Origin of the sequence: Mucilaginibacter gossypiicola, assembly GCF_900110105.1 — a bacterium.
Lineage (GTDB): Bacteria > Bacteroidota > Bacteroidia > Sphingobacteriales > Sphingobacteriaceae > Mucilaginibacter > Mucilaginibacter gossypiicola.
In genome coordinates this window covers 460,116-517,786 of the sequence record NZ_FOCL01000003.1, presented here as the reverse complement: position 1 = coordinate 517,786, position 57,671 = coordinate 460,116, and the positions used below count along the sequence as shown (strand labels likewise).

Annotated in this window: 55 protein-coding genes (2 of these 55 cut by a window edge); 34 read left to right on the top strand and 21 right to left on the bottom strand. The window is 42.6% G+C overall.

Translation table 11 applies throughout. The annotated features are described in order from the left end of the window. The 5 genes from BMX50_RS12020 to BMX50_RS12000 all read left to right on the top strand — a co-directional run. Positions 1 to 429: the end of a TolC family protein gene (locus tag BMX50_RS12020; protein WP_091210763.1), read on the top strand. Its footprint begins 924 nt before the window's first position; only the last 429 of its 1,353 coding nucleotides appear in the window; its start codon lies beyond the left edge, outside the window; it ends in the stop codon at positions 427 to 429. Positions 430 to 484: 55 nt separating this feature from the next. Then, positions 485 to 1,660 (top strand): efflux RND transporter periplasmic adaptor subunit, encoded by a 1,176-nt coding sequence (locus tag BMX50_RS12015; protein WP_091210762.1) that lies wholly within the window; start codon positions 485 to 487, stop codon positions 1,658 to 1,660. A gap of 73 nt (positions 1,661 to 1,733) precedes the next feature. Continuing rightward, complete coding sequence (locus BMX50_RS12010; RefSeq protein ID WP_091210761.1) at positions 1,734 to 4,910, top strand: efflux RND transporter permease subunit; 3,177 nt, start codon at positions 1,734 to 1,736, stop codon at positions 4,908 to 4,910. Between the two features lie 403 nt (positions 4,911 to 5,313). Continuing rightward, positions 5,314 to 5,886 (top strand): hypothetical protein, encoded by a 573-nt coding sequence (locus BMX50_RS12005; protein WP_091210760.1) that lies wholly within the window; start codon positions 5,314 to 5,316, stop codon positions 5,884 to 5,886. A gap of 118 nt (positions 5,887 to 6,004) precedes the next feature. Beyond that, on the top strand, positions 6,005 to 6,577 hold the full coding sequence (locus tag BMX50_RS12000; RefSeq protein WP_091210759.1) for a hypothetical protein: 573 nt from the start codon (positions 6,005 to 6,007) through the stop codon (positions 6,575 to 6,577). A 282-nt stretch (positions 6,578 to 6,859) separates the two neighbouring features. Here BMX50_RS12000 and BMX50_RS11995 read toward each other — a convergent pair whose 3' ends face one another. Continuing rightward, positions 6,860 to 8,053, bottom strand: coding sequence for a pyridoxal phosphate-dependent aminotransferase (locus BMX50_RS11995; protein WP_208864689.1), 1,194 nt, complete (start codon positions 8,051 to 8,053; stop codon positions 6,860 to 6,862). Between the two features lie 93 nt (positions 8,054 to 8,146). Between BMX50_RS11995 and BMX50_RS11990 the strand changes: the two genes are divergently transcribed. The 4 genes from BMX50_RS11990 to BMX50_RS11975 are packed head-to-tail and all read left to right on the top strand — an operon-like array spanning position 8,147 to position 11,432. After that, on the top strand, positions 8,147 to 9,121 hold the full coding sequence (locus BMX50_RS11990; protein ID WP_091211098.1) for a cation diffusion facilitator family transporter: 975 nt from the start codon (positions 8,147 to 8,149) through the stop codon (positions 9,119 to 9,121). Next, positions 9,121 to 9,561: an NUDIX domain-containing protein gene (locus BMX50_RS11985; RefSeq protein WP_091210758.1), complete on the top strand. Its 441-nt coding sequence runs from the start codon at positions 9,121 to 9,123 to the stop codon at positions 9,559 to 9,561. Before BMX50_RS11990 ends, BMX50_RS11985 begins: the two co-directional genes overlap by 1 nt. Further along, positions 9,558 to 10,823 (top strand): adenosylmethionine--8-amino-7-oxononanoate transaminase, encoded by a 1,266-nt coding sequence (bioA, locus tag BMX50_RS11980; protein WP_091210757.1) that lies wholly within the window; start codon positions 9,558 to 9,560, stop codon positions 10,821 to 10,823. Before BMX50_RS11985 ends, bioA begins: the two co-directional genes overlap by 4 nt. A 3-nt stretch (positions 10,824 to 10,826) precedes the next feature. After that, a complete protein-coding gene (locus BMX50_RS11975) occupies positions 10,827 to 11,432 on the top strand; it encodes a hypothetical protein (protein WP_208864688.1) in 606 nt (201 codons plus the stop codon). A 210-nt stretch (positions 11,433 to 11,642) separates the two neighbouring features. Here BMX50_RS11975 and BMX50_RS11970 read toward each other — a convergent pair whose 3' ends face one another. From BMX50_RS11970 to BMX50_RS11950, 5 genes are all read right to left on the bottom strand, one after another. After that, a complete protein-coding gene (locus BMX50_RS11970; protein ID WP_091210756.1) occupies positions 11,643 to 13,520 on the bottom strand; it encodes an LTA synthase family protein in 1,878 nt (625 codons plus the stop codon). Between the two features lie 71 nt (positions 13,521 to 13,591). Beyond that, positions 13,592 to 14,236 carry a DUF4412 domain-containing protein gene (locus tag BMX50_RS11965; RefSeq protein WP_091210755.1) on the bottom strand — a complete coding sequence of 215 codons (645 nt, stop codon included), beginning with the start codon at positions 14,234 to 14,236 and terminating at the stop codon, positions 13,592 to 13,594. Positions 14,237 to 14,315: 79 nt separating this feature from the next. Next, the gene (locus BMX50_RS11960; RefSeq protein ID WP_091210754.1) at positions 14,316 to 16,418 is read right to left on the bottom strand and encodes a ComEC/Rec2 family competence protein; all 2,103 of its coding nucleotides are present in this window, start codon (positions 16,416 to 16,418) and stop codon (positions 14,316 to 14,318) included. Between the two features lie 93 nt (positions 16,419 to 16,511). Further along, complete coding sequence (locus tag BMX50_RS11955) at positions 16,512 to 16,847, bottom strand: MerR family transcriptional regulator (RefSeq protein WP_091210753.1); 336 nt, start codon at positions 16,845 to 16,847, stop codon at positions 16,512 to 16,514. A gap of 78 nt (positions 16,848 to 16,925) precedes the next feature. Then, positions 16,926 to 17,126, bottom strand: a complete 201-nt coding sequence (locus BMX50_RS11950) for an addiction module protein (protein ID WP_091210752.1) — start codon at positions 17,124 to 17,126, stop codon at positions 16,926 to 16,928. A gap of 524 nt (positions 17,127 to 17,650) precedes the next feature. On the opposite strand from BMX50_RS11950, the gene alaS reads away from it, so the two are divergent. The 6 genes from alaS (at position 17,651) to BMX50_RS11920 (ending at position 24,433) form a co-directional block, all read left to right on the top strand. Further along, complete coding sequence (alaS, locus tag BMX50_RS11945; RefSeq protein ID WP_091210751.1) at positions 17,651 to 20,341, top strand: alanine--tRNA ligase; 2,691 nt, start codon at positions 17,651 to 17,653, stop codon at positions 20,339 to 20,341. 388 nt (positions 20,342 to 20,729) lie between these two features. Further along, positions 20,730 to 21,782 (top strand): UDP-glucose--hexose-1-phosphate uridylyltransferase, encoded by a 1,053-nt coding sequence (locus BMX50_RS11940; protein WP_091210750.1) that lies wholly within the window; start codon positions 20,730 to 20,732, stop codon positions 21,780 to 21,782. A 145-nt stretch (positions 21,783 to 21,927) separates the two neighbouring features. Then, on the top strand, positions 21,928 to 22,992 hold the full coding sequence (locus BMX50_RS11935) for an aldose epimerase family protein (protein WP_244280952.1): 1,065 nt from the start codon (positions 21,928 to 21,930) through the stop codon (positions 22,990 to 22,992). Positions 22,993 to 23,056: 64 nt separating this feature from the next. Next, positions 23,057 to 23,413, top strand: coding sequence for a DUF6717 family protein (locus BMX50_RS11930; protein WP_143065152.1), 357 nt, complete (start codon positions 23,057 to 23,059; stop codon positions 23,411 to 23,413). Between the two features lie 16 nt (positions 23,414 to 23,429). After that, a complete protein-coding gene (locus BMX50_RS11925) occupies positions 23,430 to 23,825 on the top strand; it encodes a DUF7674 family protein (protein WP_091210747.1) in 396 nt (131 codons plus the stop codon). A gap of 122 nt (positions 23,826 to 23,947) precedes the next feature. Beyond that, positions 23,948 to 24,433, top strand: a complete 486-nt coding sequence (locus BMX50_RS11920) for a hypothetical protein (RefSeq protein WP_091210746.1) — start codon at positions 23,948 to 23,950, stop codon at positions 24,431 to 24,433. 88 nt (positions 24,434 to 24,521) lie between these two features. On the opposite strand, the gene BMX50_RS11915 is transcribed toward BMX50_RS11920, so the two are convergent. The 3 genes from BMX50_RS11915 to gatB form a co-directional block, all read right to left on the bottom strand. Next, on the bottom strand, positions 24,522 to 25,211 hold the full coding sequence (locus tag BMX50_RS11915; RefSeq protein WP_022831601.1) for a response regulator transcription factor: 690 nt from the start codon (positions 25,209 to 25,211) through the stop codon (positions 24,522 to 24,524). A gap of 106 nt (positions 25,212 to 25,317) precedes the next feature. Further along, positions 25,318 to 26,466: a TlpA disulfide reductase family protein gene (locus BMX50_RS11910; protein WP_091210745.1), complete on the bottom strand. Its 1,149-nt coding sequence runs from the start codon at positions 26,464 to 26,466 to the stop codon at positions 25,318 to 25,320. Beyond that, entirely contained in the window at positions 26,467 to 27,936 is a 1,470-nt protein-coding gene (gene gatB / locus BMX50_RS11905) for an Asp-tRNA(Asn)/Glu-tRNA(Gln) amidotransferase subunit GatB (protein WP_091210744.1), read from the bottom strand. It abuts the gene before it with no gap. A gap of 371 nt (positions 27,937 to 28,307) precedes the next feature. On the opposite strand from gatB, the gene BMX50_RS11900 reads away from it, so the two are divergent. After that, a complete protein-coding gene (locus tag BMX50_RS11900; RefSeq protein ID WP_091210743.1) occupies positions 28,308 to 28,820 on the top strand; it encodes a hypothetical protein in 513 nt (170 codons plus the stop codon). Positions 28,821 to 28,934: 114 nt separating this feature from the next. Here the strand turns inward: BMX50_RS11900 and BMX50_RS11895 are convergent, their stop codons facing one another. The 3 genes from BMX50_RS11895 to BMX50_RS11885 form a co-directional block, all read right to left on the bottom strand. Continuing rightward, complete coding sequence (locus BMX50_RS11895) at positions 28,935 to 29,804, bottom strand: HAD-IIA family hydrolase (RefSeq protein ID WP_091210742.1); 870 nt, start codon at positions 29,802 to 29,804, stop codon at positions 28,935 to 28,937. A gap of 52 nt (positions 29,805 to 29,856) precedes the next feature. Then, the gene (locus tag BMX50_RS11890) at positions 29,857 to 30,894 is read right to left on the bottom strand and encodes a hypothetical protein (RefSeq protein ID WP_091210741.1); all 1,038 of its coding nucleotides are present in this window, start codon (positions 30,892 to 30,894) and stop codon (positions 29,857 to 29,859) included. Positions 30,895 to 31,065: 171 nt separating this feature from the next. Then, entirely contained in the window at positions 31,066 to 32,424 is a 1,359-nt protein-coding gene (locus BMX50_RS11885; RefSeq protein ID WP_091210740.1) for a glutamine synthetase family protein, read from the bottom strand. Between the two features lie 118 nt (positions 32,425 to 32,542). Here BMX50_RS11885 and BMX50_RS11880 point away from each other — a divergent pair, with 118 nt between their 5' ends. From BMX50_RS11880 to BMX50_RS11870, 3 genes are all read left to right on the top strand, one after another. Next, positions 32,543 to 32,959 carry a gamma-glutamylcyclotransferase family protein gene (locus BMX50_RS11880; RefSeq protein ID WP_091210739.1) on the top strand — a complete coding sequence of 139 codons (417 nt, stop codon included), beginning with the start codon at positions 32,543 to 32,545 and terminating at the stop codon, positions 32,957 to 32,959. Between the two features lie 14 nt (positions 32,960 to 32,973). After that, on the top strand, positions 32,974 to 33,558 hold the full coding sequence (locus BMX50_RS11875) for a Crp/Fnr family transcriptional regulator (RefSeq protein WP_091210738.1): 585 nt from the start codon (positions 32,974 to 32,976) through the stop codon (positions 33,556 to 33,558). Between the two features lie 71 nt (positions 33,559 to 33,629). Then, positions 33,630 to 34,601, top strand: coding sequence for a quinone oxidoreductase family protein (locus BMX50_RS11870; protein ID WP_091210737.1), 972 nt, complete (start codon positions 33,630 to 33,632; stop codon positions 34,599 to 34,601). A 170-nt stretch (positions 34,602 to 34,771) separates the two neighbouring features. Here the strand turns inward: BMX50_RS11870 and BMX50_RS11865 are convergent, their stop codons facing one another. From BMX50_RS11865 to BMX50_RS11855, 3 genes are all read right to left on the bottom strand, one after another. Further along, the gene (locus tag BMX50_RS11865; protein WP_091210736.1) at positions 34,772 to 35,782 is read right to left on the bottom strand and encodes a glutamine synthetase beta-grasp domain-containing protein; all 1,011 of its coding nucleotides are present in this window, start codon (positions 35,780 to 35,782) and stop codon (positions 34,772 to 34,774) included. 338 nt (positions 35,783 to 36,120) lie between these two features. Next, positions 36,121 to 37,599 (bottom strand): hypothetical protein, encoded by a 1,479-nt coding sequence (locus BMX50_RS11860; RefSeq protein WP_091210735.1) that lies wholly within the window; start codon positions 37,597 to 37,599, stop codon positions 36,121 to 36,123. A 55-nt stretch (positions 37,600 to 37,654) separates the two neighbouring features. Further along, a complete protein-coding gene (locus tag BMX50_RS11855) occupies positions 37,655 to 38,380 on the bottom strand; it encodes an RluA family pseudouridine synthase (RefSeq protein ID WP_091210734.1) in 726 nt (241 codons plus the stop codon). Between the two features lie 263 nt (positions 38,381 to 38,643). On the opposite strand from BMX50_RS11855, the gene BMX50_RS11850 reads away from it, so the two are divergent. Then, positions 38,644 to 39,087 carry a KTSC domain-containing protein gene (locus BMX50_RS11850; protein WP_091210733.1) on the top strand — a complete coding sequence of 148 codons (444 nt, stop codon included), beginning with the start codon at positions 38,644 to 38,646 and terminating at the stop codon, positions 39,085 to 39,087. A 9-nt stretch (positions 39,088 to 39,096) separates the two neighbouring features. On the opposite strand, the gene BMX50_RS11845 is transcribed toward BMX50_RS11850, so the two are convergent. Further along, on the bottom strand, positions 39,097 to 39,687 hold the full coding sequence (locus tag BMX50_RS11845) for a nucleotidyltransferase family protein (protein ID WP_091210732.1): 591 nt from the start codon (positions 39,685 to 39,687) through the stop codon (positions 39,097 to 39,099). Between the two features lie 436 nt (positions 39,688 to 40,123). On the opposite strand from BMX50_RS11845, the gene moaA reads away from it, so the two are divergent. The 6 genes from moaA to BMX50_RS11810 all read left to right on the top strand — a co-directional run bounded on the left by moaA (position 40,124) and on the right by BMX50_RS11810 (position 45,575). Beyond that, a complete protein-coding gene (gene moaA, locus BMX50_RS11835; protein WP_091210730.1) occupies positions 40,124 to 41,113 on the top strand; it encodes a GTP 3',8-cyclase MoaA in 990 nt (329 codons plus the stop codon). After that, positions 41,085 to 42,335, top strand: a complete 1,251-nt coding sequence (locus tag BMX50_RS11830; RefSeq protein WP_091210729.1) for a molybdopterin molybdotransferase MoeA — start codon at positions 41,085 to 41,087, stop codon at positions 42,333 to 42,335. Before moaA ends, BMX50_RS11830 begins: the two co-directional genes overlap by 29 nt. Before the next feature lie 112 nt (positions 42,336 to 42,447). Continuing rightward, a complete protein-coding gene (moaC, locus tag BMX50_RS11825; RefSeq protein WP_091210728.1) occupies positions 42,448 to 42,918 on the top strand; it encodes a cyclic pyranopterin monophosphate synthase MoaC in 471 nt (156 codons plus the stop codon). Next, entirely contained in the window at positions 42,899 to 44,092 is a 1,194-nt protein-coding gene (locus tag BMX50_RS11820; RefSeq protein WP_208864687.1) for an NTP transferase domain-containing protein, read from the top strand. Before moaC ends, BMX50_RS11820 begins: the two co-directional genes overlap by 20 nt. Next, complete coding sequence (locus BMX50_RS11815) at positions 44,085 to 45,143, top strand: HesA/MoeB/ThiF family protein (protein ID WP_091210727.1); 1,059 nt, start codon at positions 44,085 to 44,087, stop codon at positions 45,141 to 45,143. The genes BMX50_RS11820 and BMX50_RS11815 overlap by 8 nt, the downstream gene beginning before the upstream one ends. A 9-nt stretch (positions 45,144 to 45,152) precedes the next feature. After that, entirely contained in the window at positions 45,153 to 45,575 is a 423-nt protein-coding gene (locus BMX50_RS11810; RefSeq protein WP_091210726.1) for a hypothetical protein, read from the top strand. Between the two features lie 187 nt (positions 45,576 to 45,762). Here BMX50_RS11810 and BMX50_RS11805 read toward each other — a convergent pair whose 3' ends face one another. The 3 genes from BMX50_RS11805 to BMX50_RS11795 all read right to left on the bottom strand — a co-directional run bounded on the left by BMX50_RS11805 (position 45,763) and on the right by BMX50_RS11795 (position 46,993). Continuing rightward, positions 45,763 to 46,182 carry a molybdenum cofactor biosynthesis protein MoaE gene (locus BMX50_RS11805; protein ID WP_244280950.1) on the bottom strand — a complete coding sequence of 140 codons (420 nt, stop codon included), beginning with the start codon at positions 46,180 to 46,182 and terminating at the stop codon, positions 45,763 to 45,765. A gap of 17 nt (positions 46,183 to 46,199) precedes the next feature. Further along, positions 46,200 to 46,628, bottom strand: coding sequence for a GNAT family N-acetyltransferase (locus tag BMX50_RS11800; RefSeq protein ID WP_091210724.1), 429 nt, complete (start codon positions 46,626 to 46,628; stop codon positions 46,200 to 46,202). Between the two features lie 122 nt (positions 46,629 to 46,750). After that, the gene (locus tag BMX50_RS11795) at positions 46,751 to 46,993 is read right to left on the bottom strand and encodes a MoaD/ThiS family protein (protein ID WP_091210723.1); all 243 of its coding nucleotides are present in this window, start codon (positions 46,991 to 46,993) and stop codon (positions 46,751 to 46,753) included. A 252-nt stretch (positions 46,994 to 47,245) separates the two neighbouring features. On the opposite strand from BMX50_RS11795, the gene fdhD reads away from it, so the two are divergent. From fdhD to BMX50_RS11765, 6 genes are all read left to right on the top strand, one after another. Next, positions 47,246 to 48,130: a formate dehydrogenase accessory sulfurtransferase FdhD gene (gene fdhD, locus BMX50_RS11790; protein ID WP_091210722.1), complete on the top strand. Its 885-nt coding sequence runs from the start codon at positions 47,246 to 47,248 to the stop codon at positions 48,128 to 48,130. A 14-nt stretch (positions 48,131 to 48,144) separates the two neighbouring features. Further along, positions 48,145 to 48,501, top strand: coding sequence for a DUF7009 family protein (locus BMX50_RS11785; RefSeq protein WP_091210721.1), 357 nt, complete (start codon positions 48,145 to 48,147; stop codon positions 48,499 to 48,501). Further along, positions 48,498 to 50,813, top strand: coding sequence for an FdhF/YdeP family oxidoreductase (locus tag BMX50_RS11780; RefSeq protein ID WP_091210720.1), 2,316 nt, complete (start codon positions 48,498 to 48,500; stop codon positions 50,811 to 50,813). The genes BMX50_RS11785 and BMX50_RS11780 overlap by 4 nt, the downstream gene beginning before the upstream one ends. Before the next feature lie 72 nt (positions 50,814 to 50,885). Continuing rightward, on the top strand, positions 50,886 to 51,203 hold the full coding sequence (locus BMX50_RS11775) for a ferritin family protein (protein ID WP_091210719.1): 318 nt from the start codon (positions 50,886 to 50,888) through the stop codon (positions 51,201 to 51,203). A gap of 101 nt (positions 51,204 to 51,304) precedes the next feature. Next, positions 51,305 to 51,910 (top strand): GDSL-type esterase/lipase family protein, encoded by a 606-nt coding sequence (locus BMX50_RS11770; protein WP_091210718.1) that lies wholly within the window; start codon positions 51,305 to 51,307, stop codon positions 51,908 to 51,910. 43 nt (positions 51,911 to 51,953) lie between these two features. Further along, positions 51,954 to 52,682, top strand: a complete 729-nt coding sequence (locus BMX50_RS11765) for an esterase family protein (protein ID WP_091210717.1) — start codon at positions 51,954 to 51,956, stop codon at positions 52,680 to 52,682. A 262-nt stretch (positions 52,683 to 52,944) separates the two neighbouring features. On the opposite strand, the gene BMX50_RS11760 is transcribed toward BMX50_RS11765, so the two are convergent. Together BMX50_RS11760 and BMX50_RS11755 are read right to left on the bottom strand one after the other, a co-directional pair. Then, positions 52,945 to 53,964 carry a Kelch repeat-containing protein gene (locus tag BMX50_RS11760; RefSeq protein WP_091210716.1) on the bottom strand — a complete coding sequence of 340 codons (1,020 nt, stop codon included), beginning with the start codon at positions 53,962 to 53,964 and terminating at the stop codon, positions 52,945 to 52,947. Between the two features lie 129 nt (positions 53,965 to 54,093). Then, positions 54,094 to 54,483, bottom strand: a complete 390-nt coding sequence (locus tag BMX50_RS11755) for a hypothetical protein (protein WP_091210715.1) — start codon at positions 54,481 to 54,483, stop codon at positions 54,094 to 54,096. Positions 54,484 to 54,638: 155 nt separating this feature from the next. Here BMX50_RS11755 and BMX50_RS11750 point away from each other — a divergent pair, with 155 nt between their 5' ends. Further along, the gene (locus BMX50_RS11750) at positions 54,639 to 57,056 is read left to right on the top strand and encodes a glycoside hydrolase family 3 N-terminal domain-containing protein (protein WP_208864686.1); all 2,418 of its coding nucleotides are present in this window, start codon (positions 54,639 to 54,641) and stop codon (positions 57,054 to 57,056) included. A gap of 252 nt (positions 57,057 to 57,308) precedes the next feature. Then, positions 57,309 to 57,671, top strand: the 5' portion of a protein-coding gene (locus BMX50_RS11745; protein WP_091210713.1) for a DUF695 domain-containing protein. The gene runs 75 nt beyond the window's last position; the window shows 363 of its 438 coding nt (coding positions 1-363); its start codon is at positions 57,309 to 57,311; its stop codon lies beyond the right edge, outside the window.

The following is a 57,671-nucleotide window of genomic DNA, read 5'->3' as shown; positions in this document are numbered from 1 at the left end:
TTTTCTGATCTGTATAATAGTTCTTTCCCAACCGGATACGTTGGGTTAACACTGGCTGTACCAATTTTTCAGGGGACTAAACGCCTGCAAAACCTGGCCAAGGCCAAACTGCAGGTTGAGCGTACCGATCTGGATTTAGTCAATACAAAAAACAGCATTTATACCGAGTATACCCAGGCACTGGCAGCTTATAAAAGTAATTATACAAGCTACCAGCTTATCCGCGAAAATGTGAACCTTGCAAAGGATGTATATAAAGTGGTAAGCCTGCAATACCGCGAGGGCGTAAAAACGTACCTTGATGTAATTGTATCGCAAGCTGATCTGCGCACGGCCGAACTGAGCTATTATAACGCCTTATTCAATTTGCTGAGCAGTAAAATTGACCTGGAGAAGGCTTTGGGTATCCTGCCTGTTCAGCAACCATAAAATATCGCAATAAAAAAATAAAAACTACAGCAACACACGAATAACCTATTTCTACATGAAACATACATATATATATTGGTTAGCCCCTGCAGCACTTTTAACATGGGCATCATGCGGTAAACCTCAAAAGGGCGGGCCGGCGGCCATGCCTCCAACCCCTGTATACCTTGCTGATGCTAAAACAGCCGAAGCAGTATATTATGATAAATACCAGGGCTTGGTGGTTTCAGTGAACACTGTGGAACTACGCAGCCAGGTACCGGGCTTTGTAACCGGTATATTTTTTAAAGAAGGCGATGTTGTACAAAAGGGCAAAGTATTGTATGAAATAGATAAACGCAAATACCAGGCAGCTTTTGATCAGGCCAAAGCCAATGTATTAAGCGCCGAAGCCAATCTGGTTAAAGCGCAAAAAGACATTGACAGGTACAATATGCTGTTGAAAAGCGATGCAATTGCCCGCCAAACGGTAGATCAGGCACAAGCTACCTATGAAACTAATAAAAGCCAGGTTGCAGTTGCCAAAGCTGCACTTGAATCGGCCCGTACGGATCTTTCATATGCCACTATCACTGCACCTTTTACCGGGCGTATCGGTATCTCGCAGGTGAGGTTAGGAACGCAGGTGGTAGCAGGAACTACGTTAATGAACACAATATCTGCCGAGCATCCTATAGGTGTCGACGTAGTGATCAACGAGCAGGATATCAACCGCTTTTATGGTCTGCAAAAATCAAGTACCGACAGCACCTTTAAACTGGTACTGCCTGATGGAAGCAAATACAGCAAAGCAGGAAAAGTACTGGCTATTGACAGGGGTGTAAGCAACCAGACCGGCAGTATTAAGGTGAGGATCCAGTTCCCGAATGAGGACGATGTTTTAAAAGATGGTATGAGCTGCGTTTTGCAGGTTCTGAACAGTCAGTCGGGCGAGCGTGTGCAAATTCCGTATAAAGCGGTAACTGAGCAAATGGGTGAGTTTTTTGTATTTGCCACAAGGGATACTGTGGTTAAAGATACGGCTGCTGATAAAACGGTTAAAGACAGGCGCGATACGATTGCAAAACAGGTGAAAGTGAAATTGGGGCCACGTATTAATAGTGATGTTGTGGTGATGGATGGTATAAAACAAGGCGATAAAGTGATTACCGACGGCTTTCAGCGTTTGCGCGATGGTGGCAGGGTAACTACCGGATCTGCAGCGCCGGCCGGAGCAGCGCCTAAAAAATAAATTTATATCAACAGGAAAAATTTTAAGCCGAACAAGGGCACATCTACCCTGGAAAACTTAATATAAAGAAAGAATGATCGCAGATACTTTTATAAAACGACCGGTTACAGCCATTGTAATATCCCTGGTGATATTAATAGTGGGTATCCTGTCAATAACCAGCCTGCCAATAGGCCAGTACCCTGATATTACACCGCCTACCGTATCTGTAAGTGGTACATATACCGGTGCCGACGCACTAACAGTTGAACAAACGGTAGCAACGCCGGTTGAGGTGCAGGTGAACGGTGTGCCAGGCATGACCTACCTGCAAAGTAACAGCAGCAGTAACGGACAAATGAGCATGACCGTTAACTTTGATGTTGGTACTGATATCAATATCGCAGCGCTCGATGTGCAGAACCGCGTTGGTATTGCCTTACCTACATTACCTCAGGAAGTACAGCGTTTAGGTATGGTGGTACGTAAACGTAACCCAAGTATTTTGATGCTGGTGGCTATGTTTAGCCCCAAAGGTACCCATGATGTTACTTTTACCGATAACTATACCAACGTATTTATAAAGGACGCTATTTTGCGTACCAAAGGTGTGGGCGACGTTGTTACCCGTGCCGATGACTTTAGTATGCGTATCTGGCTTAACCCGGATAAACTTGCTGCCTTAGGCATGAGCGCTGCCGACGTAACCAATGCATTGCAGGAACAAAATGCGCAGGTTGCTGCCGGTACAGTAGGTGCTACGCCTCAATTAAAGGGACAAACATTTGAGTATTCGGTGATTGTAAAGGGGCGTTTAGAGAAGCCGGAAGAGTTTGGTAACGTGGTTGTTAAAACCCAGCCTAATAATGGCGGCATAGTACACCTGAAAGATGTTGCCAGGATTGAACTGGGTAAGTTCAACTACTCGGGTAATTCATTTGTTGATGGTAAACGCGCTTCTTACCTGCTGGTTTATCAGGCCCCAAACAGTAACTCGCTCGAAACTGCTGATAATGTGTATGCTACCATGGATGAGCTTAAAAAGAGCTTTCCTAAGGATATTGATTATGTAGTGCCTTTTGAGGCTATAACTGTGGTAAAGGTATCAGTAAGCGAGGTGATTGATACATTGGTTATTGCCCTGGCACTGGTTATTTTGGTAGTGTTCCTGTTTTTACAAAGCTGGCGTACAACCCTTATTCCGGTACTGGCTATTCCGGTATCTATTATTGGAACGTTCATCTTCTTTATTCCGCTCAATTTTACTATCAATACTTTAACGCTGTTTGGTTTCGTACTCGCCATTGGTATTGTGGTAGATGATGCCATTGTGGTGGTGGAAGCTGTGCAGCATTATATGGATGAGGAGGGCATGACGCCTAAAGAAGCCACCCAACACGCCATGGCCGACATATCTGCACCGGTAATAGCCATTGCGCTGATTCTTGCCGCGGTGTTTGTGCCGGTAGGTTTTGTGCCCGGTATAGTGGGACGCTTATATCAACAGTTTGCTATCACCATCGCTATATCTGTATTGATATCAGCTTTTGTGGCGCTGTCATTAACACCAGCGTTATGTACCTTATTGTTAAAACCGCATAAGATTGATGAAAACTCCGGAGGGCTTAATAAATTCTTCTTTAAGTTTAACAGCTGGTTTACCAGTGTAACAGGCAGGTATCGCAATACGGTTGATAAGAGTATCAAGAACTCAAAGTATATTATCATTTTGTTGGTATGTATCATTATTGGCGCGATACTTTTATTTAGAAGTAAACCATCCGGTTTTATCCCGCTGGAAGATGATGGGCGTGTGTATATCACTTTTGATTTACCTGAGGCGTCAGCAACCGGTCGTACTGTTGATGTGTTACACAACATGATGCGAACGCTTGATAGCGTACCTGAAATTGCTCACTACGCGGCATTGGGTGGTTTGAATGCCATCAGCTTTGCAAGTAAATCAAATAGTGCTACCATATTTGTGCAGCTAAAGCCATGGGATGAGCGTAAGGAGAAATCACAACAAATAACGGCCCTTGTTGCGAGGTTAAACCAAAAACTTGGTAAGTATAAGGAGGCTAATGTTGTGGTGATCCAACCACCGGCAATTCCGGGTTTGGGTAGCACAGGTGGTTTCTCGTTTATATTGGAGGAAAAACAGGCCGGTGGCGACATCAAGGTATTTGAGAAAACACTCCGAACGTTTTTGGGGGCTATTAACCAGCGTAAGGAGATAGCAAGGGCGTTCTCGTTCTTTACCGCCAGTACACCAGCTTACCAGTTAACGATAGACAGGGAGAAATCTAAAAAGCTTGGCGTGGCGATATCTGACGTAAACAACGCACTGCAAACCTATCTGGGTAGTACCTATATTAACGACTTTACTATTTATGGCCGTAACTTTAGGGTAGTAGCCCAGGCCGATACAAGCTATCGTACCAACGTGCAAAACATCGGGCAGTATTTTGTTCGTAATTCATCAGGGGCCATGGTGCCATTAAGTACGCTCACATCCTACAAGGTAATTGAAAACTCGCCATTGATATCACACTATAACCTGTTCCGTTCGGCCGAAATCAACGGTAGTACCAAGCCGGGCTATAGCAGTGGTGATGCCATTACCGCATTGAAAGAAACAGCCGCACAGGTATTGCCGCAAGGTTATGGTTACGAGTTTTCAGGTCTGAGCCGTGAAGAGTTATTATCCGGTTCAAAAACGGTATACATCTTTGCATTGTCAATAGGGTTCGTGTTCCTGTTCCTGGCTGCTTTGTACGAAAGCTGGTCAGTGCCGTTCTCTGTACTGTTGTCGGTACCGTTGGGTGCCTTTGGCGCTATCTTGTTCCTGTCGTTCTTTGACGGTCTTACCAATAACGTTTACGCGCAGATCGGTTTGATAACGTTGATAGGTTTGGCGGCTAAAAACGCCATCCTGATCGTTGAGTTTGCCAAAGAACGTGTGGATGCAGGTATGGAACTGGAGAAGGCTACACTTGAGGCCGTTCGGCTGCGTTTAAGGCCTATCATCATGACATCAATGGCCTTTATATTAGGCGTTGTTCCGTTGATGATTGCGTCAGGTGCAGGTGCCGAAGCCCGTAAAACCATTGGCTGGACGGTATTTGGCGGGATGCTTACCGCTACATCGTTAGCTATATTTATAGTACCGGTATTATTTTACCTGATCACTAAAATGGCTTATGGTAAAGAAAAACTTGCTGAGCTCGAAAAAAATTATGATCCTAAAAAACATGGGCCAGAGGCTTAACCATATTGTTTGAATTTTGTAAAAAGAGAGGCAAAAGCCTCTCTTTTTTTGTTTTTCAGCTGCTTTGGTATGCCATTCATCCTACCGTCATCTGCTTTTATTGACTAAAAATTGCGTGTTTCTATACACTTTTGCCTTATATGCAGGGCAGTTTCTAACCGGATTTTTACTTTGGCAGGCAGCTGTTTTTGACGCGGGAATACCTGCTGTACAGCCCGGAAATGACGCTGATTTTCAATTACTAAAGTTGCGATAGTTGGATAAATTGCGGTTGTTGTTATGGTTAATTAAATGTTGACAAAGGTAAAATTGGCCAACATGGCAAAGTATTTGTTAAGATGGGGTTAATACAATGAAAAATTAACATAATACATTGTAGACTTTGACTAAAAAAAACACAACTATGAAAACAATGACTAAACTGATAGCTTCGGCATTTACTGCAGCAGCTATCTTTATCGGAACAAATGTAAAAGCTCAAACTACACCTGCCAATGCGTTACGTTTTGGAATAGGTTTAGAAGCAGGTATTCCCACTGGCAATGCACATGACATTTCAAATTTTGAATTAGGCGGTACTGCACGTTTGCAATACGGCGTAAATAACAATGTTGCCCTTACCTTGACTTCTGGTTATTACAACTTTTTTGGTAAGACCTATAGTTCAAGTTTTTCTGATGCAACATCAACAACCACTGTAACTGTTAAAGGCAGGTCATTAGGTATGATCCCTGTAAAAGCCGGTATCAAAGCGTTTGTTGGTGATGGATTTTATTTTTCAGGTGAAGCAGGTGCAGGATTTGAAGTTCACCCACCGGTAGCAGGGGGGGAGAAAGACACTAAACTTATCCTTTCTCCGGGTTTGGGTTATGCGACTAAATCATGGGATATTGGCGTTCGCTACGAAAACTTCTCGGGCCAAAGCAATAACTATGGCTTAGTAGGCGTACGTTTAGCTTATGGCTTTGGATTATAAGCTACATAATAAAAACTGTTACAAAAGCCTCCTGTTATGTATAACAGGGGGCTTTTATTTTTTTATACATTTGCCGCCTTGTTAATAAAAAGTTAACAGGAGTTTAAATTACAGCTATATGAAAAATAAAATTACAAAGGTTATAGCCGGTGTATCAGTTGCGCTGGCTTTATTTACTGCCAAAAATGTAAAAGCTCAAACTACCCCGGCTGATAAATGGCGTTTAGGCATTGGTCTTGAAGTAGGGAGGCCAATTGGAAACGCTCACGATATCTCAAACTTTGAGTTAGGCGGTACAGCCAGGTTACAGTATGGTTTAAGTAATAAAACGGCTTTAACCCTTACTTCCGGCTATTATAACATGTTTGGTAAATACGTTACCGTCCTTGATGCAAATGCGGCAGGAACAGGAGTAAAAGAAAAATCAAAAGATCTTGGCATCATTCCGGTAAAGCTTGGTATTAAATCGTTCCTTGCCCACAGGTTATATTTCGGAGCAGAAGCAGGTGCCGGTTTTGAAACAACTTCTCTTTATCCGGATGGCAGCAAAGATACCAAGCTTATCCTTTCGCCAACTATTGGTTATGCAACCAAAGTGATTGATTTAGGCTTACGTTACGAAGGCTTCTTTGGTCAGGGTAACAGCTATGGTCTGATTGGTTTACGCATCGCTTATGGGTTTGGATTATAAACTAAACAGAACCATGATTTTTAGGATTTCAGGATTAGCCTGATTTTCATAAAGCAGTTACAATAAAAAAGACCTTGCCACTGGCAAGGTCTTTTTTATTTCTGAACCAGGATTTGGGTAGATTTACTGGATTTATAGGATTTTACTTTTTGTTGTCTGAACTCGAATTAAACGAATGAAAGAATTTTCTGAATCGTTTAGCAGTCTGTTAATTCTATAAATTCTGATTCAGACAATTAAGATCCTGGTAATCCTCAAATCCTAAAAATCAAGGTTCAGTTATTACGCTAATTTACCCAGTGCTTCTTTTAGCCTTCTCATAGCCTCAATCAGCTTATCTTCGGCAGCAGCATAAGATAAACGGATAGAAGACGGATCACCGAATGAGTCACCGCCAACAGTGGCTACGTGGCCTTCTTCAAGCAGGTATAAGCTTAAATCGTCTGAGTCATTGATCACGCGGCCGTTATAGCTTTTACCAAAGAATGAGGTAACGTTAGGGAAAAAGTAAAATGCACCATCTGGCAGGTTTACATTAACGCCATCAATCTCGCTTAATAATTTATAAACTATATCGCGGCGTTTTTTGAATTCGGCACGCATTTCAAGTACGCTTTCCAATCCGCCTTCGTAAGCGGCAACACCTGCACGCTGGGTGATTGAACATGTACCTGAAGTTACCTGGCCCTGCATTTTATCAAAAGCAGCGGCAAGCTCTTTGGTGCTGGCAGTGTAGCCAATTCTCCAACCGGTCATGGCAAAAGCCTTAGACCAGCCGTTGATGATCACTACGCGATCTTTAATATAATCAAACTGTGCAATAGATTCGTGCTTGTCAACAAAGTTGATGTGCTCGTATATCTCATCGCTCAGGATGTAAACTTGCGGATATTTTTCAAACACTTTAGCTAAACCTTCCAGTTCATCTTTGCTGTAAACGCTTCCTGTAGGGTTACATGGCGATGAAAACATGAACAGTTTGGTATTAGGCGTAATAGCAGCTTCTAATTGCTCGGGAGTAATTTTAAAGTTGGTATCAACGGTAGTGTTAATGAAAACACTTTTACCTTCGGCCAATTTAACTACTTCGCTGTATGAAACCCAGTAAGGGGTAGGGATGATCACTTCTTCGCCGGGATTAACCAAACATAATACCGCGTTGGCGATAGCCTGCTTGGCACCTGTAGATACAACGATATCGCCGAAATCATAGTCAAGATTGTTCTCGTTCTTCAGCTTGGCAACTACGGCTTTACGAAGTTCAGGGTAGCCTGCTACGGGTGTGTAGTAGGTGAAGTTCTTGTCCATGGCCTGCTTGGCAGCTTCCTTGATGTGCTCAGGGGTATGAAAATCAGGTTCGCCAAAGCTAAGGCTGATCACGTCGACACCTTTAGCGGCAAGTTCACGGCCCAGTTTGGCCATTTTAATTGTTGCAGATTCGGACAGGTTTTGTATCCGGGTACTTAATGCGCTCATATAAATTGTGTTATCGCGGCAAATATAGAAAATAACTTTACTGCTACTTACGGTTGTTATTTTTTAAATTTGCGGCCTAATACCACCCTTGCTTTGAATCAACAAAAAAGGATCATTTTAATTTCGCTTATAACAGGGATAGTGCTGATGCTGGCGAAATTTGGCGCCTACTTTTTAACAGCTTCCAACTTTGTATTAACCGATGCTGCCGAGAGCATTGTAAACGTAATAGCAAGCTCATTTGCTTTTTATAGTATCTACCTATCTGCCTTACCGCGCGATGAAAACCATCCTTACGGACATGGTAAGGTTGAGTTTTTTTCCGTTTTTATAGAAGGATCGCTTATCGGCATTGCCGGATGCATCATCATTGTAAAATCGGTGTACAGCTTTTTCTTTCCTAATATTATTCATGACCTGTTCACCGGTGCTATTATCATAGGCATTACCGGAGCTATTAATGGTGCATTGGGCTATTATATGATCCGTAAAGGAAAGGAGCTTCGGTCTATGACCCTTGATGCTGATGGGCGTCATTTGCTGGCCGATACAGTTACCAGTGGTGGCCTGGTAGTTGGTTTATTATTGATAGAATTTACAGGAATTTTATGGCTGGATAGTGCGCTGTCTATATTAGTTGGCCTTTATATAGTATTCAGCAGTTACAAACTGGTGCGTAAATCGGTAGGTGGGTTGATGGACGAGGCCGATTTTCAGGTGGTGACAGATATTATTAACGTTTTGAGCGAGAAGCGCCGTGAGGCCTGGATTGATGTGCATAACCTGCGTGCGCAGAAATATGGTCATGAGCTGCATATTGATTGCCATATGACGCTCCCAAGCTATTTCGATCTGAATACAGTGCATACCGAAATATCATTGGTTGATAAGATGATCAATAAGGATATGGGTATTAAAACGGAACTTTTTATCCATGCCGATCCTTGTTTGCCTGATTGCTGCCATTACTGCAGTATGCCCAATTGCCCCATCCGGTCGGAAGCGCAAACCGAAACCATAGCCTGGACGTTGGAAAAGGTTGTACGTAATAAAAAACACTTTGAATAATGGAATACTTTAATGTAAGGGTTTACGGCCTGCTATTGAATGACGATGATGAGTTGTTGATAAGCGACGAACAGGAGTATGGCATACGCTTTTCAAAATTTCCGGGTGGCGGCCTTGAACTGGGCGAAGGCTTGATTGACGGTCTTAAACGCGAATTTATGGAAGAGTGTAACCTGGAGATAGAGGTGGTAAGCCATTTTTATACTACCGATTTTGCTGTTAAATCGGCATTTAACAATTCGCAGATCATCAGCGTATATTATATGGTGAGAAGCCTAACCCCCGTTAATTTAAATATCAAAACCGTGGCTTTTGATTTTGATGGGGAAGGAGAGGTGCTGCAGGCTTTCAGATGGGTACCGCTTACGGCGTTAAGCACAGCTGATTTTGAATTTCCGACAGATAAACGTGTGGTTGAACTTTTACAGAACGAACTATGAATCTTACCGAAAGGGATTTACAAGTAATATGGCATCCTTATACCCAAATGAAAACCGCACAGCCGCCTGTAGGCATTGTGCGTGGTGAAGGAGCGCTGTTATTTGATGAAGAAGGAAAACAATACATTGATGCGGTATCATCGTGGTGGGTAAACATCCATGGTCATGCCCATCCTTACATTGCCAAAAAAGTGTCAGAACAGCTTCATAAACTGGAGCATGTGATATTTGCCGGCTTTACCCACCAGGGTGCGGTTGAACTGGCCGAACGCTTGCTTGCGATTTTGCCGGCAAATCAAAAGAAAGCCTTCTACTCTGATAATGGCTCAACCGCTGTTGAAGTAGCCATAAAAATGTGCCTGCAATACTGGCTTAATAAAGGCGATCAGCGCACTAAAATCATCGCTTTCAATAATGCCTATCATGGCGATACTTTTGGTGCTATGGCGGTAAGCGGCAGAAGTGCGTTTACCAAAGCTTTTGATAGCCTATTATTTGAAGTGGAGTTTATCGATATACCCAACAAGGAAAATATCGAAAGTCTCAAATCTCAGATCTCAGATCTCAAATCTCAAACCGCCTGCTTTATTTTTGAGCCGCTTGTTCAAGGTTCGGCCGGAATGATCATGTATGAGGCTGAATATCTGAATGAACTGATGGCGCATTGCCGCAAGGAAGAAGTAATGCTGATTGCTGATGAGGTGTTTACCGGTTTCGGGCGTACTGGCAAGTCCTTCGCTACAAATCACGTACAGGTTGAGCCGGATATCATGTGTTTTTCCAAAGGGCTTACAGGTGGCACCATGGCGTTGGGTTTAACTACCTGCACGCAGCAAATCTATGATGCCTTTTTATCCGACGATAAACTGAAAACCCTTTTTCACGGGCATTCATTTACTGCTAACCCGATCGCTTGTGCTTCGGCGCTGGCCAGTCTTGACCTGTTTCAACAACCTGAAACAGCAGAGAATATTGCGAGGATCAAAGCTGCCCACACGGCCTTTGCTGATAAGATCCGTAATCACCCTAAAATAAAAACGGTAAGGCAAACAGGTACGATAGTGGCTATGGAATGGGAAACGGGCGATAATACATCGTACTTTAGCTCACTAAGAGATAAGCTTTATCACTACTTTTTAGCGGCAGGGATCATATTGCGCCCTTTAGGCAACGTTATATATATTTTACCGCCATATTGCATTACTAATGAGCAACTCAATTATGTTTACAGCAAAATTGAGCAAGCTCTCGTAGAATTATAAATTATGCTGAACAAAATACTACCTGCCATAATAGCCGATAATGAACTGCACTCACGCTGGTTAAATACATTGTCGTTGATGGAAAATACCGGCGCACGCAAAATTTCGGCCAGCGAAGACCCGCTTACCGTTACTTACATCATATTGAAGCATGCTGCAGAAGAGCACCGTCACGCTTTCTACCTCAAAAAACAGCTGGAAAAAACTGGTGTAACGCTGCCAACTTATGCAGCTGAATACCTGTTGGCCCCGGGCTCAAGTAAATACTACTTAAACCAGCTGGATGTTGATGTTTGCCGCTATTTAAAAAGCGAACTTAAACTGAAAGGTGCCGAGCTCCGTTTTGCCGCATACTTGCTGGTAACTTATGCTATTGAGGTTCGTGCTGATGAACTTTATCCCATTTACCAGGATGCCCTTGATGAAGCCGGCAGCAAGGTGAACGTAAAATCCATCATTTTAGAAGAAGAAGGCCATTTGGAAGAGATGATCAACCAATTGCAGCATTTCTCGCCGCAATGGGAGCTGCACGCTCAAAAAGCGGTTGAATTTGAAACCAAGCTGTTTAATCAATGGGTTGAGCAGTTGGGGAAAGAGCTGACTTTGTAAGCAATAAAAGCCATGTCATTGCGAGCGTAGCGTGGCAATCGCACGGAAGCAAATCCGCCCTGTATAGCATGCGATTGCTTCGTCGTTCCTCCTCGCAATGACATGTTTAAAGAGGGTGTCATGCTGAGCCTATCGAAGCATGGTGGGTAGGCCTCTGCGCGCGAGTCTTCGACAAGCTCAGACTGACAGCCCTATTCAACAATAGGAAAATCAATAACTCATATACTCCGTAAACACCTGCTGCAGATATGCCTTGCCATAAGCAAGTGCAGCTTCGGTAGTCTTTTCATCTGCATTGCGCTTGCTGTTATAGATCATGGTGCGGCCGGCATTGTCGTAAGATACAGCTTGCCCGGGTTGCATAAATCCGAAACCATTATCCCAATCAAAAAAAGCAAACTCTTTACTATTTGGATTCAGGAGGTCTTTTGACCACTTAAACTGGTTGTGCCGCATACCTAATTGTGCCATCAGGGTAGCGGCAACATCGGTTTGTCCGCCAAGCTTGCCGATTGTTTTGCCGCGGTATTCGGGTTTGATCACCTCGCCAAAGAACAAAAGCGGAATGTGGTATTTGGCCGGATCATAGGCTTCGGCAGTATTGCGGGGTAAACGATGCCCATGATCGGCTACCAAAATAAATAGGGTGTTTTTGTACCAGCTTTGTTTTTTAGCATGTTCAAAATAAGCATTCAGGCATGAATCGGTGAAGTAGGCCGTGCTCCTGAATTTGTTGGCCGGATCGCCGTTAGCATCGTCAGCAAAATGGTGTTTTACCGGCAAAGTGAATGGCTCATGATTGCTTGATGTTTGCACATAATTGAAGAAAGGCTGCTTCTGCGTGGCGGAATATTGCAGATTTCGGGTAAGCAAGTCATCATCATAAACGCCCCATTGTGTTTTTACATGACTATTGTCAAAGCTTGCTTCATCAATAATATGATCGATATTATGCGAAGTCATGAATTTATCAAAATTCATGTAATTACTTTTACCGCCATAAAAATAGGCCGTTTCATAGCCCGCGTCTTTAAACGATGCGGATATGGCCGGAAGTTTTTTATGCTTAACGGTATCGCTTATAATGGTACGAATAGCCTGTGAAGGGAAGCCGCTCATGAGGGCCACAATACCTTTATCGGTACGATCGCCGGAAGCATAAATGTTGTTAAAAAACAATCCGTTTTTAATGAATTTTTCAAAGTTTGGCGCAACACCCTTATCACCGCCCAACGATTCGATTACATCGGCTGTATAGCTTTCCATTTGAATGATCACCACATTAGGCCTGCCGGTAGTAAGGATCTGTTGGGTTGAATTATTTTTAACACTGTACAATTCATCAACAGTTTTTGCAGCCTCATCCGGGTGGTCGTATAGGTATGGGTTATAAAGCGGGCGCAGATTTTCAAATACGTTATTGAACAGGTTCCACTCGGTGTTGAGGGCACTTTGGTTCAGGATCTGCTTTTCAGAAAAATAAGCAGAATTCTGACTTACCGGCTTAGCTTGCAAACCGCCACGCATCAGCACAAAATTCACAAATAGCAGTAATGTAGTAAGCGAAAGTTTGAGGCTTGGCCGGGCGTCGGGCTTTTTGAATTTGTAGTTAATAATAAAGTGGGATAGTACTATGCCTGTAGTGAGCAAGGCAATGCCAATAAAAATACATTTACCAACCGGCGATGAACCGCTTGAAGCAATAGCTTCTGAAGGGGCATGATAAAACGAAGTAAATACCCTGAAACTAACCTTGGTTCCCCACTCGCGGAAAATATTGAAGTTAAGCACCGTATTTAACGAAATGCAGAACAGGCAAAACCAAACGTATGCTTTTAGCCAGATAGGTTTTATCCTAACCTTTGGAATGAACCAGTTGATGGCAAATACAAGGATGGGGATTACACAGATATAGGCAGTTGCTGAGATATCAAGCCTTAAGCCCCAGAAAAATGTTTGCAGGATCTCGCCAATTTTGGCGTCGTTTAGCTTGTGCAGAAAATAGATCTCAAATGTAGCCCGCGTTATCACGAAGAAGACGAGCCAAAAGACGAAGAATCTGAAAAAGCTAAAAAGGTTCCTTAACATGGGGTAACAAAAATAGTATTTTGCTACAATGTTAAGGAACCTTTAATGAATTGTTAATGAAATGTTTTTGATTACCTGCCGCCGCTCATAGCTTTCAGGTCATCCAGGGTGATCTTTTCAAAATCAGCAGGGATACCGAAAATACCGGCTGGATTTTTTTGCTCAGTGATGCTTTTAACAGTAACCTCGGTGCTTTGGCCTTGTGAAAATGAAGTGTACTGTACAGGGAAGCCACCAATGTTACGGTAGTATTTAGCAATGCCGGTTACAGGTAAAGTAACATCGTTAGTTACCCATACATCATACGTTTTGTTGGTTTTTGTATCGGTTGCAACCACTTTTTTGCAGTTAAAACCCGAGATAACTTTAGTTTCGGTACCCGGAGCAAAGGTAAGCGTAGGTAATGACGCCATAGCCTGGTCAACCTCATCAGGAGTAGCAACCGCAGCTTTTTTGATAGAAGCAACAGGCACATCAACCAAAACAGCTAATGATTTGCCTTCAGCATCGGTTAATATTTTAATAGTAGCCGGACCGGTAGTAAACTGCATAGCTGCAGAATCGGCACGGAAATAACTTTTAGCTTCAACTTGTTGTCCCTGCATAGCTGTTGAGATAGTTACCACGCCCTCTTTGTAAGCTTTTTGAGCGTTTGCACTGATTGCTGTTGCGGTAAGGGCAAGGCCTAAGGCAACGTTGAAAATTTTAATGTTCATGTTTTGAGTTTGATTTAATACAAAATTGACTTTTATTAATTAAAAGACAAATTTTTAGGTGCGTAGTTTAATATGTTTTTCAATTAGATGCTGCCACGAACGATTTGTTACGTTTTAAAACCACATAATTAGTATGCAGGGCACTCGCCTGATCCACAATAAACTGTACGGCTTTAGGCGTGTTTGTGGCATCAATAATTATGGTATGATATTCGTGATTTTTATTAATAATAGCAAGCGGAATTTTAGGACTGCCGGTGATGTAAAGATAGTCCGTTTTTAGTTTTACTGCCGATGTGGTATCCTCGTAATCTTTACTGACAATAGCCACTGATTGATTGCGGAATTGCATAAAATCGCCTTGTTTCCTTAAAAAGCCCGACCGGATCTCCTGCTCTGGTTTATATAAAACAACATCATTTATCTTGCAACTATCCAGATACGGCCGTATGGAGTAATTGTAGTTTTTGTCTGTATCGGCAAGGTTACTTAATACAATAGCCTGGTTGCCGTTTTTAAATACTATGCCCATGTTTTTGCGCAGGTTTAAAAAGGCGATGCTGTTTGTGCTATACGAATGGTATTTTTTTATACTGACACTTACAGCTAATAAAAATATCAATATAATCCCCGTTCTCAGTAGCCATACTTTCCGATCATACAAAAAGTAAAACGTACATATAATAATGGTGTAAAGCAGCAGGTACTCGGTTGTGGTAAGCCATATTTTATTAATGCTTGCAAAGGGCAAATGCTCTACCCGGGTCAGTACGTAGTTCATGAACAGGATCGATTTTTCAAGGATCCAGGCGAGAGCAGTGGATATATAGGGAATTTGTGGTAGCAAAAGATAAAAGATCCCGCTGTACATAATAACAGCGGTAGGAATAACAATGAACAAATTGCTGAACAAAAAATAAACCGGAAACCGGTGAAAATAAAAGGCGCTCAGAGGAAAGGTAATAACTTGTGCGGCAATAGATACTGAACATAAGGCCCAGAGTTTGTCAACCCATTTATTATCAAACGTAAACCATGCATAAACCACAGGCTGTAAAACAACGAGCCCGGCGACGGCTAAATATGACAATTGGAAGCCCAGATCCGTTATCAGCAAAGGGTTATAAAGCAATAATATAAAAGCGGATACTGCCAGGATATTTAAATTGTTGATGTGCCTGTTGTACGTTTTACCGAGGATGACGGCACTGATCATCACGGCTGCCCGGCAAACTGCAGGCGAAAACCCCGTGAGCATGGCATAATACCAAATGATGGGAATAATGATAATGGGTTTGATCAGCCCGCCATGTCTGAACCTGTTCAGGAAGCGAAGCATGAACGCCAGTAAAGCCCAGATAATGGCCACATGAGCACCCGAAACCGAGAGTACATGGATGGTACCCGTTTTAGAATAGGCCTGCAGTACATCTTCGCTTAAATCGGCTTTGTAACCTAATATTAAGGTTGAGGCTACAGCTATTGCGTTTGGATCATGCAGTTGCAGTTTTAGTTTTTGAACCATTTGCCGCCTTAAAGCCAATGCATTTGCTATAAGCAGATTACCCGTGTTTGATTGAAACAACCGGTACTGGCCCGGGTACAAAAACTCCTGGTAATAGATGTTTTGATGGGCAAGGTATTTTTTATAGTTGAACTCGGCGGGATTAAAAGGTGGATCAATAGGAGCAAATTTGCCGGAGATAAGCAGTTCATCGCCGTAAGCCAGTTGCAACGCGCTGCTATCTTTTATGGCGATCATCAGCGTTCCGGTTGCCGGGCTGGGTTGTTTTTGATTGACGTTTGCAACAACGTTGGCTGTAAAACGGATGAGCCCGTTTTTAAGTTGAGGTTCACTATTAATGCGTACCTGTAGTCTTTGTGCCGGGAGTTTGGAGAAATGGCTGCTGTTATTGAGCTCATTATTGCTGATAGCAGCTATCCAGCCTGCAAACAATAATAACATGTGAATGATCATTCCGCCCAGCCATCGTTTTTTGTAAACCTTAAAGCGCGTATAATAAAAATTAAGCAGGACGAACAGGATCAGCAGGCTTGTAAAACCAACCGCCAAAGGCATTAAATATGTACCCGAACTGAAATTGATACCAATACTTATGCCCAATAAAAAAGGGAGTAATAAAATAACAACCGGGATCTCGCCCTTATGATTAGCGATCATATCTTAGTTCCGGAATTGTTATTGCAGGTGATAGCATGGTTATAGGTTAACCCGATAGTATTTTAAAAATAAAGATAGTTTTTATGCGGAAGATTACAACTGATCGCGAACCTCGAGCAGGAATTTTTTGAGGTTTTCGAGCGAGTCGATAACGCGCTGGTTATCCTTTGTATCGCCCATATTGTTTTTAAGGTGGTCCTTTGCGCCGTTTAAGGTATAGCCTTTATCGCGGATGAGGTGGAAAATGATCTTGAAATTTTCGATGTCCTCTGGAGTAAAATAGCGGTTGCCCTTTTTGTTTTTCTTGGGCTGCAGTACATCAAATTCCTTTTCGTAAAAACGTATAAGCGATTGATTAACATCAAACATGGCCGATACCTCGCCCATGGTGTAGTACATCTTGCTTATTTCACGTTCTTTATAAGGCATAATACAAATGTATCTATTTGATTTCGGAATTGGGAATTTCGAAATCGGAATTTTGTATTAGCGAATATGCTGCCCTGGCTATTTACTTTCGCTCCAAGGCAATGAAGAAGCCTTGCCTGCTAAAAAATCGGCTTTACGGCTGGCCAGTTCTTTGGCTTGCTGCTCGAGCACAGCATCGCTTTCATTATCTATGCGGTAGTTATAATCCAAACTATCAAGAAATGCCAGGAGCACTCGTTTCTCCTGTTCGTTTTGAATGTCTACTCTTAAAGTTTCCATATGCAAATTTAAAGCAAATAAGGAGAATTGTATTAATATGTATCGACGAACGAGGGTTAAATCGACTTCAATTAATAAATAAATCCGAAATTATGCCCCTCTGGCTTTCCTGCAGATTTAAGTCAACTCACAAAATTGCTGGTGGTTTAAATAGCAAAGCGTCGTGTTTTGCCCCTCTGGGGCAAAGGATATTCTATAACTTTACGAGCTACAAACCTTTTGCACCTCTGGTGCACCTGTCTTTGGGCAATTAATGCTTGCTTTGTTAAAATCCCCCAGAGGGGGAAAAGGTTTGTAGAAATAATGCTGCACCCTTACCCGAACCCCAGAGGGGTTCAACACACACACATATTACCCAATTTGACTATTGGTTTTTGTGGGTAACTTAAATCTGCAAGAGAGCCTGCGTGGACGGGAATACGAGCAGTCCAATAGAAAAAATTATGACTTTTTATTACGGTTAACCGTAAATTTTCTGAAAATTCTATCACCTTTGCATTTCTCGAGATATAACGATACTAATAATGACTGCTACTGAAATACGACAGGCTTTTCTTGATTTTTTTGTTTCAAAGGGACATACCATCGTTCCTTCGGCACCAATTGTGATTAAAAACGATCCAACCCTGATGTTCACCAACGCGGGGATGAACCAGTTTAAAGATATATTTTTAGGCGAGGCGGCGCCCAAGGCCTCCCGTGTGGCGGATACGCAGCGTTGTTTACGTGTATCGGGCAAGCATAACGATCTGGAAGAGGTAGGTATCGATACCTATCACCACACCATGTTTGAGATGCTGGGCAACTGGAGCTTTGGCGACTACTTTAAAAAAGAAGCCATTGCCTGGAGCTGGGAACTGCTTACCGAAGTGTACAAGCTGCCTAAAGACCGCCTGTACGTTACCTATTTTGAAGGTGACGAAAAGGAAGGTCTGGAAAAGGATACCGAAACCTACGAACTGTGGAAGCAGTATGTAGCTGAAGATCATATCCTCCGCGGCAACAAAAAAGATAACTTTTGGGAAATGGGCGAAACCGGCCCATGTGGTCCCTGCTCGGAAATTCACTTCGACAGCCGCCCGGATAATGAGCGTGCCGAAGTAAGCGGAGCCATATTGGTAAATGCCGACCACGACCAGGTTATCGAGATCTGGAATGACGTATTTATGCAGTTTAACCGCCTTAAAGGTGGCGTATTGCAACCACTACCTAATAAACATGTGGATACCGGGATGGGCTTTGAACGCCTGGTACGTGTGTTACAGGGTAAAACATCCAACTATGATACCGACGTTTTTCAGCCGATGATCCAATTCATTGCCGAAAAATCGGGCAAAAAATATAACAGTGCTGCCAAACCTGGTGATGCTGACTGGAATGATGCCGTAGCTATGCGCGTACTGGCGGATCATATCCGCGCTATCAGCTTTGCTATTGCTGATGGACAATTGCCAGCGAGTAATAAAGCAGGCTATGTAATCCGCCGGATATTGCGCAGGGCAGTACGTTATAGCTATCAAACTTTAGGTTTTAAAGAGCCTTTCTTTAACCAATTGGTACCGTTATTAGCTGAGCAGTTTAAGGGAGTATTCGATAATTTATTTGAGCAAAAAGACTTTGTGCAAAAGGTAATTTTGGAAGAAGAAATTGCATTTTTGCGAACATTGTCATCTGGAATTAGAAGATTTAATGAGTTAACATCTGTATTTGCATCTATTACAAGTGTTGAATATCCTGATGGAACAATTAAAGATATAGAGAGTGGCCGAAAAATTAGTGGAGAACACGCGTTTGAATTGTCTGATACTTATGGCTTTCCTGTAGATTTAACGGAATTAATGGCACGTGAAAGAGGTTTTACTGTTGATATTGAAGGTTTCAATAAGGCCCTTGCTGAACAAAAAACCCGTTCCCGCGCTGCTACCGCTATTGATACCGGCGATTGGATCGTTTTAAAAGACGATGAATCAGTAGAGTTTACCGGTTACGATGAAACTGAAACTATAGCCCACATTGTAAAATACCGTAAAGTAACCGCTAAAGGTAAAGAGCAATACCAGCTGGTGTTGGATAAAACACCTTTTTACGCCGAGAGCGGCGGCCAGGTAGGGGATAAGGGCGAACTGGTTTTCCCTGATGGTGAGATCATCCTGGTTACGGATACAAAAAAGGAGAACGGACTGATAGTTCACTTTACAGATAAGTTGCCACAAGATATTGACGACGCCTTAACTGCCATTGTTGATCCGGCTTTACGCAGCCAGACTAACAGCAACCACTCGGCCACGCACTTGCTGCATGCTGCTATGAAACAGGTGTTGGGCACGCACGTAAACCAAAAAGGTTCGTTGGTTAACGCAGATTATTTGAGATTCGATTTTTCGCATTTTGCTAAAGTAACCGATGAGGAGCTGGCGCAGATAGAGTCTATCGTAAACCAAAAAGTACGCGAAAATATTCCGCTTAAAGAAGAACGCAGTGTGTTATACGCTGAAGCCATCACCAGTGGTGTAACAGCCCTGTTTGGTGAAAAATATGGCGAATATGTGCGCGTAATTACTTTTGATGATAACTTCAGCAAGGAACTTTGCGGTGGTACGCACGTGAAAGCTACCGGGCAAATAGGTTTCTTTAAAATTATTGCCGAAAGTGCCGTAGCTGCCGGTGTTCGCCGTATTGAGGCCATTACCGGTGTTGCTGCCGAAAAATACATCGTTACCCAAAACGCCTTGGTTAACCAGTTAAAAGAGCTGCTTAAAAATCCAAAGGATCTTTCAAAAAGCATTGAAGGATTGCTGGATGAGAACGCTAAACTGAAAAAAGAGATCGAAAAATCGATCCTCGAAAAATCATCCGGCTTAAAAACCGAGCTGGCTCAAAAAGCAGAAGTTATTGGCGATGTCAATTTCATCGCTCAAAAAGTAGCCCTGCCTAATGCTGATGCAGTTAAAAACCTGGCTTACCAGCTAAAGGATATAGTTTCAAACCTGTTCCTGGTGCTGGTTGCTGATTTTGATGGTAAGCCAAGTATTACTGTAATGATTGCCGAAAACCTGGTGAAGGAAAAAGGGCTGCATGCCGGTAATATCATTAAAGAACTTGCCAAAGAGGTTAAAGGCGGTGGCGGCGGTCAGCCGTTTTTTGCTACTGCAGGCGGGAGTGACGTTAGCGGGTTGGATAATGTACTGGCCAAGGCTACGACCTTTATAAAATAACTCTCAATTCATACCTTGATAAAGACTTACGAAGTTTTTAAAACTTCGTAAGTCTGAAAGGCAACATCAGACTCTACAACTATACCTGTAAAAGCAAGGTGTAGAAGATTTCTCCTCACCTCAGCGCACAAACCCACCTCTGGCTCGTCGAAATGACATTTTTTTATTAATAATAAAATTGAGAAAATGTGTCTGAATCATAGGTAATCGATCCGGCGCTCAGTCCCCTTTTTCTACAAATCCTATCAATCTTTCTACGATAAGTATTTATTCAGAAAAAAATGTTTTAAATGTATACTTTACATTTATTTTTACCAACTTTGAAATCGCTAAGGTATAACTGTCTACCTTACATGTATTAAGCCAATTATTACCTGATTTTAAACTAATGGACACTAATTTTGATCTTAAAGAGCATCCTCACAGTAGGTTAAACATTTTAACGGGCGACTGGATCCTGGTATCGCCGCATCGTACAAAACGCCCATGGCAAGGGAAAGTCGAAGCTACACAAGCCGACGACCGGCCTCAGTATGACCCGGCCTGCTACCTTTGCCCTACAAACAAACGTGCCGATGGCAGTGATAACCCCGATTACAAAGGAAGCTTTGTTTTCACCAACGATTATTCATCGTTATTGCTTAACACTCCTGAAGGAGGTTTAAACGAAGATGAATTATTGGTGGCTAACAGCCAGAAAGGTATTTGCAGGGTGATCAGCTTTTCGCCAAGGCATGATCTTACCCTACCACAGATGACCACTAAAGAGATCAGCAAAGTGGTTGATGTATGGCAATCAGAATTTGAAGACCTGGCCTCGTATCCATGGATCAAGCATATCCAGATCTTTGAAAACAAAGGCGATATCATGGGTTGCAGCAATCCGCACCCCCATGGCCAGATCTGGGCACAAAACAGCCTGCCGGTTGAAGTGGCCAAAGAAACCCAGCAACAAAAGCTTCATTTTGAGCAAAAGGGCACAAGTCTGCTGGCCGACTATCTGGCACTCGAACTTAAAAAACAAGACCGCATTGTTTTTGAAAACGACCATTTTGTTGTATTAGTGCCATTTTGGGCGGTTTGGCCTTACGAAACCATGATCATCAGCAAAAGACATGTAACCAGCATCCTTTATTTTACCGACGAGGAAAAACATGCCCTTGCCGATGCCATCAGAAGGCTGACCATCAGGTACGACAATATGTTTGAAACCTCGTTCCCGTATTCGGCAGGTATGCACCAGTCGCCGGTTAACTCTGGCGAGCATCCTTACTGGCACTGGCATATGCATTTTTATCCGCCGTTGCTGCGTTCGGCCACAGTAAAAAAATTCATGGTAGGCTACGAAATGCTGGCAAATCCGCAACGCGATATTACTGCCGAATTTGCAGCTGAAAAGCTGCGGGGTTTGAGTGAGGTCCATTATAAAGAGAGGGGATAATGAAAAAACGCTATTTTTAAACCAAACTATAATTAATCTATTTATGAGAAACTTAATTAAATGTATTTCTTTAACAATTTTACCTGCTTGCAGCCTATATTTGGCTGCTTGTAATCAAAATTCAACCTCACAGAAAAACACTACTATGGCGGATAGCACCAAAACAACTGCATCGGCATTCGAAAAAACAATTGATGGAAAACAAATCCATTTATTTACCCTTAAAAACAAAAACGGCTTAACAGCTACTATTACCAACTACGGTGGGAGAGTTGTAAGTTTATCTGTTCCTGACAAAAATGGAAAGCTGACCGATGTTGTTTTGGGCTTTGATGATGTGGATGGCTTTGAAAAATCAACCGAGCGTTATTATGGCGCAACCATTGGCCGTTACGGAAACCGTATTGCCAAAGGTCATTTTAAAATTGATGGCAAAGATTACCAATCGTCAATAAACAATACACCAAACACGCTGCATGGCGGTAAACATGGTTTCCAGGAAGTGGTATGGGACGGTAAAATGATCGATTCATCAACTGTAGAGCTTACCTATCTTTCAAAAGATATGGAAGAAGGCTTCCCTGGTAATCTTAACGTTAAGGTTACTTACAGTCTTACCGATGATAACTCATTTAAATGCCAGTATGAGGCAACAACTGATAAAAAAACAGTTGTTAACCTTACCAACCACGCGTTCTTTAACTTAAATGGCGAAGGCAGCGGTACTATCCTTGATCACGTGGTGCAGATAGATGCCGACAACTATCTGCCGGTTGATGCAGGCCTGATCCCTACTGGTAAGCTTGAAAAAGTAACAGGTACCCCGTTTGATTTCACCAAGCCGGAAACTATTGGCAAACGCATTAATGAAGATAATGTTCAGCTAAAAGATGGCAAAGGTTATGACCATAACTTTGTGTTGAACAAACATGACCTGAGCACCCCAATAGCAACAGTTATCGGCGATAAAAGCGGTATCAAAATGGAGGTATTTACCGAAGAGCCAGGTTTACAGTTTTACAGCGGTAACTTTATGCAGGCTAAAAACGTGATGAAACGTGGTATTAAAGATGAATACCGCACATCATTTGCCATGGAAACCCAGCATTTTCCTGATTCTCCAAATCAGCCGCAATTTCCTTCAACCGAATTAAAACCGGGTGATACTTATAAAACACAGTCGCTTTATAAGTTTTCAGTTGTTAAATAATTAAATGCCTTTTATAAGAAAAGTCCTGCCCAAAAGGCAGGACTTTTTGTTTTATATTAGTGCAATGACAACCGCAGTTAATACTTATAAATTTGTAAAGGAAGACACCGGCCGCTGGTACATTGACCTACCCGATTGGCAGGGTGTAAAAGCCGATCTTGAAATGGTTGAAGGTGCCGACACCATGCTTGATCATGTGGGAGAGGGCAGCAAAATAGTTGAACTTATATTAGCCGAAGAGCCTTTTGGTGGAAGTTCCGAACTTCAGCTCATTGAAGATTACAAAGATCATGTCGGCGGTGGTATTTATTTGTTGAAAGAATATGAAGGCCAAATCGTTAATCAGCAAATGTGGCTTTGCGATGTTACGAAGTTCGTGTTTGGTAAGCTTCCGCCTTTTATCTATTTCAAAAAGCAATAAGGCGGTACAAGCTATTATGAGCGCCTGGCGAAAAAGAGCAATTGAATGCCTCCCTGGATCAAAGAGAGAGTTTGAAGATCCTGAAACGTCTATTAATGGTGTTTTCATGGAGTTATTGCCCTCAACTGTTGCTGCACATCGTAATAACGACACTTCACAACTCAAAAAGAACTACGACTTTGCCGAATGGTGTTTCAGGCAAAAATCTGAAGACCTGTGGAATGCTGCGGGAGTAGCATTTTACGAACACCTGGGTGATAAGACAGAAACACTTCAAACCATACACCAATGGGTTAAGCGGGATATCTATATTGAAATTAGACAGCTTTTGAAACAAAGGCTTGATGAAATCACATTGAAAACTGTAGATAGTTTATATGGCTTGCAGAATGGTAAGTTAAAAGCAACATGATTCCCATTCCCAACGTTTTCCTGCTATGATGTGTTTGTTAAGCAGATTTAAAACAAACCTAAACTTTTTGAGGTTAAAAGGTTAATTAATAACAATCTGTTTACCTATCTATAAAAAACATCATGAGTGATCAATCAACCCAACCTGAAGAAAAAGGATTTTTCGAGAAGGTTAAAGAAACAATTGAAAGCCTTTGGGAAGGCACAAAAGACACAGCCGAAGACGTAAAAGAAGCAGCCGAAGAAAAATTTGAAGATATAAAGGAAAAAGTAACCGCTAAAAAAGTAACCGCCACAAAAAAAACGGCGGCAACAAAAAAAGCGGTTATCAAAAAAGCTGATGAGGTGACCGCAAAAGCAAAAACAGCAGCCGCGGATGTTAAAGCTAAGGCCGAAACCAAGGCAAAAGCCATTACTTCCAAAGCGAAGAACGAAGTAGTTGCTGCAAAGAAAGAAGTTGCCGATGTTAAGGCCAAGGCAGCTACCAAGGCAAAAGCCATCACAGCTAAAGCAAAAACAGAGGCTACAGAAACTAAAAAGGCCGTGGCCGCGAAAACCGCCAACGCAGCCACAGCAGTGAAAAAGAAAGCTGTTGCTGCGTCAAAGTAATGCAAAACATTTTGCAACAAAAAAAGCGATTGGGTACCCAATCGCTTTTTTTAATATCCTAACTTCCGCCGGCTGGCGGACAGGGGGCTTACGCCTCAAACTTGTAACCTACACCTTTTACAGTAGCAACACAATCGTCGCCCAGTTTTTCGCGTAGTTTACGGATGTGTACGTCGATAGTACGGTTGGTAACCACTACCGAATCTTCCCAGATGTTTTTAAGGATCACTTCGCGGGTGTAAACTTTGCCTGGTTTTGAAGCCAGCAGGTATAGCAATTCAAATTCTTTTTTTGCCAATACCACCTTAACACCGTTTTTGTAAACCAGGTATGCCTCACGGTCAATAACCAGGTCGCCAATTTCCAGTTTATTATCAATTACATCTTCGGCAGGGGCATTGCGGCGCAGGATAGCGTTAATACGGCTAACCAGTGCGCGTGGTTTGATAGGCTTTGCAATATAATCATCGGCACCTACGTTAAAACCTGCAATTTCCGAATACTCTTCGCTGCGGGCAGTTAAAAACACCATAAAGGTATTTTTAAATTCGGGCATGGTACGCATAATGCGGCATGCTTCAATTCCGTCCATTTTAGGCATCATGATATCCAGTACAATCAAATCAGGCAGGGCTTTCTTTGCTTCGGCAACAGCTTCCTGGCCGTTGCGTGCTAAAAACACCTGGTAACCCTCTTTTTTCAGGTTATACTCAATCAGTTCTAAAATATCCGGTTCATCATCAACAATAAGTATTTTCTGTTTCGCGGTGCTGCTCATGTTGCGTTAATTTTTTTGTATAAAAGTATACGCTTTACAACAGCTAATGGTTAAGCTAATATTAACAAATTGTTAAACGTTACCTTATATTAACCGTAAGTTGAGGCTATTTAAATGTTTTATTTAAAAAAGCTTCAAGATCGGCGCCTGTAATATTCTTGGCAACGATATTTCCCTGCGGATCAATAATGAAATTTGAGGGTATAGCCTCGATATGATAAAGCCTTTCTGTAGGGCCTTCAAAGCCATTTAAATCGGATCCATGGGCCCAGGTAAGCTTGTCATCACTAATAGCTTTTTGCCATGGCGCTTTATCTTTATCAAGCGAAACACCTAAAATATTAAAGCCTTTATCTTTAAATGTATTGTATTGTTTAACCACATTAGGATTTTCCTGGCGGCAAGGCTGGCACCACGAAGCCCAAAAGTCAATCATTACATATTTGCCTTTGTAGTCAGATAATTTGATAGACTTGCCATCAATACCGTTAACTGTAAACTCTGGAGCTTTATGACCTAATGAAATTGGCTTTGCCTTATCCATCTGTGCGATGAACTTTTGTACGGTAGGGTTATCTTTAAAATCGCCCCGGATATCATCCGCAAACTTGATAAGCTGAGCTTCGTATTTGGTAGGATCAAGTGTGGTTGCCGCGTAAAAACCGGCAAGCGACTTCTTGTTGTCGTTCACAAATTTTAAAACTGCTTCGCCGCTTTCACTTACATTCTTTAAAAATATAGGCATATATATTTTCAACAATGAATCGTTACGCTCACCGTGTGACTTTTCCTGGTACTCGGCAAAAAGTTTGGCGTTTTTTTCACCATAAAGGTTACTGATACGGTTAAACTCTTTTATTTTATCCGAATCATCAGAGCCCTTAATAGTATACTCGTGATTTTTATTGTTATTGTCGGTTTCAAATTCAATATCGTCACCATTTTTAGCAATGAAATCGTAGAGGTTTTCGCCCTGCATTTCGCTGCCCTGCGGACCAGTATTGCCTACGCGAAGTTTAAACAGGTTAGGGTAAAGCGCTACATGCTTAAACTCAAATTTGCCGCCTTCGCCCAATGAGGTTGAGTCAACAACTTTTAAGCCCGAGCTATCGGCTTCAATCAAATAAACAGCTTTAAGTGCACCCGGATTTTTGATAGTTCCTGAAACGCTGAACTGCGATTGGTTTTTACAAGAGTACATACCTGCGCTAAGCATCAACAGTGCGCCGGCAGCAGCCATATTTTTAACTTTCATCTATTTAGCTTCTAATTCCTTTATCAATAGCTGGTTAGTTTTCTGCGGGTCGATCTTGCCTTTTGAGCTTTTCATGATCTCGCCCATAAACAGGCCTAAAACGCCCTTTTTTCCCTTTTGGTATTCCTTAACCTTATCAGGATATTTGGCGATGGCGTCCTTTATAAAGCGGGTTACATCATCGCTGTCAGCACTGATCAGCAGGTTAAGTTCTTTAGCCAGATCATCCGGTTTTTTGCCGGGTTCTTTGACCATGGCAGGGAATAATTTGTGCGAAGCTACAGAATTATTTATCACCCCGGTGTCAATTAGTTTGATGAGGGCGGCAAGGTTTTGCGGCGTAACAGCAAAGTTACCAATGGCTTGGTTATGATCATTCAGGTATGAACGAACGGCACCCATCAGCCAGTTGGCAGCAGCCTTATAATGATCGGTATGTTTTATCAGCGACTCAAAATAAAAGGCGGTATCCCTATCGGCAGTAATTACCGACGCATCATAAGCAGTTAAACCCAATTGCTCGGTGTATTTATGATATAACTGTGCCGGTAATGCAGGCAAACCCTTCCGAATGTTTTCTACATATTCGTTGGTTAGCTTCAATGGTGGCAGGTCTGGCTCTGGGAAATAACGATAATCATTTGCCATTTCCTTTGAACGTAGTACCGAGGTTTCACCGGTATCGGCGTTAAAGTTTAATGTGTTTTGGTCGATATGGCCGCCGGCTTCAATGATATTTACCTGGCGAACAAACTCGTGTTCAATAGCCCGCTGCACATTACGGATGGAGTTTAGGTTTTTTACTTCGCAACGGTTGCCATAAGCAGTTGCACCTTTAAGCCTTACCGAAATATTGGCATCGCAGCGCATACTGCCTTCTTCCATGTTACCATCACATATTTCAAGATAGCGGAGAATTTTACGCATCTCCGTCAGGAACTGACCGGCTTCTTCGGCACTGCGCATATCAGGTTCAGATACGATCTCAACCAGCGGCACTCCTGCACGGTTCAGGTCAATTAGTGAATCGGCATGGTGCTGATCGTGCATGCTTTTGCCGGCATCCTCTTCCATATGGATGTGGTGTAGTGCGATGTTTTTTTCAGTACCATCGGCCAGTTTCACCGGCACGTAACCTTTAAGGCATATCGGTGCATGATCCTGGCTTATCTGATAACCTTTAGGCAAATCGGCATAAAAATAATTTTTACGGGCGAAGCTATTATTCAGGTTGATAGTGCAATTACAGGCCAGGCCCATTTTAACTGCATACTCAACCGCTTTTTTGTTAACAAAAGGCAAAGTGCCGGGATGCCCCAGCGATACCGCACTAACATGGCGGTTAGGTTCGGCACCAAAGGCAGCTGAATCTGCCGAGAATACCTTACTTGATGTAGATAGCTGTGCGTGTACTTCGAGGCCTATTACCAACTCGTACTTTTCGGCTACCCCGTCTGAGAGAACTGTCATAAAAATAAAAATTCAGCTATGAATTACTGAGCTATAAAAACCAAATATATAAAGATTAATACAGTATCGGCACCATTTTGCTTTTAAAAAACAACGGTAAAGATGCAATAATATACTTATACGGTAGAAAACATCAGGTTTACAGTTTGCTACACATAATCAACCATGTTTGTTAACTATAACGGCTGTTGCTTCATATTAAAGTTTTTATGGTAAAAAGTAGTAAATCCAAAAAAAATCCAATACCAATAGTATTTTGTCTAAATGAAAAAGGCTTGTGACGTTTAAAAATTAAACCATTGATAAATGTTCCTGTCTACTGATGTATAGGCACAGAAATTGAGTATGTGCTGCATATTTATACAGACACTATGAAAAAGTTAATTTTAGGAATGCTTGCAGGATGTTTTGCACTTGCAGCTTCGGTTACAAAGGCAAATGCGCAGGTTAATGTAAATGTAAATGTTGGTTTATGGAACCCACCTGCCGAATACGCAGGCGTTAACTATTATTATTTACCCGATGTAGAAAGCTATTACTACGTACCAACTCACCAATATATTTATTTAGATGGCGGAAACTGGGTTTGGAGACGTTCTTTACCACCGCGTTATTCAACTTATAGCATCGCGACAGGTTATAAGGTAGCCGTAAATCGCCCAAGACCATACACCTATTTTGCTCATGATCGTGATACCTACGCCCGTTACCGCGGTACACGTAACGTGATAGTTCGTGATAATTATCGTACCCGGGTGGTAAACCGCACACGTGTTGTTGACCGTACCCGCGTGGTAAATCATTATCAAAAGCCGCATAAAACTGTAGTAAAACGTACCCGTGTGGTTGAACACCGTGGCCACGATAATGGTCATCACCATTAATTTTGAGCGAGACATCTCCCCAAAAAAGATATAAAACAGAAACGACCGCCTCAACAGTAGCGGTCGTTTTTGTTTTATACTTGATATATATTAAGCTGGCGTGAGTACGGGCGTTTAAAATCCTAATCCTCCAAGCTCAACTACCGCCGAATCGCAGATATAAGTTGGTACAATACCGGTTGAGGTGATGCGGTTCTCGGCGTCTTTGGCCTGGGTGTTGCCAGACAGCACGAGCACAGTATCCAACCCAAATTTATTGCCACCCAAAATATCTGTTTGCAGGGTATCACCAACCATTACAATGTCTTTTTTGCTGATAGGCCTGCGTTCGCGAAGCAGATCATAGGCAAACATGAACATTTGTGAATCGGGTTTACCGAAACGGATAAATGCCTTGCCCACTATTTTTTCGATCATGCTGGCCAAACCGCCAATAGCTATCGATACATCGTGCTTGGTTAGGGGATAGGCCTGATCGGTATTGGCTACGATGGCCGGAATGGTGCGCTTACGCATCAGGTTAACTGATTTGTTAAGATCGCGCCCCCAATCAAAGCCCTCGTCATCCAGAAATACCAGCGCGTTAACCCTGTCGATATTGCTTTCGTTTACTTCGCTTATCGGTAGGGTATGAAGACCTGAACTGTCGATATAATGCGCAGAATCAGGTGTGCCGAGATAAGCCACAATGCCATCGTTTACCTTGAGGTCAAGATACTCTTTGGTAAGCATGCCCGACGATATGATCCTATCGGGTGTTATAGCCATTAAGCCTTTGCTTGTGTATGATTCGGCCAGTTGTACCGGGCTTCGCGAGGCATCGTTAGTAACAATGTAATACTCCTTGCCTTGTTCCTGCAAATAGGCAAAAGTACGCTCAATACCCGGAAGCAAGCCGCCATAATTTTTTAAAACCCCAAAAGCATCAAAAAAAACAACTTCGTATTTATCAATTATGGATTTAAAGTTGTCTATTCTGGTCATGCGTGTCTGTTTTTAGGGTTCTGCAATAAAATGAGCCCGAAAGATAGCTAACCTATTTTAATTTTAAAGCCTCAATGATTTTTTCGGCATCAAAATCCCTGTCTACAGATGGTAAATAAATGTCAAAAGCCTCAGCCTGCAGTTTTTGGGCGTATTGTTCGCTAAAAAAGTGTTTACCATCCTTAATTACATAATTCAGGATAAAAAAGCGGTATGCTTCCTTCAAAAATCGGATCTCATCGGCAGTTAACGGGTTTACTTTGTGATATTCCTTTAAAAACATGATGAAACGATCTTCCATCATGGTGTTAATCACGTAGCTGAACACAGTACGGTCGCCAATGTCAGATACTACACGGCTAAAGAAATAAAAATCAAGCAGCCGGTAGCTCATCCTGAACCAGTCGTAATCCCAGCGCGAGTATAGTTCAAGATTAGGGGTTACCGAAAAATTGCCAATATTCCAGTCTATAAATACAGGGATGATCTCGAATGAGCTCATATTATATTTAGAGCGGTTTTTCAGGAAGGTTTCACAATGATATTTCAGAAAATCGGCTTGCATACCCGTGCCAAATTGCTTGGGATCTGTCTCAATTTGCTGTAACAGCGCCGAAATATCGGTACGTAAAGTTTTTGACGATTTAGGCAATACATTTTTAACCCTTGAACAGGCTTTATGAAACTTGCCAACCTGCTGGCCAAGCTTTTTAATATGGTTTTCCTCTAAACGGCGTGGCAGTCGCTGTAATATGCGGGTAGGGTTATAAAATACAACCCAGGCATCCGTTTTACCGTGTTTATGGTGGTAAATGTAAACGCGGTTATTTTTTTGTAAAGAACGGGCCAGGAAATTCTCAAACGGGTAAAGCAGGTTAATTGCTAAAGTTTGAATAATGCGGTGATCCTCTTTAAAGTGCTCAAATATGCCAAAGTATGATAGTTTGGCTATGATTATATCGTCATCGTCGAACGTAATACGGTATACATGATTGGTTGAAACCATGGCGCTGATATCTTCAATATCGCGGATAGTTTTTGACGCGTCATACCCCTCCCAGGCCTTGCGGATAATAAAAGAATAGTCCATTTGTATATATCTGCCGGCAAAGTTACGCCAATGGCAGCATTCGGTTTATAATTAAGGGTACAAATATATGGTCTGAACCCGAATTTTTCGAATTAAAGAATTAAACAGAATAATAGTAGGTGTTTTTGAATTCTGTCTGTTCTCAAAATTCGTTTAATTCGAGTTCTGACATTATATTATCTCAAAATACCTCTTCAATTCCCAGTCAGTTACGCTTTTGGCAAACTGGCGGTATTCCCACAGGCGGGTTTGGGTAAAGTGGTCAACAAAACCTTCGCCGAAGAGCTCTTTTGCAATATCAGAGCTTTGCATGGCTGTGGCAGCTGCGTGCAGATTTGGCCACAATACGCCGTTACGTTTGTCTTGATAGCCATTGCCTATGGTAGGTTCAATGTTTAGTTCCAGTTTATTTTTAATACCGTACAAACCTGAAGCCAGGGCTGCAGCCATAGCCAGGTACGGGTTGGTGTCAGATCCCGGGATGCGGGTTTCCAGGCGGGTATAGTTTTCGGTGGTATTGATAACACGTAACGCAGTAGTACGGTTTTCGACACCCCATGTAATGGTGGTGGGGGCCCAGGCGCCTTCAACAAGGCGTTTGTAGCTGTTGATGGTTGGAGCGTACATAGGCAATAGGTGAGGCATGCAATATAGCTGCCCGGCAAGATACTGCTTATGCAGGTCGCTCATCTTATTTGTATCGCCGGCGTCGTAAAACAGGTTTTTTGACAGGTCTTTAGTCCACAGGCTTTGGTGGATGTGGCCGCTGCAACCGGGCAGCGTCTCGGTCCATTTAGCCATAAACGATGCCATGATGCCGTGTTTATAAGCAATTTCTTTGACAGCAGTTTTAAAAAGTGCTGCTTTATCAGCAGCAGCTAAGACCTCGTCATGCAGTATGGCAGCTTCGTATACTCCCGGACCGGTTTCCGTATGTAAGCCCTCTATAGGTATATTAAATTGAGTAAGCAGGTTAAACAGATCGTAGTAAAAATCACTGTTTTCGGATGTGCGCAGTATCGAGTAGCCAAACATGCCGGGTGTAAGCGGTTCAATGTTAGTGAACTTTTTATCGGCAAGGGTTTGCGGTGTTTCTTTAAAATTGAACCATTCAAACTCCTGTGCAAACTCGGCATGATAGCCCATATCCTCACATTGCGCCTTGATATGTTTGAGGAGGCTGCGCGGACAGGCCGGCAAATCATTGCCGTCCGGCTTACTGAAATCGGCCAGGAAAAACGGGATATCATCCTGCCAGGGCACATTGCGGAGTGTTGACAGATCGATACGACAAAGCTTATCGGGGTAACCACTTTGCCAACCGGTTAGCTGCACATTATCGTAACAAACATCGTTACTGTCCCAGCCAAAAACAACATCGCAAAAACCGTAACCGCTTTGCAGACCATCAATAAACTTTTTTGGGTGGATCACCTTACCGCGTAAAATGCCGTCAATATCGGCAAATGCGAATTTGATTTTCTGGATGTTATTCTGTTCAATATATGCTTTGATCTCTTCTGCGTTCATGGTATAAAAGTATGGCCGGTTAAGGTATGGCAAGATAGCTATTATGGCTTAAACTATAAAAAAATAGCCTTTATGCGTTTAATACGCAATTGCTTTTACCTTTGTTTAAGCTATTTATATGGAAGTAACAAACCAGTTTTTATTTGTTTACGGTACACTGCTGCAACCAGGCAACCAGTTTGCAGACTACCTTAGCAAACATTGTAAATTTATAAGCGAAGGTAAAATCAAAGGGCGACTTTATGATATTGGCGATTATCCGGGCGCTGTAATTGATGATAGGGAAGAGCGTTACATTTATGGCCGTATTTTTATGATGGATGATCCTGAAACCATATTAAAAATAGTTGATGATTATGAGGGAATAGGAGATGTGTATCATCATCCGCAAGAATATACAAGAGAGCAAGTTAATATTTTAACTATTGATAATAACATAAATTGCTGGATGTATCTTTACAATTTGTCTGTAAGCAACTGTCGTCAAATAATCAGCGGCGATTATATGCAATACTCAAATAATGCCGCTAAATAACTATTTAATTAACGATGTTTTTCCACTTTAAAGACAGGTTTCCGAAATTAAACACTTATTGGGATAAATACCTGCCATTTCAAAAACGGGTAGAGGCCCCGGCCAAAACTGTTTTGCTTCAGGAGGGCAAAATATCTCAGCATTATATCTTTATTGAAAAAGCCTGCGTACGTACTTTTTTCAATAATAACGGTGATGATAAAACGGTGCAATTTTTCTTTGAAAATGAAGGATTAAGCTCTTTTGATAGCTTTATGAACAGTGTGCCAAGTTCATTCACTATCGAAACTATTGAACCGTCGGTTATTTATTTGTTGCCTAAGCAGTATGTTACCCAATTGATTGACGAGTTAAGTCATGAGCCAGATTTTGCCCAAATGATATTGCAGATGACTTCCCGGCGGCAAATGCATTATATCAATGAATTTGTTTCCATTATCCGGGACACGCCAGAACAACGTTATCAGCTGCTTTTAACTGAGCGGCCTCATATTGTACAGCGGGTGCCCCAGCATTATATCGCCTCGTATCTGGGCGTGAGCAAAGTACATCTGAGTCGGATAAAAAGCAAACTGGCAAAGGGTAAGCTGCGTTTCTGAACTTGATAACATATGTTATCGTTCGGCTGCTGTTTGACGGGCTAATTTTGTTTCAATAAAAAGAAACATATATGAAAGCAGCAGTAATGTATCAACAAGGAGGGCTCCCTCAATATACAGATTTTCCTGAACCGGTTGTTCAAAACCCCGATGAGGTATTGGTTAACGTAAAGGCAGTATCAATTAAACATCTCGACAAAAGCAGGGCATCGGGCAAGCACTATTCGAGCGAGGTACCCGACGAAAACGGCCGCGTAATTGGCGGCGATGGCATTTGCCTTTTGGAAGATGACACACGGGTTTATGGTATGGGTATAAGCGGCACGCTTGCCGAAAAAGCAACTATTTACAAAAGCAGGATGGTAAAGTTGCCTGATGACTTGGATGATGTTACAGCGGCCGCCTTACCAAATGCGGTAGTTGGTGCGGCTATGGGACTTAAATTTAAAGCTAATATTCAGCCGGGCGATGTGGTGCTGATTAATGGCGCTACAGGATTTACGGGGCGGGTAGCTGTTCAAATTGCCAAATATTATGGTGCAAAAAGGGTAATTGCAACCGGCCGAAACCAGCAGTCATTAGATGAGTTGCTATCTCTTGGTGCCGATGAAACAATTTCAGTATTACAGGATGATGAAAGTTTTAAAAAGCAGATCGCTGCAATACATTCTGAAACTCCTATTGATATTATTGTTGACTACCTGTGGGGTCACACTGCCGAAATGATACTGGCCTGCATAAAAGGCGATGGTTCGTTTACTAATAAAATAAGATATGTATCGGCGGGCGGCATGTCGGGAGACCTGATACAACTTTCGGCAGCCAATTTGAGAAGCGTTGATCTTCAATTAACCGGGTCTGGACTTGGTGCCTGGTCAAAAGCACAGGTTGGCGAACTCTTTACTGAGATTTTACCAGAAATGTTTGCGCTTGCCGCCGCAGGTAAATTGAAAGTGGATACTATTGCCGTGAAATTGGCAGATATTGCCGAACTGTGGGAGCAGGATGTGTCAAATGGGCAGCGTCTTGTGGTAATGGTGTAAAATTGAAACGTTTTTAATGTAGAGACGCATCACATGCGTCTCCCGTAAGCAAATGTTTACCCGGCAAAAGACGCATGTGATGCGTCTCTACATTTAACAATATCTTCTAAAAAAAATCCCCCGGTTTGTTAAAACCGGGGGATAAAACAAATAACTATTTATTCAGGGCATTAAAGCTTAGCTGATTTTACAGTTTTGATGATAACTGCGGCAACTTTGTATGGATCGGCAGCTGAATTAGGGCGACGATCTTCCAGGTAACCACTCCAGTTGTGATCTACAGCATAAAGAGGGATACGGATAGAAGCACCACGGTCAGATACACCATAGCTAAAGTCATGGATTGAAGCTGTTTCGTGTTTACCGGTTAAACGCTGATCGTTATCAGCACCGTAAACAGCGATACACTCAGCAACTGCAGGGCGGAAAGATTCGCAGATAGCTGTGAAAATTTCTTTGCTGTTTGCAGTACGTAAAGTAGTGTTAGAGAAGTTAGCGTGCATACCAGAACCGTTCCAGTCTAATTGACCAAGCGGTTTGCAATGCCAGTTAATAGCAACTCCGTATTTTTCACCAATTCTTTCCAATAAATAACGTGCAACCCAGATTTGGTCACCGGCTTCTTTAGCGCCTTTAGCAAAAATCTGGAACTCCCACTGGCCAGCAGCAACCTCAGCGTTGATACCTTCAACGTTTAAGCCTGCTTCTAAACAAGCATCTAAGTGCTCTTCAACGATTTCGCGGCCGAAAGCATTTTTAGCACCTACTGAACAGTAGTAAGGGCCTTGTGGTGCCGGGTAACCAGCTGCCGGGAAACCAAGTGGTTTGCTGGTTGATGGATCCCACAGGAAGTACTCCTGCTCAAAACCAAACCAGAAATCATTATCATCGTCGGCAATAGTAGCACGACCATTTGATTCGTGTGGTTTGCCATCAGCGCTTAATACTTCGCACATTACTAAGTAAGCGCTTTTTCTTTGTGGATCAGGAACAACAAAAACTGGCTTTAAGATACAATCTGATGAACCACCTGGTGCCTGCTCAGTTGAAGAACCGTCAAAGCTCCAGTTATCTAAATCTTCTACTTTTCCGCTAAATTCTTTAACGATTTTTGTTTTGCTGCGCAGGCTTTGTGTTGGTTTGTAGCCATCAAGCCAAATGTACTCGAGTTTCGTTGCCATTTTTTAATTAATTTGTAAAGTTGGGGTTCTAATTATAGTTTTTGTATTAATCTCAATAATTATTAAGGCGAATTTAAATTATTTTTACAAAAATCATTACAAATGTTAAGAAATTTTACATTTTTTTTCAATAACATGTTAATTATAGCTGTAAACACGTAAAAAACAAACTGCAAAACTGCGTTTTTAACAATTTCGTATTTTTTGAAATAAATCGGCGGTGTTTTTTATCAATAATGTAAATACCGTTATGCGGAGCATAATTTGGCATTATAATGAAAGCTAATTTACCTGTTAACGCCGGGGATGGCTAAGATAAATTTATTAACGCGTGTGTTTTACTCGCTTAATTTTTCAGAGATGTTCTTAATAGCCTCGTCAAGCTTGGTAGCCGAGTCATAAAGGTGCTTTTCTACCTGTAAAAACTCCTGTTTTTTATCTTTTGTTTCGCTCATCAGTTCCACAAGGCCTAATATGTTAGTAAGGTGCTTGCGTACTTCGTGCGAGTTGATAAAGGCAAGTTCATGTTTTTTAGTATCATATAACAATTTCTCGTAATGACGTTTTTGTCTGGCGCTTCGATAAAGCAGGGCTATAACAGCGAACATGAAAACAGTAGTAATACTGATGAGGATTAAAATAAGACGTTCGCGCCTGTACTTTTCGGCAGTATCTGTAAATGTGTTTTCAATTTTGTCGATTTTTATCTGTGCAGACACATTGCCTACCTGTGTGGTATTATTCAGGCTTTCTTCTGATTGTTTTAAAGCAAGGTCAAAGTTTTCGGCAGCCAGTTTATAATCGCCCCTGTCGCGGGCTATTTTTCCAAGCAATTCGTAAAGGTGATGCTTTATTTCGGGGTGATTGGCTGAATAGGGGATGGCGAGCAATTGGTAAGCTATCGAACTTGCCGAATCTGGCTGCCCGTTCAGGTAAAATGCATCGGCCAGGTTTTGCCGCTCAAGGTCGTTATGTACGTACTTTTTATTGGTTTGCAGCTCCTTGATCTGCGCTATGGCATCACTATACTTATGTTGTAATATAGATATATAGTAAGCTGTGCGGTTTTGGTAGGTAAATAGTTTATAACTTTTGTTGTTAGGCCCCATCAACTCGTTATGGCATCGTTGCAGTGAGTCGAGGTTTCTTCTCCTGAAAAAGTTTTCGGCTTTGTTATAGCTTATTATAGTATAAAACCTGTCGTCCTTGATCTTATTTTCTTCCTTGATATGAAATGCAAGGTTAAGGTAATATAACGACTGGCTGTAGAGGTTGAGTTTATAGTACAGATCGGATATATTGATGTTAAGATATACCTGTAATAGTGGCTCGTTAAGTTTTAATGCCTGCTTTTGGGCCAGCCCGTAGCTATAGATGGCGCCAATTGGGTTGCCCCGGTCTGTTTGTATGAAAGCAAGGTGGCTGATGAAAGAATAAATCAGAAAATCGGCTTTGCTTTTTGATGCCTGATCAATGGCTTTGACCATGGCGGTTTCTGCTTCGGGTAGTTTCGATAACCGTCTTTGTACGGTACTTTCAATAAAAAATTTTAAAGCCTCCCGGTCATCAACCTTGTATTTATCCAGTTTCTGGTATACTTCCGTTCTGCCCTCGGGGATGGTATTTTCGGGTCCCTGCTGAAAACGGAGTTTGATATATTCAACTATTTTCTTGTCCTGCAGGTTTCTGTCTTTTATTTTAATAAAGTTAACAAGGCTATCTTCAGACAGATAGGTATATGCAGATGCATCTGAACGGCTTACAACAAACACCACCAGTAAAATGCAGAGAGCGAACTTTTTAAAGAGAGAAGCCATTTGGCATAAAAATACGTTGGCGTATGTAAATATCAAACACTTTATACATTTAATTTTAACTGTCAAACTTATCAAGTAGCTTTAAAAGCGTTTCAAAGTCTTTAGGGTATGGGGCATGGATGGTAACTTCAGTTTCGGGGTTAATACGGAATGTTACTTCATAAGCATGAAGGGCAAAACGCTTCATAATGGGCAGCTCTTCCTGGTCTTTACCTAAATGGTATTTGCGCTTTATTTTTGAAAGAAAAACAGGCTCGCCCTTATACATTTCATCTCCTGCTATTGAAGCCCTTTGCGTGGCCAGGTGAATCCTGATCTGGTGCATACGGCCTGTAACCGGGCGGCATTCAACCAAAGTGTAGTGCTTATAATATTTTAACGACTGAAACCAGGTCTCAGCACGCTTACCTTCCTGTCGGCTTATGGTTACACTGCCTTTACCAACATTTAATATAGGTAAATCAACAAGCAGGTTATCAAAAGTATGTGTGCCATCAATAACGGCATGGTATACTTTTTTAACCTTACGTTTTTCAAACTGCATAGAAACAGAGCGATAAGCTTCAGGATTTTTGGCAAAAATGAGCGCGCCCGATGTTTCCTTGTCCAGGCGGTGGCAAATCTGGGCATCGTCCCAGTAAGCTTTGGCCAACCTTAACATGCTGATTTCACTGCTGCCCTCACCACGCTCATCAAGTGAACTTATAAAAGGTGGTTTGTTCACAACAATAACGTCATCGTTCTCAAACAGTATCAGGTCGGCAAATCTTGGAAACTTCATAGCCCGCAAAAATACGGTTTATAATTTAAACCATTATCACTGTATTTTATTCATTCGTGTTGTTAAAAAAGCAGCAGGCAGAGTAGGTATTAATGACTTGTGTTAATAAAATCTTTAGCCAGTATTTACTTAATATCATCATTTTTCAATAAGTAAAACTCTCTGTTTTTCCTCATTTAAAAAGCGTACCTTCGCGCCGTTATTTTCATGGAGGTGTTTATGTATAATCCCTTCATCGACAATAAAAAAGAATTAAATAAATAATGAAAAAAATTGTCGACTACAGGAAACTCCTGAACGTAACTGAAAATGCCGAACTAAGTGAACTGCGTACAGTTTATAAAAGCATGATGAAAACCTGGCATCCCGACAGGTTTCAGGATGAAAGCAGGATAGAAGCCGAAGAGAAAAGCAAAACAATTATCGAAGCTTACCATTTTTTGGTAAGTATCGCACCCGAAACCCGTGCCCAAACGTTGTCTGATTACACTGCCACTACTACATTATCAAACATAGCTGATTTTGAGTACAAACAACAGGTACTGAAGGTTACTTTTCTGGATGGTAATGTATATGAGTATTTTGATGTGCCAAAAGCAATTTATACAAAACTAATCAATGCCGATTCGCCAGGCAGGTTTGCCCGCAGGCACATTTTTAATGAGTTTGTTTATCGCAGTGTAAATAAGTTGGTTGCTTCTGCTTAATTAGCCTGCCTACCCGGCCTGGTTAAGCCGTTCTAAATCGGCTGTGGTGTCAATATCAATGGCACCCAGCGGAAAAGGAAGTATAAAAACGTCGTCGGCATGCGCTTCAATAACTTTTTTTGCACCCTCAGGACCTTCCAGTTTAAGTAACTCGGGGAAATATTTTACATCAAATAAGGCAGGGGCCCCCAATACATCACGATAGCCGCAGGCAATGATGCCGCAGTCGTTAACTTCTTTTTTCTCCAATAACTGTGACAACAGGAATTGATCAACAAATGGCTGGTCGCAAAGCATCAGTATAACTGAAGTGATATGGGGAGCAAGCTTTAACATCTCTGTTAAGCCTGTCTTTATTGATGAGCCCATCCCTTCCTGCCAGTGGGGATTGTAAATAACATGTACAAGTTGGTCATCTATATTAGGACGGATTATTCCTTCATTAGCCCCGAGCACCACAATAACTTTTTCGCAATGCAGGCAAGTTAATGCAGTTTGGATAGTGCGTTGTAAAAGGGTTTTACCCTGATAAATAAGATTTTGCTTAGGTGAGCCAAAACGGCTTGATGCGCCTGCTGCCAGAATAATGATCCCTGTCATTTTTTATAAACTGTTTAACATGAGGTATTAGTATAACTGTTGTTGTATTACATGGTTAATGATCCATGCATTACTACTCGTACAGCTTCCGTCCTTATGTTTTTATTGTCAGGGCTCAGGGGATCCCTTTTTATATTTTCATTCGGGCGGATGCTGGTACTAATACGGCAATGGCGTAATTAAAGTTTTAGTTATATCTGTTCATTTGTAACAATTTGATTTTTTGCTGTTTATGTGTTATTGTAAACTGTGCCTTAATATTGAGCTTGTCTTGTGGTTTAATAAGAAACCTGTATATCGTTAACAGTAGATACAAAAAATACATTTCGTAAACATCCTGCCGCGTAGTAATGCTTACTTTTACAATTGCCATACACCAGTTTAAAGTTGTAATGGCTGTTAATTAATTAAATTTACAAGGTAAAAGGGCTATATTTTGCTAACAGATAATCACGGCCGGAAGATTAGTTATATGCGCCTTGCGGTGACAGACAGGTGCAACCTGCGCTGTTTTTACTGCATGCCGGAAGATGGTTTAAACTGGCTTTCGCGTGCCGAACTCATGACTTACGACGAAATGCTGCATAGCTGCCGTTTGCTTGTAAAAATGGGTATTGATAAGATTCGGATAACGGGAGGCGAACCTTTTGTACGCAAAGATCTTATGCCTTTACTTACAGGCATATCCGCACTTGATGGCTTAAAAGAACTAAGCCTTACAACCAACGGTGTGCTCACGGCACCTTATGTGCCAGAATTGAAAAAGATAGGCATACGATCGGTAAATCTTAGTTTGGATACGCTGGATGCCAACCGCTTTTTTACCATCACCCGTCGTGATGAGTTTGCCAATGTGATGGCTGCATTGGATGCCATGCTGAGCCATAATATGGAGGTAAAGATCAATGCGGTGGTAATGGATGGTAAAAACATACAGGATATTATTCCCCTGGTTGAACTGGCTAAAGAATTGCCGGTAAGCGTAAGGTTTATTGAAGAGATGCCTTTTAATGGCGATGGTCATGTATATGATGGATTGCACTGGGATTATGTGCGTATTTTGGAAGAAATAAAAAGCAAATACCCGCAAATAATAAAGCTGAACGATCCGGCTTATTCCACTTCGTACAATTACCAGATACCAGGACATAAAGGAACCATAGGTATCATAGCCGCCTATTCGCGTACGTTTTGCGGCAGTTGTAACCGTATTCGCATAACACCCCAGGGCGAATTAAAAACCTGTTTGTATGATGATGGCGTCCTGAACTTAAAAGATTTAATACGTGGAGGGGCTTCCGATGAAGCACTGCAGGCTGCCCTGTTAACTGCTTTTACTCACAGGCCGGCAGATGGCTGGGAAGCCGAACGGGCACGGGTTGCTAAAACAGGGATTCATGAATCAATGGCCACTATTGGCGGATAGTTTAAAGATCAAACAAAAGATGACAACTGTTGAAGAAGCGGAAAAACTGGTACTGGCACAAACAAGAGATTACGGAACCGAGAGTCTTCCGTTTGGCCAGGCTTTAGGTTATGTGCTTGCCGAAGATCTAAAAGCCGACCGCGACTTGCCTCCCTTTAACCGGGTAACTATGGATGGCATAGCTATAAAATATGCTGCCATCGAAAATGGTATTCAGGTATTCCGCGTTAAAGCTACGCAGGCAGCGGGCGATGAACCTGTTCAGATTGATGAGGCCGGTGAATGCATTGAGATCATGACCGGTGCAGTGTTGCCATTTTCGGTTGATACGGTGATCCGTTATGAAGATGTGAAGATTAGCGACAGGATAGCAACCTTATATACAACCGATATTAAAAAGGGGCAGAACCTGCATTTACAGGGCGTTGATAAAAAACAAAATGATGTTATCGCAACATCGGGGCAATTGGTAAGTCCAGCCATCATCAGTGTGGCAGCATCGGTCGGTAAAACTCACCTGCTGGTAAAAAAAATGCCGCGGGTGGTCGTTATTTCATCGGGCGATGAACTGGTTGATGTGCATGAAACGCCGTTGCCATACCAAATCCGTAAATCAAACAGCTATACAGTGAAAGCTGTATTGAAACTACATTATATTGATGCTGATATTTTGCATATTCCGGATGAACCTGCTGTTACCAGGGAACAGATTCAATACTGCTTAAATAATTATGATGTGCTGCTGTTGAGTGGTGGTATTTCGATGGGTAAATTTGATTATATCCCACAGGCGCTCGAAGAGTTAAAGGTGGAAAAATTGTTTCATAAAGTAGCCCAGCGCCCCGGTAAACCTTTTTGGTTTGGCAGGCATAATACCGGTGCATTGGTATTTGCTTTTCCCGGCAATCCGGTAGCAACATTTATGTGCCTGCACCGCTATTTTTTATTGTGGCTTAATGCTACACTTGGCTTGCCTTTAAAGCCGCCAACATACGCGGTCTTAGGTAAAGACTTTGTTTTTCAGCCGGCATTGCAATATTATTTGCAGGTAAAGTTGCAAAGTAATGAGCAAGGCCGGTTAATAGCAATGCCTGTTGAAGTCAATGGTTCGGGCGATTTTGCTAACTTAGCAGATACCGAAGCCTTTTTGCAACTCCCGCTCGAAAGGAATGAATTTAAAGCGGGAGAGGTGTTTAAGGTTTGGAAGTTTAACCATGATTGATAGGGTTTTAGGATAATTGACCGAACTATTAGAGCAGTGGAAAAGATCCTGAAATCAGAAAAATCCTTAAAATCCAGGTTCAGACAAATAATCAAGTAAATCAAGGTTCATAATGTTAACCCACATAAACAAACAAGGCGACCCGAATATGGTTGATGTAACTGAAAAGCAGGTTACACACCGCACCGCTACCGCGCGAAGCGTGGTTGCTTTGCCGGCAGAAGTATTTGAACTTTTGGCAGGGAACGAGTTGCAGAGCAAAAAAGGCCCTGTTTTTCAAACGGCTATTATAGCCGGCATCATGGCTGCAAAAAAAACCGGCGATTTGATCCCGCTTTGCCATCCATTGGGCCTGGATAATTGTAATGTAGCTATACATATCAACGAGCAACAAGAAGTTGTGGTTGATTGCACGGCAAGCATCACCGCAAAAACAGGGGTGGAGATGGAAGCATTGGTAGGCGCTTCAATAGCTGCACTTACCATTTACGATATGTGTAAGGCCATGAGCCATGATATAGTGATAAAAGAAACCAAACTGATCTCAAAAACAGGAGGTAAACGTGACTTTAAAAGATCATAACCAGCCATCAGGCAAGCATAAAAAACACGCCAAGCTGGCCCGGCCTTCAACCGGTAACTTTGGCCGTAATGAATGGGCAATTTTAGGTGGTCCATGTACTGTGATCAAATTGTTGGCCGATGATGTGATCAGGGCACTTTCGCCGGTTTATAAATGCGCTTATGTGGATATGTCGCATAATGATGATATTACCTCGCTGCCCGGCAGGTTGGTGGGCGGAGCTTCGATTGATTATACCGACCAGGTAAACTATCAGCAGTTTAATCACCAAAATCCGGTTTATCCTTACCAGCTTAAACAGCAATTTTCTTTTGCCGATCTGGTATTGGTTAATGGCAACCATCAGCAGGCTAATGCACAGATTGTTATCATCGACATTAATAAAAAAGCATCGCTGCAAAAAAGGACAGATCAGCTTAATAATGTTCAGCTTTTTCTGCTGGCCGATAACGCAAGCGAAATCCCCGACTTTATACAGGAAGTTATACCCAATTGGCAACAAATCCCTGTTTTAAAGATAGATGACCGTGAAAAGATCGTTGCCTTTTTTGAAGCCGCGCTAAAGCAGGCTAAACCTGTTTTAAATGGGCTTGTATTAGCGGGCGGTAAAAGCACCCGAATGGGGTTTGATAAGGGTGCTGCCAACTGGCATGGCAAGCAGCAGCGCTACTATATGGCCGATCTGCTTAAAAACTTTTGTAAAGATGTTTACATTTCCGGCAGGCCGGGACAACAGCAGGAGATCGATCCGGCTTATCCGGTCATAGAAGATACATTTACAGGTTTGGGGCCTTATGGGGCTATACTATCCGCTTTTCGTGAACAGCCTGATGCCGCATGGTTGGTCATTGCCTGCGATCTGCCTTTGATGGATGAAAGCACGCTCCGTAACTTGGTTGCCTGGCGTAACAGCTCATCGGTGGCTACCGCTTATCATAGTCCGGTTACCGATTTTCCTGAACCCTTGATTGCCATTTGGGAACCTAAAAGTTATCCTGTATTGTTGTCGTTTCTGGCTCAGGGATATTCATGCCCACGCAAGGTTTTGATCAATAGTGATATTACCCTGCTCAATGCCCCCAGTCAGGAAGCGCTGACCAATGTGAACACGCCCGAAGAATTAGAGAAGGTAAAATCAATGATCCACCATAAAATAGTTGCCGCTAATGAATGAGGATTTACAACGATATAACTGCCAGATAGCACTTCCTGGCTTTGGTGAGGAAGCCCAGCAATTATTGCAGCAAGCACGCGTGCTGGTAGTAGGGGCAGGTGGCTTGGGCTGTCCTGCTGCGCAATACCTTACATCAACAGGTATTGGTACCTTAGGCATTGCCGATTTTGACCAGGTATCGGTAAGTAACCTGCACCGCCAGGTATTATACACCCCTGCCGATGAGGGCAAAAACAAGGCTGAAGTAGCCTGTACGCGTTTGCAGGCACAAAACCCGGGTATTAAACTGGTGCCTCATACCACTAAAATCACATCCGACAATGTGATGGATGTGATTAGTAACTATGATATTATACTGGATGGTACCGACAATTTTGAAACCCGGTACCTGCTTAACGATGCCTGCGTTTTGGCAGGTAAATCACTCGTGTACGGCGCCATTTACCAGTTTGAAGGACAGGTTGCAGTTTGGAATGTAAGTAATGCTAAAGGGGCCAACTCGCCTAATTATCGTGATCTGTTTCCCGAAGTTGATGCTACGCAGATCCCTAACTGTACCGAGGGCGGTGTGATCCCTACTTTGGCCGGAATTATCGGCTGTATGCAGGCCAACGAGGTAATTAAATATCTTACCAGGACCGGCGACCTGCTTGCAGGGAAAGTGCTGATTTTTGACGCACAAAGTATGCAGAGCCGCATCTTTAAAATTGGATCGGTTACTAAAACGCATATTCGCCGGTTAAAAGCAACTATTACTATCCCTACCATCAATGCCGATGAGCTAAAGAAGCGGATCCTTTTGGATGATACTGTCGAACTCATAGATGTACGCACGTTGCAGGAACGCGAAGCTTATGACATTGGCGGTACACATATCCCGTTGGACGAAGTAGAGGAATATCTGGCATATTTTACCAGCCCCAATACTAAGGTGCTTTATTGCTCATCAGGCAAACGAAGCGATGAAGCGGTAAAACTTATCCTCAAAATGATTCCCGATGCAGATGTTTTTTCATTAGAGGGAGGATTAGAGGAATATAAGGTTGATTAGGAAGTGCATATGTACAGGATCATAGAGCCGGAGGTTGCTGGAGGCATAGGAGAGGAAACTGTAATAAACACAAAAGTTCATCCTCCAATTGTAGCGAAACTAAATTATAAATTTGCGGGATGGTTAGGTGATGATATTTTGGAGTCGTTTCCATGCTACATCGTCACTGAAAGACTTAAAAGGGAGATTGAGTTTAGAAATTTGAAAGGTGTTGGATTTGATGACGTTTTAATTTCCAAATCAGGTGAGTTTGACGATTTTTATCCCAATACTAATTTACCAAAGTTTTATTGGGCTAAGATTAATGGTGCTTTTGAAAATAATGATGATTTCATTTTGGGCAATGACTACCGTTTAATAATTTCTGACATGGCATATGAAACTCTTATACTGTTCAATTTAAATCATGCTTCTTTGGAAGAGATGGAATAATTAATAATGGTATTGGGATAAGTTCTCCGCGTTATTCTGAATTTATTTTATCGTCCCTGCCGCTAAATAAATGATCGGGATATAGCGCATACCTGTCCTGTGGGACCCTGAAACAAGTTCAGGATGACTGGCGATTATAAATGTAAAATCAAAAAAATCCCAAATCGAACATCCCAAATCCGAAATCCTAAGGATGTGCTGCTACCCAAACATCGCCGTCCTCAAAGCTTTCTTTTTTCCAGATGGGTACTGTTTGTTTGAGCGTATCGATGATATACCGGCAGGCGTCAAAGGCGGCGTCACGGTGAGCTGCTGATACGGCAATAACCACAGGCACTTCGCCAACCTGCAGTAAGCCGGTACGATGGTGGATCAGTATTTTTTGAACCGACCAGCGTTCAAAGGCCTGGGCAGCAATCTTATTCATTTCGCTAATGGCCATAGGCTCATAAGCTTCAAAATCGAGCTTTAAAACTTTTTTTCCCTTGGTGGCATTGCGCACGGTGCCGATAAACACATCTATCCCGCCAGATTCGGGCGACATGATCCAATCGATGCATGATTGGATATCCAGTGTTTGGGCGGATAGGAGAATTTGTGTGTTCAATGCGATTTGATTTTGTATTATGATACCAATGATTTCATTAAGTATTTAGGCGACTCAGCATAACCCTGCCTGTAATAAAACCGATGCGCATCAACCCTGCGTGTATGGCAGTGAACTTCTATGCGGTCGGCATTGCGCTGCTTACCAAGCTCGGTGATATAATCCTCAAGTGCCTTGCCAATGCCTTTGCCGCGGGTGTCTTCATCGACAGAAAAACAACTGATGCGGATAAAATCGCCCTTAACAACCAGTTGTGTTAAAAAATCGATGGCAATAAAACCTGCAACCTGGCCTTCATCCTCATAAACTAAAACTTGCGATGTAGGTTGCCCTAACATCCGTTCAAGGTTGTCCGGCAAATGATCCTCAGTGCCAGGATAGCCTAATTGTGTAAGCAGGTTTGATATTGCTGAATGATCGGCAAGCGTAGCGCTTCTGATAGCCATTGTTTTGTTAGGTTGAATGGATTTGTAATAAAATATCTTCTCAGATCTGCCGCAAACTGCCGGCTAAAAACTGCAAGCTGAACAGGCATACTGCCAACTGCGTACCGATAACTGCCAACTGACTACCCCCCGCTCACCGGCGGAATGATCGCAATTTCATCACGCTCGTGAATGGTATCGCCAGGCAAGGCATATTCATTATTAACAGCCAGCATGTATGATGAAAGCTGCTTTAAACGCGGATATTGCTGCTCGAGCAGGTATTTTAAATTGGAGATGGTAGCATCGTTGGTCAATTCCAGGCTAACTTCGCTGCTTCCAAATATTTCCCTGGTCACCCCAAAAGCCAGTATGTTGATCTTCATATCTCAAAAATATTCAAATTAGCTTACAAAATGAGCAACAGGTTTAAATTTAACAAATGGGAAACTTAGCAAGTTCAGCAAGTTCAAGCGTCCACGCTTGAATTATTTTGAAGGTAAGCGTTCACGCTTACCATTGATGGGTCGTAAGCGTGGACGCTTACTTTAGTTTGAGTTCAAGCGTGGACGCTTGAACTTGCATAGAAGGACTAAACTCACCTAAACAAACCCGCCGGTTAAGTTGTATATTTGAGTATGTCTACGCCATCAGTTATTCATATCCCGGTTGTAAAAGTTAACGCTAATCAAAGCGCCAGGGAAGAGGATAGTATTGCCATTGAAGAGCCCCTGGAAATTAAGTTGGAATACGGTCCGACCGATCAAAGAGAGGTTCGTAATATTTCAGTAACCATGCGTACTCCCGGGCACGACGCCGAACTGGCAACCGGTTTCCTGTTTACTGAAGGCATTATCAAAAATGCCGATGAGATAAAATCGGCTAAGCATAGCTTTATTGCCTGTGCCGAAAACAAGGAGAATACGATGCTGGTAACACTGGAAGAGGGTGTTCTGCCGAACCTCCAAAATACCGAACGCAATTTTTACACCACCAGCAGCTGCGGTGTATGTGGTAAGGGATCAATCAGCGCTATCCGTACAGTGAGTAGCTTTGCTGGGGTTGAGGATGATGGCAACATGATCCACAGCATTGTGCTTAATCAGCTTCCGAAGATATTGCGCAGGCATCAACGTGTATTTGATGATACCGGGGGCCTGCATGCCTCTGCATTATTTACCCCTGTAGGCGAATTGCTGCTACTCAGGGAAGATGTAGGAAGGCATAACGCTTTAGATAAACTGATAGGTGCCGCCATGATGTATAACTGGTTGCCATTGCAGCAAACAATACTGGTGCTGAGCGGCAGGGCCAGTTTTGAACTTATTCAAAAAGCGGCTATGGCAGGTATCAGTATAATAGCGGCGGTAGGAGCGCCCTCAAGCCTGGCTGTAGAGCTGGCAAACGAATTTAATATTACACTGATAGGCTTTTTACGTGACGAGCGCTTTAATATTTATACAGGCGCACACCGGGTTATGATCCCTGCTGATGAGGCTGCATTAACAGCGCCATCAGCATAAATTGATTGATACTAATGAAAATAAGGATAAAAGGTAATTCGCTTAGATACAGGCTTACTAAAACCGACGTTGCTAAACTTGCCGAAGACGGTTATGTGCAGGAATCGGTCGATTTTGGCAGCCAGCAACTTATTTATGCTTTGAGGCTGGTTGATGATGAGCATCTGTCGGCAACTTACAAAGAAAACGCCATAACATTGTACGCGCCCAAAACAATGATTGCCAACTTTGCCGATGAAGACAAGGTAGGTTATGAAGGCACTCACGGCAGCTTGCATTTACTGGTTGAAAAAGATTTTACTTGTTTGGATGAAGTTGCCGAAGACCAAAGCGATAATTACCCCAATCCGTTAGCGGCTAAAAAGATATGAGCAAGGAACCAGAACAGGTACCGGCAGCAGAGAACCCCGAAGAACTGCTCGATCTGAAAATCACACATCCTAAAGACTGGGCAGCGGGCATCCCCGCGGTAACGGTTGCTATGGTTGATATATTAAAGGAAACAGGCCTGGTAAGGGGTATGGAAGGCCTGTTTCACATGAACAAGAAGAGCGGCTTTGATTGCTCAGGCTGCGCCTGGCCTGATCCCGATGACGACCGCTCGCCCATAGCCGAATATTGTGAAAACGGTGCTAAAGCTCTTGCCGAAGAAGCTACAACCAAGAAGCTAACAGGAGAGTTCTTTGCCGAAAACTCTGTAGCCGAATTGGCTAAGCTTAACGATTACGAAATAGGCAAAAAAGGGCGGATAGCCCAACCGGTTTACCTCGCCAACGGTGCTACACATTACACGCCAATAAGCTGGGAATTAGCCTTTAAAAAAATAGCAGATGGGCTTAATGCTTTGGCATCACCAGATGAAGCTGCATTTTATACATCCGGCCGTACCAGTAACGAAGCTTCATTTACTTACCAGTTGTTTGTGCGTGAGTTTGGCACCAATAATATGCCCGATTGCTCCAACATGTGCCATGAAAGTACCGGTGTTGGCCTTGCGGATACTATTGGTATCGGTAAGGGTACGGTTACGCTTAATGATTTTTACGATACCGACGTGATCATTATCATGGGGCAAAATCCTGGTACCAATCATCCGCGCATGCTCAGCGCACTGGAAAAAGCAAAAGAGAAAGGTTCGAAGATCATCGCTGTAAATCCGCTGCATGAGGCCGGTTTAATGGGTTTTAAGAACCCACAAAAAGTAAAAGGGATTTTGGGTATCAAAACCCAACTGGCGGACTTATACCTTCAGGTGAAGATAAATGGCGATATGGCGCTGCTCAAAGCCATGGAAAAGCTGCTGTATAAAGCCGAATTGGAAAACCCGGGTACTGTTTTTGATCATGAATTTATTAAAAAGAACACCACAGGTTATGTTGCCTTTTTAGATAGCCTGAACCAATATGAGGTTGGTGATTTGGCTAAAGCTGCGGGTTTAACAGTAACTGAAATTGAGCAGGCTGTTGATTTGATTAAAAATAAAAGCCGTATCATTATTTGCTGGGCCATGGGCATCACCCAGCATAAAAATGGTGTAGCTGTAGTGAAGGAGATTGTGAACCTGGCTATGCTTAAAGGCGCCATCGGCAAGGCCGGTGCGGGTTTGTGCCCGGTGCGCGGGCATAGCAATGTACAGGGTAACCGTACTATGATGATCTGGGATAAGCCGAAGCCGAAACAGTTAGATAAACTCAAAGAAGTTTTTGGTTTTGAACCGCCGCGGGGCCATGGCTATGATGTTGTTGAATCCATCAAAGCTATGGACGAAGGCAAGCTTAAAGTATTTTTTGCTATGGGCGGTAATTTCCTTTCGGCTACGCCGGATACGCTGTTTACTGCACAGGCCATGCGTAAGCTTAAGCTATCGGTGCATGTATCAACCAAATTAAACCGTAGCCATTTGGTGCATGGGGAGGAGGCTTTGATCCTCCCAACACTATCACGAAGCGACAAGGACATTGTAAATGGCGAAGAGCAATTCATTAGCTGTGAAAACTCAATGGGAGTTGTCCAGATGTCAAAAGGAATGTTGACGCCGGTATCTGAACACTTGATGAACGAGAACCAGATTGTCTGCAACCTTGCCAAAGCCACGTTTGGCAACCGCTCGGTTATCGACTGGGATAAATATGCCCAAAGCTATGACGCTGTGCGCGATGTGATAGCCAGGGTAATTCCGGGTTGTGAGGATTATAATCAGAAGGTCCGTTTGCCCGGCGGTTTTTATCTGCCTAACGCAGCACGCGAGGGTAAGTTTATCACCGAAAAAAACGGAAGCATTATACCTTTTAACATCGCCCCGCTGCCTAAGCATGAACTGGCGGCCGACGAATACCATATGGCAACCATTCGCAGTCATGATCAGTTTAATACTACCATCTACGGTCTTGATGATCGCTACCGGGGCATTCACAACGAGCGCCGGGTAGTTTTAATGAACGAGAACGACATGCAAAAGGCCGGCTTTAAGGCTCGGGAAAAAGTTGATCTGTTTAATTATGATGATGGCGTTGAGCGGGTAGCGAGGTTGTTTGTGATCGTGCCCTATAACATCCCCGAAGGGAATACAGCTACCTATTACCCGGAAGCCAACGTGCTCATTCCCATCAACAGCGTTGCCGAACAAAGCAATACACCAACGTCAAAATTGGTTACTGTTAAAATCAGGAAGCACGTGGTTTAATAATAATTCTAAATACTTACAGGCTAAAACAAAAGCGTTCGGATTACACTTATCTCCTTAAAAAAGAGAATTATGTCATTTGATCAATATCACGAACCCGCCAATGAGTTATCGGACGAAACCCGCACATTTGCCCGAATGATAGTTTCATTAACCGAAGAGGCCGAGGCTATAAACTGGTACGAACAACGCATTTCGGTTGAAAAAGATAAACAGGCAAAAGCCATTATGCAAAATGCCCAGCAGGAAGAGTTTAAGCATTTTGGCATGGATTTGGAATTTTTACTGCGTAAGAAACCCGTTTGGCGTACCACTTTGCAGGCCATCCTTTTTAAAAAGGGCGATATTGTTGAACTGGGAACAAAAGGTGAAGAAGCGGCCGAAGAGTAACAAGTTTACAATTTTAATACCATTATTTTATCAACTTACATTAAGTTAGGGCTATTGTATTATCTTTAGCCCTTAAATTAATACGGTCTACAAAATAGAATATGATCTGGTACGAAGAGGATGTGAAGCAGTTGGAGATTAAGCGAACAAAGCTTGATTATGTGCCGCGGGTAATTTTTTATGGAAGCTCATCCATTCGTTTATGGAATACGCTTGATGCTGATTTTGACGACATGCAGCCTGTTAACCTTGGCTTCGGCGGCTCAACGCTGGCCGCCTGCGTTTGGTTTTTTGAGCGTATTCTTCATTCCTACAACCCCGAATCTATCGTGGTTTATGCAGGCGACAATGATTTGGGCGATGGCCGCAACCCCGAGGAGGTTTTTATATTTTTTAAGCAGCTAACTGTTGAGGTTGAGCGGCTTTTTGGTAATATTCCCTGTTATTATATATCACTTAAACCAAGCCTTGCACGCTGGCCTATTGTTGAAAAATACAGGTATACCAACAGTTTAATTGAAAATGAAATAATTCACCGCCATAAAAACTGGCAGTTCATCAATATATTTAATCAGATGATAGATGCTTCTGGTAAACCAATACGAGAATATTATGATAAAGATGGTTTGCATTTAAGCAGCGCCGGTTACACTTTGTGGAAAAATGCTGTTTTACAGCGAATGCCGCAAAGTATCAAATTAGCTTAATATAGGGTTTACACACATTTATCATCTTTCAGCGGTTTAAAAGATGAAAAGAGAGTACCACAAGTGGTTTAGTCCATCACTTCAGCGTAATATGGAATTGCTGGTTTTTGGCCATGCAGGTGCCTCTGTTTTATTTTTTCCCACTCGTACGGCGAGGTTTTATGATTATGAAGACTGGCGGGTAATTGAAGCCTTACGAAGCAAAATTGAGGCCGGACACCTGCAGGTATATTGTGTTGACAGTATCGACCGCGAAAGTTTTTATAACGAATATAGCCATCCCTATCACCGCATGGAGCGCCACCTGCATTATGAGCAATACATTTTGCAGGAGGTTGTAGCGCTAATGAAAACGCTTAACCCGGATGGAGCAATCATTTCGGCCGGTTGCAGCATGGGAGCCTATCATGCCGTTAATATCGGATTTAAACACCCTTCGGTTTTTGTTAAAGTGGTAGGTATGAGTGGCCGGTATGATATCACCCAGGCCATGGGAAACTTCCGCGACCTGTTGGATGGCTATCGCGATGAGAATGTGTATTTCAACATGCCTAACCAGTTTTTGAATAACCTGCACAGCCCCGAAATTATTGATCAGATCAAGCGCCTTCAAATTATACTGGCCGTAGGCGAGGAAGATGCTTTTTTAGAAGATAATAAATATCTAAGTACTGTATTGGCCAGTAAAGGCATCCAGAATAGCTTATACATTTGGCACGAAGAGGCTCACCGGGCACGCTACTGGCGCAAAATGGTGCAGCTATATTTCTAAAAGCAAAACACTTTCGTGTTTGTTATACAAGCTATAAATCCAAAATGTTATGGGTGTTATTGAGCTGGTACAAATCGCAGTTAAAGCCGTTAAAGATTTTTTGGCTGATAGTTAAGTGGAAGTGATGTTTGTCTGTTTTGATAGTGAAAACTTTTGTTTATATCAGGATTTGTTTGATTAGAAATAACCCGGCGCCACGTGCGTTTTAAGCAAGAAACCGGTTGACGTGCGTTACCGGCTTCTTCATATCTTGTTGGTTATATTACCTGCTTGTAGAGTTTTTAAGGAAAGGCGTAATGTTGGTAGCCTGTACGGTTTCCAAAGTTGAAACATTAAACGCTTTGAAGCGCGTAGTTCCGCCAAAAACAAACAGCATGTTATTTACAATTGCTGATGATGCGGCGCGGCGTGGCTCCATATTTGATTTCAGTTTGGTGAATTTGCCATTGTCAGTATCAAAATAACCTAAAAGGTTTTCATCATCATAACTGCCCGCAACAAATATCACATTGCCGCTTGCCGCCACACTATTGGCCGACATAAATTCGGGTAGCTTACCGGCAGTTTTCCAGGTATTAGCTTTGATATCGTAGGCGTAAATATTAGTTCCCTGATGTTTAAGAAAGGTATCGTAGCCGCCAAAAGTGTAAATAACACCATTTACCACTGCGCCAGCGGCCTGTAGGTACTCTGGCATGTTGGCCAATTGTTTAAATTGAAGGGTTGTAGGGTCAAACTCATAAACCGAGTTTATGCTGCGTTTTTCTTCACGGCTGCCGCCAAATAAATAGATCTTATTGTCCCACTCAATGGCAGAGCCATACGTACTGGCCATTGGGTTTAATACGTTGAGGTTTTTTACTTCACCGGTTTTAATATCAACACTTTGCACGCCCTGAAATATCTGGCTGGTGCGTATATTATTGCTAACGCCACCAATACCTCCAAAAACATAAATTTTGCCGGTAGCAGGCACATAAGCTGTTGCCGATTGAACTTTGTTGCCGCCCATATCAGCAATTTTAGTCCAGGTATTAGTTTTGGGACTGTATTTCAATACATCCGACGAGTAGCCACCACGTCCGCCCTTATAGCCGGCAACGGTGTAAATATTGTTGCCATCTGTAACACTGCTGGTCCAGGTAAGCGGGTAGGGCAGGTTACTCACGTTCTGAAAAGTTACTGTTGGTGTAGTAGCGACTGGTTGAGTTTGTGCCGATACAGAATTATAGCTCAAGCCTATAATAGCTGCAAGCGTATACAAGGTTTTTATTGATTTCATGGCGGTTTAGAATTTATATATGAATATATAAATTATGAAACCGATTGGTAAATATTAAGTTTAATTGTAGCTTATTATTTACACTGAAATTAAATTTGTGATATAGTGGCAGCAGATGCTGGATTTATACTACAGGGTTTTCAACACCCGCTGATAAATGATCTTAACAGGTTCAATGAACAGGATGGTAGCTATGATGATAAAAAATATTTGCCGGTCACTTTCCTTGTAGTTTGCTATAGCTAACAAGCCAGCTGCTAATAGAAACAATGGAGCTGAGTATTTAAGTATGGCCCAGGTTGTTTTTATTTTTGTTTCGATGACGTTATATATCAGATAACTGCAAACGGCAATTACATAGCCGGGAATGGCAAATAAAGCGTACATAACTGCAGCGCCTATCTCACTCCCCTCGCGGGCAATGCCATAAATAATCAATGTAATTATCAGGAAAGGTACGCAAACAGCGGCCTGAATAAGCGCTTGTGAAATTAGGGTTACTGGTTGTTTTAAGCTCATGGACAGTTTAAAAATAGCGTAAGGTTTCTGAATAATGCAACTGATATGTTACTCAAACGATATAGTTAAAATATACCGCTTCGGGGATGGCTGTAACGGTACTGGTTAAGCCTAAAGCTATATATTTGGAAAAAACCAACTCCAATACAACCCTCATGAGAAATAAATACTACCTGCCAAGGGTATTCGTGGCATCTGCTTTATCTCTTAGTTTTAGCCTGGCTTCATCCGCACAGGAAAAAAATATCTACCACAAAGGCTGGATAGATTTTAATAAGAATGGCAAAATGGATGTGTTCGAAGATCCCTCGCAACCCATTGATAAACGCGTGGCCGACCTGGTAAGCCAGATGACCGTGGAAGAGAAAACCTGCCAGATGGCTACGCTGTATGGCTACAAACGTGTACTAAAAGATGAAATGCCCGTACCCAACTGGAAAAACGAAGTTTGGAAGGATGGAATCGCCAACATCGACGAAGAACTGAATAACTTGACATCGCATACAGATGATGCGCCAACTCAGTATTCATATCCATTTAGCAAACATGCGTCGGCCATTAATACCATTCAAAAATGGTTTGTTGAGGAAACCCGATTAGGCATCCCTGTTGATTTTACCAACGAGGGCATTCATGGCCTTAACCATGACCGGGCCACACCGCTGCCTGCGCCAATATCTATAGGCAGTACTTTTGATAAGGAACTGGTTTACCAGGCCGGTAAAACCGTTGGTCGCGAAGCCAAAGCTTTAGGCTATACCAATGTTTACGCGCCTATACTTGACCCCGCCCGCGATCAGCGCTGGGGCCGTGTGGTTGAATGTTATGGCGAAGACCCTTTTCACATTGCCGAAATGGGCAAGCAAATGGTACTCGGCATCCAGGAGGGCGGCGTGGCATCAACCCTTAAACACTTTGCAGTATATAGCGTGCCTAAGGGCGGCCGTGATGGCAGCGCCCGTACCGACCCGCATGTGGCTCCACGTGAAATGCACCAGTTGTATTTGTACCCTTTCCGCAGGGTTATCCAGGAGGCGCATCCTATGGGCGTAATGAGCAGTTACAATGACTGGGACGGTGTGCCTATAACAGGAAGCTATTACTTTTTAACGCAGCTTTTACGTCAGCAGTTTGGGTTTGATGGCTATGTAGTGAGCGACAGTGAGGCCGTTGAATTTCTATATTCTAAACACCACGTAGCAGCCGATTATAAGGAAGCCGTAAGGCAGGCTGTTGAAGCAGGTCTGAACGTGCGTACCAATTTTACCATGCCGCAAACCTTTATTATGCCCCTGCGTGAGCTGATCAAAGAAAACCGCATTTCCATGAAGATCATCGACACCCGTGTTGGCGAAGTGTTGAAGGTGAAATTCAGACTGGGATTATTTGACAGTCCTTATGTTAAAGATCCTAAGGCAGCCGATAAAATAGTACATACCGATGCCGATAAGGCCATGAGCTTGAAAATGAACCGCGAATCAATGGTATTGCTAAAAAATGCCAACAACCTGTTGCCATTGGATAAAAAGAAATATCCTAATATCCTGATTACCGGTCCGCTGGCTAAAGAAACTAATTATGCTGTGAGCAGGTACGGTCCATCGCACAACCCGGTTACTACTGTGTTTGATGGTGTTAAAAATTACGTAGGCAACGATGCTAAAGTAAGCTATGTTAAAGGCTGCGATATGGTTGATCCTACCTGGCCTGAAAGCGAGATCATTGAAACACCATTAACTGCGCAGGAGCAGGCAGGTATTGATTCGGCAGTGGCACAGGCCAAACAATCGGACATTGTGATTGCTGTAGTAGGCGAAGATGTTGACCGTGTAGGCGAGAGTTTATCACGTACAGGCTTAAACCTGCCGGGTAGGCAGTTAAAGCTGATCCAGGCTTTACAGGCTACCGGCAAACCGGTGGTAATGGTGATGATTAACGGGCAGCCGCTAACCATCAACTGGGAAAATAAATATGTACCTGCCATTTTGGAAGCCTGGTTTCCGAGCGTACAAAGCGGGCAGGTAATTGCCGAAACCTTATTTGGCGATAACAACCCCGGCGGAAGGTTGCCGATCACTTTCCCTAAAACAACAGGTCAGCTGGAATATAACTTCCCGTTCAAGCCATCATCACAGGCAGAGCAAGGCGGGCAAAACAGCTGGGGCAAAACCAGTGTAAAAGGTGCCTTATATCCTTATGGTTATGGACTAAGCTACACTACATTTGAGTATAGCAACCTACAGGTATCGCCCGAAAAAGGCAACTCCCAGGGACTTATACAGGTTAGTGTTGATGTAACCAACACAGGTCAGCGTAAAGGCGACGACGTGGTGCAGCTTTACCTTAAGGATGAAGTGAGCAGCGTTACCACTTATGAGTATGATTTGCGCGGCTTCGACCGTATCACCCTTAACCCGGGAGAAAAGAAAACGGTACAATTTACGCTGCATCCCGATGATTTGGCGCTGTTAGATAAAAATATGAACTGGACGGTTGAACCTGGCAAGTTTCAAGTGATGATAGGAAGCTCGTCTGTTGATATTAAACTGAAAAAGGAGTTTGAGGTAGAATAAGAGGAATGTTTATGACTTACGAAGTTTTAAAAATTTCGTAAGTCTGTTATTCACAAAGCCAAGGGGGACTTGATGAATGATTTTTTGAATAAATGCACCGGATTTTGCCTGGCATAACTATCTTTATACTTAGAAAGTTGACGATGGTTAAAGAGCTGTTATAGAGAATAAAATAATAACAAATCTGTATCGTTCTGCTATAACATTTCATCTATAAAATACACACCTGCTAAACCTTATAAAAACAAACCTATGATTTTAGACGATACCTGGGTATCGATAGAAGCCGTATCCGACGACGATATCCCCCTGCTGGTCCGTTACAGGCCCAACTTATCAAACTTTTTTGAAACAGGTGCTTACCTGCAGCGCATGGATGTAACCTGGAACTATGAATCATTTGATCCGTCGTTGTTGCCTCCGGCAGATGAAATGCTTGCGATGGAGCAGGTTGAAGACGCATTGGTGGACATCCTTGAAGATGATTATCAAAGTATCCTGGCTTTTGTATTTACAGGCGAAAATGAACGCTGGTGGGCCTGGTACACTACCGATATTGATATTGCAGGCGACAGGTTAAATGAAGCCTTATCCGAATTTGATGAATTCCCCATA

Excerpts from the sequence above, each read along its gene's own strand:
- BMX50_RS11885 (WP_091210740.1), bottom strand. The coding sequence starts at position 32,424 with ATGAACGCAGAAGAGATCAAAGCATATATTGAACAGAATAACATCCAG.
- BMX50_RS11975 (WP_208864688.1), top strand. The coding sequence starts at position 10,827 with ATGCTGAACAAAATACTACCTGCCATAATAGCCGATAATGAACTGCAC.
- BMX50_RS11850 (WP_091210733.1), top strand. The coding sequence starts at position 38,644 with ATGAAAAAAATTGTCGACTACAGGAAACTCCTGAACGTAACTGAAAAT.
- BMX50_RS11915 (WP_022831601.1), bottom strand. The coding sequence starts at position 25,211 with ATGAGCAGCACCGCGAAACAGAAAATACTTATTGTTGATGATGAACCG.
- BMX50_RS11995 (WP_208864689.1), bottom strand. The coding sequence starts at position 8,053 with ATGAGCGCATTAAGTACCCGGATACAAAACCTGTCCGAATCTGCAACA.
- BMX50_RS11760 (WP_091210716.1), bottom strand. The coding sequence starts at position 53,964 with ATGAAATCAATAAAAACCTTGTATACGCTTGCAGCTATTATAGGCTTG.
- BMX50_RS12005 (WP_091210760.1), top strand. The coding sequence starts at position 5,314 with ATGAAAACAATGACTAAACTGATAGCTTCGGCATTTACTGCAGCAGCT.
- BMX50_RS11750 (WP_208864686.1), top strand. The coding sequence starts at position 54,639 with ATGAGAAATAAATACTACCTGCCAAGGGTATTCGTGGCATCTGCTTTA.
- BMX50_RS12000 (WP_091210759.1), top strand. The coding sequence starts at position 6,005 with ATGAAAAATAAAATTACAAAGGTTATAGCCGGTGTATCAGTTGCGCTG.
- BMX50_RS11985 (WP_091210758.1), top strand. The coding sequence starts at position 9,121 with ATGGAATACTTTAATGTAAGGGTTTACGGCCTGCTATTGAATGACGAT.
- moaC (WP_091210728.1), top strand. The coding sequence starts at position 42,448 with ATGTTAACCCACATAAACAAACAAGGCGACCCGAATATGGTTGATGTA.
- BMX50_RS11815 (WP_091210727.1), top strand. The coding sequence starts at position 44,085 with ATGAATGAGGATTTACAACGATATAACTGCCAGATAGCACTTCCTGGC.
- BMX50_RS12015 (WP_091210762.1), top strand. The coding sequence starts at position 485 with ATGAAACATACATATATATATTGGTTAGCCCCTGCAGCACTTTTAACA.
- BMX50_RS11895 (WP_091210742.1), bottom strand. The coding sequence starts at position 29,804 with ATGACCAGAATAGACAACTTTAAATCCATAATTGATAAATACGAAGTT.
- BMX50_RS11925 (WP_091210747.1), top strand. The coding sequence starts at position 23,430 with ATGAGCGCCTGGCGAAAAAGAGCAATTGAATGCCTCCCTGGATCAAAG.
- BMX50_RS11780 (WP_091210720.1), top strand. The coding sequence starts at position 48,498 with ATGAGCAAGGAACCAGAACAGGTACCGGCAGCAGAGAACCCCGAAGAA.
- BMX50_RS11965 (WP_091210755.1), bottom strand. The coding sequence starts at position 14,236 with ATGAACATTAAAATTTTCAACGTTGCCTTAGGCCTTGCCCTTACCGCA.
- fdhD (WP_091210722.1), top strand. The coding sequence starts at position 47,246 with ATGTCTACGCCATCAGTTATTCATATCCCGGTTGTAAAAGTTAACGCT.
- BMX50_RS11870 (WP_091210737.1), top strand. The coding sequence starts at position 33,630 with ATGAAAGCAGCAGTAATGTATCAACAAGGAGGGCTCCCTCAATATACA.
- bioA (WP_091210757.1), top strand. The coding sequence starts at position 9,558 with ATGAATCTTACCGAAAGGGATTTACAAGTAATATGGCATCCTTATACC.
- alaS (WP_091210751.1), top strand. The coding sequence starts at position 17,651 with ATGACTGCTACTGAAATACGACAGGCTTTTCTTGATTTTTTTGTTTCA.
- BMX50_RS11875 (WP_091210738.1), top strand. The coding sequence starts at position 32,974 with ATGTTTTTCCACTTTAAAGACAGGTTTCCGAAATTAAACACTTATTGG.
- BMX50_RS11770 (WP_091210718.1), top strand. The coding sequence starts at position 51,305 with ATGATCTGGTACGAAGAGGATGTGAAGCAGTTGGAGATTAAGCGAACA.
- gatB (WP_091210744.1), bottom strand. The coding sequence starts at position 27,936 with ATGACAGTTCTCTCAGACGGGGTAGCCGAAAAGTACGAGTTGGTAATA.
- BMX50_RS11785 (WP_091210721.1), top strand. The coding sequence starts at position 48,145 with ATGAAAATAAGGATAAAAGGTAATTCGCTTAGATACAGGCTTACTAAA.
- BMX50_RS11810 (WP_091210726.1), top strand. The coding sequence starts at position 45,153 with ATGTACAGGATCATAGAGCCGGAGGTTGCTGGAGGCATAGGAGAGGAA.
- BMX50_RS11930 (WP_143065152.1), top strand. The coding sequence starts at position 23,057 with ATGACAACCGCAGTTAATACTTATAAATTTGTAAAGGAAGACACCGGC.
- BMX50_RS11890 (WP_091210741.1), bottom strand. The coding sequence starts at position 30,894 with ATGGACTATTCTTTTATTATCCGCAAGGCCTGGGAGGGGTATGACGCG.
- BMX50_RS11860 (WP_091210735.1), bottom strand. The coding sequence starts at position 37,599 with ATGGCTTCTCTCTTTAAAAAGTTCGCTCTCTGCATTTTACTGGTGGTG.
- BMX50_RS11830 (WP_091210729.1), top strand. The coding sequence starts at position 41,085 with ATGAATCAATGGCCACTATTGGCGGATAGTTTAAAGATCAAACAAAAG.
- BMX50_RS11960 (WP_091210754.1), bottom strand. The coding sequence starts at position 16,418 with ATGATCGCTAATCATAAGGGCGAGATCCCGGTTGTTATTTTATTACTC.
- BMX50_RS11955 (WP_091210753.1), bottom strand. The coding sequence starts at position 16,847 with ATGCCTTATAAAGAACGTGAAATAAGCAAGATGTACTACACCATGGGC.
- BMX50_RS11920 (WP_091210746.1), top strand. The coding sequence starts at position 23,948 with ATGAGTGATCAATCAACCCAACCTGAAGAAAAAGGATTTTTCGAGAAG.
- BMX50_RS11880 (WP_091210739.1), top strand. The coding sequence starts at position 32,543 with ATGGAAGTAACAAACCAGTTTTTATTTGTTTACGGTACACTGCTGCAA.
- BMX50_RS11935 (WP_244280952.1), top strand. The coding sequence starts at position 21,928 with ATGGCGGATAGCACCAAAACAACTGCATCGGCATTCGAAAAAACAATT.
- BMX50_RS11765 (WP_091210717.1), top strand. The coding sequence starts at position 51,954 with ATGAAAAGAGAGTACCACAAGTGGTTTAGTCCATCACTTCAGCGTAAT.
- BMX50_RS11910 (WP_091210745.1), bottom strand. The coding sequence starts at position 26,466 with ATGAAAGTTAAAAATATGGCTGCTGCCGGCGCACTGTTGATGCTTAGC.
- BMX50_RS11940 (WP_091210750.1), top strand. The coding sequence starts at position 20,730 with ATGGACACTAATTTTGATCTTAAAGAGCATCCTCACAGTAGGTTAAAC.
- BMX50_RS11845 (WP_091210732.1), bottom strand. The coding sequence starts at position 39,687 with ATGACAGGGATCATTATTCTGGCAGCAGGCGCATCAAGCCGTTTTGGC.
- BMX50_RS12010 (WP_091210761.1), top strand. The coding sequence starts at position 1,734 with ATGATCGCAGATACTTTTATAAAACGACCGGTTACAGCCATTGTAATA.
- BMX50_RS11775 (WP_091210719.1), top strand. The coding sequence starts at position 50,886 with ATGTCATTTGATCAATATCACGAACCCGCCAATGAGTTATCGGACGAA.
- BMX50_RS11795 (WP_091210723.1), bottom strand. The coding sequence starts at position 46,993 with ATGAAGATCAACATACTGGCTTTTGGGGTGACCAGGGAAATATTTGGA.
- BMX50_RS11755 (WP_091210715.1), bottom strand. The coding sequence starts at position 54,483 with ATGAGCTTAAAACAACCAGTAACCCTAATTTCACAAGCGCTTATTCAG.
- BMX50_RS11800 (WP_091210724.1), bottom strand. The coding sequence starts at position 46,628 with ATGGCTATCAGAAGCGCTACGCTTGCCGATCATTCAGCAATATCAAAC.
- BMX50_RS11865 (WP_091210736.1), bottom strand. The coding sequence starts at position 35,782 with ATGGCAACGAAACTCGAGTACATTTGGCTTGATGGCTACAAACCAACA.
- BMX50_RS11970 (WP_091210756.1), bottom strand. The coding sequence starts at position 13,520 with ATGTTAAGGAACCTTTTTAGCTTTTTCAGATTCTTCGTCTTTTGGCTC.
- BMX50_RS11855 (WP_091210734.1), bottom strand. The coding sequence starts at position 38,380 with ATGAAGTTTCCAAGATTTGCCGACCTGATACTGTTTGAGAACGATGAC.
- BMX50_RS11900 (WP_091210743.1), top strand. The coding sequence starts at position 28,308 with ATGAAAAAGTTAATTTTAGGAATGCTTGCAGGATGTTTTGCACTTGCA.
- BMX50_RS11950 (WP_091210752.1), bottom strand. The coding sequence starts at position 17,126 with ATGGAAACTTTAAGAGTAGACATTCAAAACGAACAGGAGAAACGAGTG.